Source organism: Streptococcus sp. E17BB (assembly GCF_041807725.1).
In the GTDB taxonomy this organism is placed as follows: Bacteria; Bacillota; Bacilli; order Lactobacillales; family Streptococcaceae; genus Streptococcus; species Streptococcus entericus.
Genome location: NZ_JBGTZC010000014.1, coordinates 1 through 50,194, shown reverse-complemented (window position 1 = coordinate 50,194; position 50,194 = coordinate 1). Strand labels below are relative to the sequence as shown.

41 protein-coding genes and 2 pseudogenes are annotated in these 50,194 nt (G+C 46.9%); 5 read left to right on the top strand and 38 right to left on the bottom strand.

Annotated features, from left to right (window positions below):
* The 30 genes and pseudogenes from ACERC7_RS04995 to ACERC7_RS04850 form a co-directional block, all read right to left on the bottom strand.
* Nucleotides 1-5,728 (bottom strand): endo-alpha-N-acetylgalactosaminidase family protein (locus ACERC7_RS04995; RefSeq protein ID WP_373666307.1); only part of this gene is annotated, 5,728 nt, incomplete at its 3' end.
* Nucleotides 5,729-6,011: 283 nt separating this feature from the next.
* Nucleotides 6,012-7,013, bottom strand: a complete 1,002-nt coding sequence (gene ccpA / locus ACERC7_RS04990; protein ID WP_373658359.1) for a catabolite control protein A — start codon at nt 7,011-7,013, stop codon at nt 6,012-6,014.
* Between the two features lie 388 nt (nt 7,014-7,401).
* Nucleotides 7,402-8,694, bottom strand: a complete 1,293-nt coding sequence (gene purB, locus ACERC7_RS04985; protein WP_373658358.1) for an adenylosuccinate lyase — start codon at nt 8,692-8,694, stop codon at nt 7,402-7,404.
* Between the two features lie 14 nt (nt 8,695-8,708).
* Complete coding sequence (locus tag ACERC7_RS04980) at nt 8,709-9,311, bottom strand: hypothetical protein (RefSeq protein ID WP_373666306.1); 603 nt, start codon at nt 9,309-9,311, stop codon at nt 8,709-8,711.
* Nucleotides 9,308-10,393: a 5-(carboxyamino)imidazole ribonucleotide synthase gene (gene purK / locus ACERC7_RS04975; RefSeq protein WP_373666305.1), complete on the bottom strand. Its 1,086-nt coding sequence runs from the start codon at nt 10,391-10,393 to the stop codon at nt 9,308-9,310. The genes ACERC7_RS04980 and purK overlap by 4 nt, the downstream gene beginning before the upstream one ends.
* The gene (gene purE / locus ACERC7_RS04970) at nt 10,380-10,868 is read right to left on the bottom strand and encodes a 5-(carboxyamino)imidazole ribonucleotide mutase (RefSeq protein WP_373666304.1); all 489 of its coding nucleotides are present in this window, start codon (nt 10,866-10,868) and stop codon (nt 10,380-10,382) included. The genes purK and purE overlap by 14 nt, the downstream gene beginning before the upstream one ends.
* Before the next feature lie 204 nt (nt 10,869-11,072).
* The gene (gene purD / locus ACERC7_RS04965; protein ID WP_373666303.1) at nt 11,073-12,335 is read right to left on the bottom strand and encodes a phosphoribosylamine--glycine ligase; all 1,263 of its coding nucleotides are present in this window, start codon (nt 12,333-12,335) and stop codon (nt 11,073-11,075) included.
* A 70-nt stretch (nt 12,336-12,405) separates the two neighbouring features.
* Entirely contained in the window at nt 12,406-13,950 is a 1,545-nt protein-coding gene (purH, locus tag ACERC7_RS04960; protein WP_373666302.1) for a bifunctional phosphoribosylaminoimidazolecarboxamide formyltransferase/IMP cyclohydrolase, read from the bottom strand.
* On the bottom strand, nt 13,947-14,531 hold the full coding sequence (locus tag ACERC7_RS04955; RefSeq protein ID WP_373658352.1) for a TIGR00730 family Rossman fold protein: 585 nt from the start codon (nt 14,529-14,531) through the stop codon (nt 13,947-13,949). The genes purH and ACERC7_RS04955 overlap by 4 nt, the downstream gene beginning before the upstream one ends.
* Entirely contained in the window at nt 14,528-14,845 is a 318-nt protein-coding gene (locus ACERC7_RS04950) for a MazG nucleotide pyrophosphohydrolase domain-containing protein (protein WP_373658371.1), read from the bottom strand. Before ACERC7_RS04950 ends, ACERC7_RS04955 begins: the two co-directional genes overlap by 4 nt.
* Nucleotides 14,846-14,857: 12 nt before the next feature.
* A pseudogene (locus ACERC7_RS04945) lies at nt 14,858-15,607 on the bottom strand (GNAT family N-acetyltransferase); the annotation flags it as partial.
* 22 nt (nt 15,608-15,629) lie between these two features.
* Nucleotides 15,630-16,184: a phosphoribosylglycinamide formyltransferase gene (purN, locus tag ACERC7_RS04940; RefSeq protein WP_373658351.1), complete on the bottom strand. Its 555-nt coding sequence runs from the start codon at nt 16,182-16,184 to the stop codon at nt 15,630-15,632.
* Nucleotides 16,181-17,206 carry a phosphoribosylformylglycinamidine cyclo-ligase gene (purM, locus tag ACERC7_RS04935; RefSeq protein WP_373660239.1) on the bottom strand — a complete coding sequence of 342 codons (1,026 nt, stop codon included), beginning with the start codon at nt 17,204-17,206 and terminating at the stop codon, nt 16,181-16,183. Before purM ends, purN begins: the two co-directional genes overlap by 4 nt.
* Before the next feature lie 35 nt (nt 17,207-17,241).
* Nucleotides 17,242-17,727: a hypothetical protein gene (locus tag ACERC7_RS04930; RefSeq protein ID WP_373666301.1), complete on the bottom strand. Its 486-nt coding sequence runs from the start codon at nt 17,725-17,727 to the stop codon at nt 17,242-17,244.
* Nucleotides 17,728-17,731: 4 nt separating this feature from the next.
* A complete protein-coding gene (purF, locus tag ACERC7_RS04925; protein ID WP_373666300.1) occupies nt 17,732-19,186 on the bottom strand; it encodes an amidophosphoribosyltransferase in 1,455 nt (484 codons plus the stop codon).
* Nucleotides 19,187-19,226: 40 nt separating this feature from the next.
* On the bottom strand, nt 19,227-22,946 hold the full coding sequence (locus ACERC7_RS04920; protein WP_373666299.1) for a phosphoribosylformylglycinamidine synthase: 3,720 nt from the start codon (nt 22,944-22,946) through the stop codon (nt 19,227-19,229).
* Nucleotides 22,947-23,666, bottom strand: coding sequence for a phosphoribosylaminoimidazolesuccinocarboxamide synthase (gene purC / locus ACERC7_RS04915; protein ID WP_373658346.1), 720 nt, complete (start codon nt 23,664-23,666; stop codon nt 22,947-22,949).
* Nucleotides 23,667-23,837: 171 nt separating this feature from the next.
* Entirely contained in the window at nt 23,838-24,842 is a 1,005-nt protein-coding gene (gene plsX, locus ACERC7_RS04910; RefSeq protein ID WP_373658345.1) for a phosphate acyltransferase PlsX, read from the bottom strand.
* Nucleotides 24,843-24,894: 52 nt separating this feature from the next.
* Complete coding sequence (recO, locus tag ACERC7_RS04905; protein ID WP_373658344.1) at nt 24,895-25,662, bottom strand: DNA repair protein RecO; 768 nt, start codon at nt 25,660-25,662, stop codon at nt 24,895-24,897.
* Complete coding sequence (locus tag ACERC7_RS04900; RefSeq protein WP_373666298.1) at nt 25,652-26,827, bottom strand: pyridoxal phosphate-dependent aminotransferase; 1,176 nt, start codon at nt 26,825-26,827, stop codon at nt 25,652-25,654. The genes recO and ACERC7_RS04900 overlap by 11 nt, the downstream gene beginning before the upstream one ends.
* Nucleotides 26,828-27,004: 177 nt before the next feature.
* Nucleotides 27,005-27,433 (bottom strand): transcription antitermination factor NusB, encoded by a 429-nt coding sequence (nusB, locus tag ACERC7_RS04895; protein ID WP_373666297.1) that lies wholly within the window; start codon nt 27,431-27,433, stop codon nt 27,005-27,007.
* Nucleotides 27,426-27,815: an Asp23/Gls24 family envelope stress response protein gene (locus ACERC7_RS04890; RefSeq protein WP_373658341.1), complete on the bottom strand. Its 390-nt coding sequence runs from the start codon at nt 27,813-27,815 to the stop codon at nt 27,426-27,428. The genes nusB and ACERC7_RS04890 overlap by 8 nt, the downstream gene beginning before the upstream one ends.
* 54 nt (nt 27,816-27,869) lie before the next feature.
* Nucleotides 27,870-28,430 carry an elongation factor P gene (gene efp / locus ACERC7_RS04885; RefSeq protein WP_018368912.1) on the bottom strand — a complete coding sequence of 187 codons (561 nt, stop codon included), beginning with the start codon at nt 28,428-28,430 and terminating at the stop codon, nt 27,870-27,872.
* A 59-nt stretch (nt 28,431-28,489) separates the two neighbouring features.
* Nucleotides 28,490-29,014, bottom strand: coding sequence for a hypothetical protein (locus ACERC7_RS04880; protein ID WP_373666296.1), 525 nt, complete (start codon nt 29,012-29,014; stop codon nt 28,490-28,492).
* Nucleotides 29,015-29,470 carry a cytidine/deoxycytidylate deaminase family protein gene (locus tag ACERC7_RS04875; RefSeq protein ID WP_373666295.1) on the bottom strand — a complete coding sequence of 152 codons (456 nt, stop codon included), beginning with the start codon at nt 29,468-29,470 and terminating at the stop codon, nt 29,015-29,017.
* Between the two features lie 16 nt (nt 29,471-29,486).
* Entirely contained in the window at nt 29,487-30,551 is a 1,065-nt protein-coding gene (locus tag ACERC7_RS04870) for a M24 family metallopeptidase (RefSeq protein WP_373666294.1), read from the bottom strand.
* Nucleotides 30,548-31,723 carry a MalY/PatB family protein gene (locus tag ACERC7_RS04865; RefSeq protein ID WP_373666292.1) on the bottom strand — a complete coding sequence of 392 codons (1,176 nt, stop codon included), beginning with the start codon at nt 31,721-31,723 and terminating at the stop codon, nt 30,548-30,550. Before ACERC7_RS04865 ends, ACERC7_RS04870 begins: the two co-directional genes overlap by 4 nt.
* 14 nt (nt 31,724-31,737) lie before the next feature.
* Nucleotides 31,738-32,199, bottom strand: a complete 462-nt coding sequence (locus ACERC7_RS04860; protein WP_373666291.1) for an 8-oxo-dGTP diphosphatase — start codon at nt 32,197-32,199, stop codon at nt 31,738-31,740.
* Between the two features lie 10 nt (nt 32,200-32,209).
* Nucleotides 32,210-33,307 carry a cystathionine gamma-synthase gene (locus ACERC7_RS04855; protein ID WP_373658336.1) on the bottom strand — a complete coding sequence of 366 codons (1,098 nt, stop codon included), beginning with the start codon at nt 33,305-33,307 and terminating at the stop codon, nt 32,210-32,212.
* A 372-nt stretch (nt 33,308-33,679) separates the two neighbouring features.
* The gene (locus tag ACERC7_RS04850; protein ID WP_373666310.1) at nt 33,680-35,278 is read right to left on the bottom strand and encodes an oligosaccharide flippase family protein; all 1,599 of its coding nucleotides are present in this window, start codon (nt 35,276-35,278) and stop codon (nt 33,680-33,682) included.
* A 139-nt stretch (nt 35,279-35,417) separates the two neighbouring features.
* Here ACERC7_RS04850 and ACERC7_RS04845 point away from each other — a divergent pair, with 139 nt between their 5' ends.
* Complete coding sequence (locus ACERC7_RS04845) at nt 35,418-36,845, top strand: UDP-N-acetylmuramoyl-L-alanyl-D-glutamate--L-lysine ligase (RefSeq protein ID WP_373666290.1); 1,428 nt, start codon at nt 35,418-35,420, stop codon at nt 36,843-36,845.
* 37 nt (nt 36,846-36,882) lie between these two features.
* Here ACERC7_RS04845 and tig read toward each other — a convergent pair whose 3' ends face one another.
* Entirely contained in the window at nt 36,883-38,166 is a 1,284-nt protein-coding gene (gene tig / locus ACERC7_RS04840; RefSeq protein ID WP_373666289.1) for a trigger factor, read from the bottom strand.
* Nucleotides 38,167-38,322: 156 nt separating this feature from the next.
* Nucleotides 38,323-40,014: an arginine--tRNA ligase gene (gene argS, locus ACERC7_RS04835; protein ID WP_373666288.1), complete on the bottom strand. Its 1,692-nt coding sequence runs from the start codon at nt 40,012-40,014 to the stop codon at nt 38,323-38,325.
* A 126-nt stretch (nt 40,015-40,140) separates the two neighbouring features.
* Between argS and mutS the strand changes: the two genes are divergently transcribed.
* The 4 genes from mutS to ACERC7_RS04815 all read left to right on the top strand — a co-directional run bounded on the left by mutS (nt 40,141) and on the right by ACERC7_RS04815 (nt 44,707).
* Nucleotides 40,141-42,696 carry a DNA mismatch repair protein MutS gene (gene mutS, locus ACERC7_RS04830; protein WP_373666309.1) on the top strand — a complete coding sequence of 852 codons (2,556 nt, stop codon included), beginning with the start codon at nt 40,141-40,143 and terminating at the stop codon, nt 42,694-42,696.
* A 31-nt stretch (nt 42,697-42,727) separates the two neighbouring features.
* Entirely contained in the window at nt 42,728-42,952 is a 225-nt protein-coding gene (locus tag ACERC7_RS04825; protein WP_373666287.1) for a hypothetical protein, read from the top strand.
* 160 nt (nt 42,953-43,112) lie between these two features.
* A complete protein-coding gene (locus ACERC7_RS04820) occupies nt 43,113-43,319 on the top strand; it encodes a hypothetical protein (protein WP_018368899.1) in 207 nt (68 codons plus the stop codon).
* Nucleotides 43,320-43,534: 215 nt separating this feature from the next.
* Entirely contained in the window at nt 43,535-44,707 is a 1,173-nt protein-coding gene (locus ACERC7_RS04815; RefSeq protein WP_373666286.1) for an NAD(P)/FAD-dependent oxidoreductase, read from the top strand.
* 63 nt (nt 44,708-44,770) lie between these two features.
* Here the strand turns inward: ACERC7_RS04815 and ACERC7_RS04810 are convergent.
* The 6 genes and pseudogenes from ACERC7_RS04810 to ACERC7_RS04785 all read right to left on the bottom strand — a co-directional run.
* Nucleotides 44,771-45,427 (bottom strand): annotated as a pseudogene (locus tag ACERC7_RS04810) (lysostaphin resistance A-like protein).
* A gap of 3 nt (nt 45,428-45,430) precedes the next feature.
* Nucleotides 45,431-45,811, bottom strand: a complete 381-nt coding sequence (locus ACERC7_RS04805; protein ID WP_373658329.1) for a helix-turn-helix domain-containing protein — start codon at nt 45,809-45,811, stop codon at nt 45,431-45,433.
* A 134-nt stretch (nt 45,812-45,945) separates the two neighbouring features.
* Nucleotides 45,946-47,919: a DNA mismatch repair endonuclease MutL gene (gene mutL / locus ACERC7_RS04800; protein ID WP_373666285.1), complete on the bottom strand. Its 1,974-nt coding sequence runs from the start codon at nt 47,917-47,919 to the stop codon at nt 45,946-45,948.
* A gap of 132 nt (nt 47,920-48,051) precedes the next feature.
* Nucleotides 48,052-48,957, bottom strand: coding sequence for a polysaccharide deacetylase family protein (locus ACERC7_RS04795; RefSeq protein WP_373666284.1), 906 nt, complete (start codon nt 48,955-48,957; stop codon nt 48,052-48,054).
* A 172-nt stretch (nt 48,958-49,129) separates the two neighbouring features.
* Nucleotides 49,130-49,882 (bottom strand): type II CAAX prenyl endopeptidase Rce1 family protein, encoded by a 753-nt coding sequence (locus ACERC7_RS04790; RefSeq protein WP_373666282.1) that lies wholly within the window; start codon nt 49,880-49,882, stop codon nt 49,130-49,132.
* A gap of 174 nt (nt 49,883-50,056) precedes the next feature.
* Nucleotides 50,057-50,194, bottom strand: a 138-nt coding sequence (locus ACERC7_RS04785) for a lipoate protein ligase C-terminal domain-containing protein (protein ID WP_373666308.1), incomplete at its 5' end; no start/stop codon positions are given.

The window sequence follows — 50,194 nt, the reverse complement described above, 5'->3', positions numbered from 1 at the left end:
GGTCGTAGTCGGTACCTTTGAGGATGGCTGGTGTTTCAGGGTTGTCAGTCTCTTTGTGGAAGACCACTCTCAAGCCTGCCACCTTGGCATCCGCTGTTTGAACCTCTGCGATGATACCTGAGTCAGTTTGAGGGTTGACGTCAGTAATTTGACGCGGTGGTTGTGTGGTGTCAGGTTTGGTTGTGTTGACACCTGCATCGGCACCGGTGTTACCGCCTGCGTTAGTATCAGTGTTGCCACTTTCATTGGTATCAGCGTTGGTATCTGCATCGCTTTCATTGTTGTCTGTGTTGACACCTGCATCGGCACCGGTGTTTCCGCCTTCGTTGGTATCGGTGTTACCACCTTGGTCAGCGCCGGTGTTGCCGTCTTCGTCGGTACCTACGTTGCCATTTTGGTCGAAACTCTCATCATCGGACTGGTCATCTGAATCTGAGCCAACTTGGTCACCACCATTATCTTGGGTACCATCTGGGGTTGTATTGGTATCAGCTGAATCACCCGGTGTGCCTGAATCTTGACTCTCATCGCCTGACTGATTATCAACATCTGAATTTCCTTGTTCTTCTCCGTCGGCTGGAGATGTTCCCTCATCCGTGTCTGTATCAGGTTTTTCAACTTTTTGAAGTTGGTCGAGGACAGTTGCGAGGTGGTTGATTTGGTTTTGTGTCAACAAGTTCTGAGCGGTCAGAGTAGCAAATGTTTTCTCAAGACCTGCAATCTGCTCATCATCTTCTCCAAGTCTTTCCTTGGCTACAGCCAAGGCAGTTGTCCAAGGGGTCAAATCGTCTGGTTGATTCCTTGGGACAACCAAGCCAAGCTTAAATTCTGCAGCGGAGACAAACTTATTATTTTCGCTCTCACGGTTTCCGTAGGTTTCGGTAGCTGTAAAGATAATCTGCTTGGTCAAAATTTCACGACCAAAGTCTACTCGTTTGGTTCGACTATCATTTGTCCAATCGGCAATAGCAAAGTTGTGACGTTCACCAGAGCTATCCACAATAACGAGATTACCTGCTTTGACACGACCGTTAGCCCCACCAGGACGTGGCACATAATCCAAATGAGTCACTGCAATCGGCTCTTTCAGTGTCACCGTTGCGGGCTGACCAAAGCCACTACCGTTCCAAGCTGAGTGCCAGATGGTACCTGGGTTGCCATCAAATGCCTTCCAGAGGTTCTCATTTTGACCTGGTTGCTCGCTAGCCACCGCAGACTCAATAGCCTGTGTTGATACCGCCACTTTGTGACTGACCAGACCTGCTTGGGCGCGAGCTGCTTGGGCAATTAAGCTTTGTGCTTCTTCAACGCTCAGCCCTTGACCCAAAGCAGCCATCAAGCTGACAACAGCATCCTTATAAGGCACCAAGGTTTCTTTGGTATAAGTCTCATCTGTTACTGGCAAATGACGTTTGATAGCCTCATCCAAGATTAAATCAGCGGTCACTTCGATTTCCTCAATACGTAGGTTATCCAGAATGAAGTCATTGTAACCACGGAAGTTGGCATTACCACCAGATTCACCCTTGGTATCGCCACCTCGAGCTGTTGAGAAGATACCAATCCAACTCTGACCTGAATCGCTACCGTTAATCACATAGCTGGCTCGACCAGCACGATCGCTGTTTTCCCAAGTATTTTTCAATGGGTGAAGGGTCAGCTGGTCTGGACTACGGTACTCACCCTCACCGATAGCAAAGGCATAGGCATCATCAGAACCTGCTTCGTAGTCAAAGCTGACACGATAGGTCTTACCTGCTTCAAAGGCAAAGTTCTGTGGAATAGTTTGGTAAACCAGACGACCACGTCCAACAAGACCATTGGTCTTCAGAGACCAGTTGCCATCAATCACATCAGAAATTTTCTTGCCATTCCAGCCACGTTGAGTATAAGGTTCATTCTTTTCAGAGAGGTGGGTACGGTTGTCCTCAACACCTTCAATACCACCGATAACAAATGGGAAAATTCCTTGTGGCACATGCTCAAAGTCTTGGAAGAAGACCTTGGTCTTGCTGAAATCATGTTCACTACCGTACATGCTTGAATTGTTTTCAAAGACACGCACCTCATCAAAGTAAACCTTACCTTCGCTGGCTTCATTTTCACCCTTACGAGTCAAAGTGAGTGTGACGTTTGACACATCATCACCTGTGGTGAAGAAAACATAAAGGTTTTGGAAGTAACTCTTATTGTCAACGGTCGCATTTCGCTCCAGAGTGTTGTGAGCATAGGCTTTAACATAGTTCAGAGCAATGGACTGATTGGTCTGATTGCTGATCACTTTGTCGCCTGTATTGACCGTCAGAATCGCATCTGAGGTGCTACGGTTATCAACGCCGACATAGACCGCATAGGCTGTATTTGGTTTAAGATTAGTCAAGCGTTGAGAAACAGTAACATCGCTGGTGCTTGATGACAAAGCCAGCATTGGGTTGTCCCCTTGAGACCGCTCGATTTGCGCTTTGCTGCTATCGCTCACTGTCCACGGAGACAGACTGCCACTGTTGAACCCTTGATCAACAATGTGCATGCCCTCGCTCCACTTAACGTCCTTGTTGGTCTGCGGACTGCGGTAAAGGACATAAGCTGTGTTGGCTGGCACATCAATGGTTACACGCCCATTTTGCACAGTCAAACGTTGCTCGTCAACCTTACCTGTATCAGTCAGTTTGTAAAGGTAGAGGTCGCCAGATTGCCAATCAGCTGGTAGCTCCCATGACGTTGCCCCTGCTTGAGTGTTGAAGTAGTAGAATTTCTTATCTGAGTCAGCTAAAGCACGACCATTAGCATCCCAATCCCACGGCATCAAGTAAGCTGAGCCATCATAGATGACACGACCATCTAAGGTCATGGTCCGCTCACGGTAGCCTGCGGCGTTGACATCATTGGACTTACGAGCAATCACCAGCTGACGGTTGTTGTCATCTTTGAGCTTAATCTCCATCTCAGGTATCCAACGATACTGTTCCCCATTATCAGACATCGTTACTGGCGTGCCATTTGTCCAGTTGGTCACCTTGAAGTGCTGGATAAATTTCGTTGGAATATTATTCTTGAAGAGATTGGTCATATAGCCCAGATAGTCGCTACGACCTTGCCAGCCTTCAAAGTCCTTCATGTCATAGCCACCCAGAAGTGGGTTGATGGCAGCACCACCATAGCTTGGATAGTTTCCGACCCACGAATCTTTTTGATGGTTTCGAATAAAGCGAACGATGTTACTATTAATCCCTTTCAAGCTGTAGCCACCGTAGGTCAAATCAGATGCCCAGTGTTGAAAGGTGGAGTCATATTCACCAGCGTAGCCCCACTCGTAGGCTGCTCGCCAACCATTCTCGTTAATCTCTCTGGACAGCATGTGAGTTGCCCAAGCAGAATCGTTTCCTGCTTGGCCATTGCCCCAAACATCGACATAGATAAAGTCCAGACCGTCACCCAAGGCATCACGCAAGTCCTTGAAGCGATCGAAACGGCCATGAGCCATGTCGTACTCAGAGTTGATGTTAATCCCTTGGTCAATCCAGTTCCAGCCGTAGTTATACGAGCCATCAGCGTTTTTGCGCAGGCGCTCTGGAATGAAATATTTAGACTCAGGGTAGGTCTCAGAAGCATTGACATGGATACCCAGTTTAGCCCCGTATGGACGAGCTTTCTCAATCAAGGTTTTGAAATCCTCGACACCACCGATACGACGACCCACATCAGCATAATTCAGGTGACCTGAGTCATGCCCTTCACTACCGTAACCTTTGAGCAGGATAGATTGCCCCAAGCCATCCGTATGGAGGGTGATTTTTTTGATACCATCCAAGGTCATCAAGAATGGGTTTTGAGCCTGTGAACCGAAGTTCATAGCGATACGGTATGCCACCAAGTCAGGCACACTTTCAGCCCCTTTCGGATTATTCATGATGTCACGGTAAGCAATAGCACCGTCCTGCCAGTCCACGCGTCCGTCATCATTTTTATCTCTCGTGATAACGACCTTAGCACTCGGCAGAACGAAAGTCCGTTGGTCATAAACCTTGTTTTGGAAAGCCCGTTGATAAATAAATGGTGAACTTTGAATACCGATAAAGTTTTCGCCATTGGCTGAGAATTTATTAACTGTTAATCGGGTAAAATCGTTGGCGCCTCCGCCATAATTATGCTGAGAGTTGCTCCAGACACCTGCTGCCAGTTTATTGTTAGATACAAAACCATACATATAGCCACGAGTAGCCATGTCTCCCATGCTTCTCGTTACTGCCACCTCTTCGTCACCGTTACGATGAGTATTGGTTGACATGCGAGCGCCATTAAACTTGGCATCGCTATCGGCACTAGACACGGAAATTAGATGACTACCTGGAAGTTCAATGGTGCTAATCAGCTTTTTAACATCATCAATTTCTTGACCTGCTACCACGTTGTTGTGATTGGTAATCTCAGTCACATCGTAGTGGAGTTCATTACCAACTACCTTCAATTGAAGTTTGATAGTAGCATTGATACTGTTAGCGTCTGAACGTGCCGTGAGGGTATAAAGGACAGTGGTATCGTCAATTTTTTGGAAATTAACCGTTGGGTCAAGTTCAATGCCATTGATTTTAACTTTGTTGTTAGCGATGACTTGACCTGGTAGTGTATCTGTACCAAGCGTATATTCCCGCACCCGTGGGAAGGCTGTATCAATTTTAACAGCCATTTCTGCTGAATGAATCGTGTCATAAGTGTACTGGCTGTCATCTACTTGAGTGCCAGTAACAGTAGGGTTTGGTTGGGTATTGGTTTGAACACCTTCTTGATTATCTGTCTTGACATCAACTGTAGTCACTTGATCGTTGAAACGACCTGCCTTGAGGGCAATACGCTTGTTGTTGCGCAGTGCTGTCATGACCTCCGTCGGAATGGTCAAAGTATCAAAAGCCTTATTGCCGTTGACTGTCGCATTGAGCTGACCATCATGTTTCAAACTGATTATCAATTCATTGGTGCTACCTTTAGTTGGTGATGCCATACTACGAGTAGTTAACCAAGCACCACGTTGACCAGACGCCTTGTATTCCCAGAACCAGCCGCCAGCATTGTCATAACCGACAAAGATGTGGTTGCTATTATCTTGGTGATTGAGGAAAACGCCAAAGCGCCCTGCACCAGGTTCAGACTGCTCAACAAACGTCAAATTGACAGTGGCGTTACCTTCCTCGCTGACTGCTAAACCTTCTTTGACAAACAGAGCTGCATTATTACCATTATCATTTTGAGCAGATGGGGTCAAAGTATTGTAACGAACTCCCTCTGCTTCCTTGACCGTAACAGTACCTGGCACAGTTGATGCAGGTGTCCATTCAATGGTTTTTTGAGAAGCTGCACGCGCTGTTCCTACTGCTGGACTATTTGATATTTCTGGGGCAATAGCAGAGCTGGCAACCGGTTGACTGCCTTCCGTCTCGGTGACAGTAGGCGTCACGGCACTAGTTTCCTCACCGACTGGCTTCAGACTTTCTGCCTCAGAAAGGTCAGACAGATTGTTTGCTGTCGGCTGAACCGTCCCCTCATCAGTTTCTTTGTCCGGTTCTGCTACTGCCAAACCAGTGTCCGCTGTTGAATCGACAGCTCCACTTGTTTCAGCAGCTTCAACAGTCTGTCCAGACAAAAAACTCAGTCCGATAATCACCGAGCAAACACCCACGCTCAGTTTACGGATACTGAAATGACTTTTTTTCGAAAATAGGTCTTTTCCCATTTTTTCCTCCTCCCAAAAGTTACACCTTGGTGTAATCGTTTTCTATACATCTATATAATAAACTATTTCTGTATAAAATGCAAGCGTTTTTTAGAAAAGGAGGCAACATCAACGGACACGTTTCTCCTCTCTTTGCAATCCACCCTACATCTCCCATCGCTAGAGACGAAGGAACGACTGGTCTTGCTACCAACTATGTCAGCCCTATAAGCTGTTATGAAAATCGTTGTTCTAAACAAAAAATGCCAGAGCCAAGCTCCAGCACTTACTAATTTTTTTGATGTTATTTGGTCGACTGACGTTTTTTGATGCCGTGATTAAGCACAATCTCTTTTTCTTCCAGTTCTTCCTTGTTCATGATTTTGGTCAACATACGCATGGCAACAGCACCCAAATCATAAATCGGCTGGCTAATTGACGTCAAGTTAGGACGAGTGTAATTAACAACTGTTGAATCATTACTTGTGATAATTTCAAAATCTTCAGGAACATGTTTACCAGCTGCGAAAAGACCATTCAACAGACCTGCAGCCAATTCATCCTCGGCAACATAAGCTGCAGTTGCCCCTGAGTTAATCAAGCGCTGTGCCAGTGCAAAGCCATCTTCGTAGCGGTATTTGGCTTCAAATACTAGACCCTCGTTAAAGGTTAGCTTATTCTTTTTAAGACCCTCCTTATAGCCAGTCAAACGCACTTTGCCATTAATATCATCAATCAGAGGACCTGACACAAAGGCAATCTTATCATGATTTGCCGCCAGCATATCCAACACATCCATCACCGCTTCCCTATAGTCGATATTGACACTTGGTAACTGATGCTCCAAATCAACTGTCCCTGCCAATACAATAGGCGTCCGTGAACGTGAGAACTCTGAACGAATCTTATCCGTTAAATGGTGACCCATAAAAATAATCCCATCAACTTGTTTAGCAAACAAGGTGTTGACCACGTCAATTTCCTTATCTTGGTCTTCGTCGCTTGAGGTCAGCACGATGTTGTATTTGTACATGGCAGCGATGTCATCAATCCCTTTTGCCAAAGTCGCAAAGTAACTATTGGCAATATTTGGGACAACAACCCCGACTGTTGTCGTTTTTTTGCTGGCTAATCCACGGGCAACGGCATTTGGACGATAGTCCAGACGCTCAATAACACTGAGCACTCGTTGACGGGTGTTTTCTTTGACATTTTTATTGCCGTTAACCACACGGCTAACAGTCGCCATGGATACTCCCGCTTCTCGCGCCACGTCATAGATGGTAATGGTATCATCTGTAGGCATAAATTTTCCTCTCTTTCTGAAAATGTCGTTTTCACTCTTATTCTACCACTTTATGGAAACACTTTCAAGCATAAATATAATTTTTTTGAAAAAAGCTATTGCTTAATCCTTTTTCTGCGATGTGGCAATGAAATATCTGCCCTTTTCATATCACTAAAACTTTAACATCAAGCCCAGCCTTTCTTACTTAGGTAACGATAACTGTCTAAAAAGACTGACCAATAGCCATCAACTTAACTCTAAGCGAGAAGCAAACGACTGCTACACCAGTAAAACAATGGGAACTATTCTCATAAAACCGTTGCTTTTACGACTGCACCAAGAAACAGACACCGATTGATAATCAGGTGCCTGTTTCTAGTGATGTAACGAATAAATAAAGTTCCCCCTACAATCCCAATCGCTCAAAAATGTCATCGACCCGCTTGGTGTAGTAGGCTGGGTTAAAGAGTTCGTCAATCTCGTCTTGGGTGAGTTTTTCGGTGACTTTCTCGTCAGCTTCCAAGAGCGGTTTGAAGTCCACTTGGTTATCCCATGAGTAGGCTGTTTTTGGCTGTACCAAGTCGTAAGCCTCCTCACGCGTCATGCCCTTTTCAATGAGTTTCAACATGACACGTTGGCTATAAATCAAGCCAAAAGTAGAGTTCATGTTGCGAATCATGTTTTCTGGGAAGACCGTCAAATTCTTGACGATATTGCCAAAACGGTTGAGCATGTAGTTGATAAGAATGGTCGTGTCTGGCGTGATAATCCGCTCCGCTGATGAGTGCGAGATATCGCGCTCGTGCCAGAGCGCCACGTTCTCATAAGCCGTGACCATGTGCCCACGAATGACACGCGCAAGCCCTGTCATGTTTTCTGAACCGATGGGGTTGCGTTTGTGAGGCATAGCAGAGCTACCTTTTTGACCCTTGGCAAAGAACTCTTCGACTTCACGTTGCTCCGATTTTTGCAGACCACGGATCTCCGTTGCCATGCGTTCAATCGATGTCGCGATGCCAGCCAGCACTGCAAAGTATTCGGCATGGAGGTCACGAGGTAACACCTGCGTTGAAATTTCTTGCGGGCGGATGCCTAATTTGCCACAAACATATTCTTCGACGAAAGGAGGAATGTTAGCAAAGTTTCCGACGGCACCAGAGATTTTACCAGCCTCAACACCAGCTGCTGCGCGCTCAAAACGCTCTTGGTTGCGCTTCATTTCGCTGTACCAGGTTGCGAGTTTCAGACCGAAGGTCGTTGGCTCCGCATGCACTCCGTGAGTACGCCCCATCATGATGGTCATCTTGTGCTCACGCGCCTTCTCAGCCACGATATTGGTAAAGGTTTCAAGGTTCCGACGGATAATGTCGTTGGCCTGCTTGTAGAGGTAACCGTAAGCCGTATCAACTACATCCGTCGAGGTCAGCCCATAGTGCACCCACTTGCGCTCCTCGCCCAAGCTCTCTGACACCGCACGGGTGAAGGCCACCACATCGTGACGAGTCTCCTCTTCGATTTCTAAAATACGGTCGATATCAAAGCTCGCATTGGCACGAATCTTCGCCACATCTTCCTTGGGAATCTCACCCAACTCAGCCCATGCTTCGCTAGCGAGGATTTCCACCTCCAGCCAAGCACGGTACTTGTTCTCTTCACTCCAAATGTTCGCCATCTCAGGGCGGGAATAACGTGTTAGCATTTTGTTTGGCTCCTTTATTTCATTTTATAGATTCCAATTTGATTTAAAACATATTCATTTTTCATTTTATCAAAAGGAATTACCCAATCTTCAAATCTTTCCATAAGATTAATTTCAATATTCAAACCATTAGGAGGAATGAAATTATAGTTTAGGTAACTTTGTAAAGCATCATTTCTCCCCCGTTTTACAGATTGTCCTACTTGATTATTAGATATGTTATTTTGAATAACATTTAGAAATAAAAAGAAAATTTCTAATTCATCCGAAATGATAACATTTTTATTAAGTCCCTCTTTATGCCTTATCATTAAGTACAGATACAGTTGTATCATAATCTTGAACGAATATTCAGAATGCGGATCTTGCTTTCTACACAGAATGGCAACATTCATCAGTCTGTTTAAATTATAAATTGAATAGTACGTATTATAGTACCCCACTATATAATTCAAAATATCATCAATATCTTCAATCAGGCATATATCAATCTTGATATCCTCTAAACTTTTAGTACGAATCTCTTCTCTTAGATTTTTTCCTATAAAATTTTGAATCCGATTACTAACACTTCTAAATGATGATTTTACCAGTTCATAAAATTTATTATTTTTCAATCTATATTCCAAAACTCTCCCACACTATCCACATCTTCCCTTAGCACCACCACATGTCCCATCTTGCGGTTGGGCTTTGCTTCTATTTTACCATAAAGGTGGAGGTGGGCGCTAGGGTTTTCTGCAACATAGCTTCTAGCTTGTTCTATGTGTTGGCCGAGGACATTGAGCATGACGGCTGGGGCATGGAGTCTGATAGTTGGCAAAGGTTGACCGAGTACGCCCAAGATATGGGTGTCAAACTGTGAAAAATCACAGGCTTCGATAGAATAATGCCCTGAGTTGTGGGGGCGTGGGGCGATTTCATTGACTAGAATCTCGTCGCCTGCCACAAACATTTCCACACAGAGGGTGCCGAACAAGTTGAGCTGCTCTGCGATTTTGACTGCCATAGCCTGCGCTTCAGCGCTCAAGTCGTCTGAAATACGGGCTGGGACGATGGTTTTTGACAGGGTATTGTCGCGGTGGATATTTTCCTGAACAGGAAAGACGGTGACATCTCTGCCATTGCCAGATACGATGACCGAGATTTCCAAGTCAAAATTGACGAACTCCTCCAGGACGCACTCGGCAGAGTTAGCCAGCTTGTTGGCTGCTTCAAGGTCGGCGCGAGAGCGAATGACGACCTGACCGTGTCCATCATAGCCACCCGTGGCAGTTTTGAGGACATAGGTTTTTGAGAAGTCAAGATTTTCCAAATCAAGGCTAGAGGTCACAACCTTGTAAGGTGCCACGGTCACGCCGGTCTTATTGGCCAAGAAATCTTTTTCAAAAATGCGATTTTGAGAAATACGAAGAAGGTCAGTCCCCTGCGGAAGTTGACCTTCTTTTATTACAGCGTCCAGACCATCTGCATCCACATTTTCAAACTCATAAGTGAGCACATCACAGCGCTCTGCCAGTTGGCGAAGAGCCTCTACATCGCTGTAAGGTGCCACAATCACCTCACTCACGCGCGAAGCCGGGCAATCCGCCGCTGGGTCTAGCGTAATGACCTTGTGTCCCATATAGATAGCAGAAATGGCCATCATCTGACCTAGTTGACCGCCTCCAATAATCCCGATAGTTTTAGTTGAGTTCATCGCTCATGGCCTTCGCGATTTTTCCTTGTTCAATAGCAAAGCTGGCTAGTTGGTCTGCGATACCGCTATCTTCGATAGACAGAATACGGAGAGCAGTCAGCGCCGCATTGGTTGCTCCCGCTTCTCCTATTGCCATGGTTGCCACAGGCACACCTGCTGGCATCTGAACAATGGAATAGAGGGAATCGAGACCATTGAGAGCACGAGACTTAACAGGTACACCGATGACGGGTAGTGTCGTCTTGGCTGCAACCATACCAGGGAGGTGAGCTGCCCCGCCAGCACCTGCAATGATGACTTTGATACCACGACCGCGTGCTTCCTCTGCGTGCTTAAACATAAGGTCTGGGGTACGGTGAGCAGAGACGACTTTTTTCTCATAGACTACGCCAAACTGGTCGAGGGCTTCAGCTGCTTTTTGCATGGTTGCCCAGTCAGAGCTGGAGCCCATGATGATGGAAATAATTGGTTTCATTTTAATGTTCCTTTTTTCTTTTTGTCAGTTGTCTTAAGTGCTAGAGGACGCAAGCGACCGCCATCGGCGTTCAATTGCTTATTTTCGATCCCAAAGTCTCGAAAATCCCCTGTCACCAAGTCCAAACTGACTTGGTGACTTTCAGCACGGCGACAACTGACAGGTTTATCTCGCTTACGCTCGTTTTTCTGATTACATTATATTTTATTTCAATGCTTTACTTCCGATGTCTGTTCGATAAAAGAGCCCCTCAGTGTTTTGGTTTGCCAGCTCAGCATAGATTTTTTCCTGCGCTGCTGGGACGGTATCAGCTGTGCTGACTAGCATATAGACGCGTCCGCCGTTGGATAGTAGAGCCCTGCTATTGTCATCAAACTTAGCGCCTGCATAGTAGGTGATAATGTCGCCATTCGTCTTTTCTGGTAGTGGAACACCTTTTTCATAGTCAAGCGGGTAGCCATTAGAAGCGACGACAACGCCAAGGGTTACGCCACCCTCACGCCAAGTGATGGTTGGCTCTTTCTTGTCCAAGATGTCGCTGATGTTTTGGGCAAAATCCGAGGTCAGCCGGGGCAGGATAATCTGGGTCTCGGGATCCCCAAAGCGGGCGTTGAATTCGATGACCTTAGGTCCATCGGTAGTCAAAATCAGACCACAGTAAAGAACGCCAAGATAGGGACGTCCTTCTGCCATCATACCTGCTAGAAGGGGCTTGATGATGGTCTCCACCGACTGTTCAATGACGGACTGAGGCAGGTGGGTAACCGGTGCATAAGCCCCCATGCCACCTGTGTTGGGTCCTGTATCTCCATCGTGAGCCCGCTTATGATCTTGAGCAGTTGGCATGAGGGAGAACTCCTCGCCGTTGACAAAGGCAAAGAGGGAAAACTCCTCGCCATCTAGGAATTCTTCAATGACCACACGTGCACCGGAGTCACCAAATTTATTGTCCAAAAGCATCTCACGCGCCGCCTCGACCGCCTGCTCAATCGTCTCTGCCACGACCACTCCCTTGCCCAGTGCCAGTCCATCTGCCTTAACCACGATAGGGGCGCCCTGTTTTTCGATATAAGCCTTGGCCTCCTCAAAGTCGGCAAAGGTACTATAGGCGGCTGTTGGGATGCCGTACTTGGTCATGATAGACTTAGCAAAGTCCTTGGACCACTCCAGCTCTGCTGCTAGACGCGATGCCCCAAAAGCTTTGAGACCTGCTGATTCAAAATCATCCACAATACCCGCCGCCAGTGCATCATCAGGCCCGACAAAGGTCCAAGCGATGTTATTTTTCTTGGCAAAATCAATCAGGGCATAATGTTCGGAAATTCCGAGATTGATCAGTTGTAACCCATCTAGGGTCATGCCATCATTACCTGGCGCAACATAGACCATGTCCACCTGTGGCGATTCTAAAAGTTTCTTAGCAATCGCATGCTCACGTCCGCCAGAACCGATAACCAACAGCTTCATCATTTCTCCTCATTTTTTTAAAAATAGTCAAGTTGTTCGAAAACACACAAGCAAATGCTGTGTGCCTCTCTTAATGCCTAAAATGTCTAATACCCGTAAACACCATTGCGATGCCATGTTTATTGGCGGCGTCAATCGAGTCTTGGTCACGAACGGAGCCACCTGGTTGGATGATGGCCTTGATGCCTGCGGCGGCAATTTCTTCGATATTGTCCGCAAATGGGAAGAAGGCATCTGAAGCAAGGACTGCACTGTCAAGACGGTCTTTAGCCTGCTCAATGGCAATGCGAACTGACGCCACACGATTGGTCTGACCTGGGCCGACACCAAGGGTCATGTGGTCGTTGGTGATGATAATCCCGTTAGACTTGACATACTTGATGACCTTCCAAGCAAACTCAAGGGCTGTCGCTTCTTGCTCGCTCGGTTGACGCTCTGTCACCACCTGCCAGTCGGCTGGACTTTCCTTGACGACGTCCTGATTTTGCACCAGCATACCACCAACCACGCCTGTGTACTCAGGCTCGATTTCGCTAGCGTCTTGCTCGTCAAACGGCAACTCCAGCACGCGCAGGTTGGCTTTTTTCTGGAAAATGGCTAGCGCTTCTGCTGAATAGTTCGGTGCGATGATGATTTCAAGGAAAATCTTGCTCATCTTTTCTGCCGTCGCACCATCAACTTCTCTGTTCAGCACGACAATTCCACCGAAAATCGACACAGAGTCTGCCTCATAGCAATAATCCCAAGCTGTCTCGATGTCATCAGCCTGACCGATACCGCAAGGGTTCATGTGCTTGAGAGCAACCACAGTCGGCTGATCCTTGAAATCACGGATAATGCGGATAGCCGCATCGGCATCGCGGATATTATTGAAGGAAAGCTCCTTACCGTTGAGTTGCTTGGCTGACGCGATAGAATACTCTGTCGGAATCGCTGACTGGTAAAAATCTGCAGCCTGTTGAGGATTTTCCCCGTAGCGCATTGGCTGTTTGAGGTCATAAGTGATGGTTAGCTTTTCAGGTTTGGTTTCGCCAACTTGTGCTGTGAAATAGTCCGCAATCAAGGCATCGTAGGCTGCTGTGTGACGGTAAACCTTGGCTGCCAAACGTTGACGGGTCGCATAGGTTGTCTTGCCATCAGCCTTGAGCTCATCCAACACTACCGTATAGTCTGCTGGATCCACAACAACCGTCACGCTGGCGTGATTTTTGGCTGCAGAGCGAAGCATGGATGGGCCACCGATATCAATATTTTCCACCGCCAAATCATAGGTCACGTCTGGGCGCAGAATGGTCCCCTTGAAGGGATAGAGGTTAACTACAACAAGGTCAATCAGACCAATCTCATGCTGGTTGGCTGCCTCCAAATGGCTGTCCAAATCACGACGAGCGAGGAGCCCACCGTGGATTTTTGGATGGAGAGTTTTGACACGACCGTCCATCATTTCAGGGAAGCCTGTCACATCGTCGATGGCAATAGTTGCTACCCCTGCATTATCAAGGGCTGTTTTCGTCCCGCCAGTTGAGATAATCTCCCAACCTTGGGCTGTCAATGCTTGGGCAAACTCGATAATGCCTGCTTTGTCTGATACGCTAATTAAAGCACGTTTAGTCATGGGGTCTCCTTATTTTCTGTTGTATATTCTCTAATGTCAGGCGCCTTATAAGTAGTGATAAAAGCCTCAATCTCTTCTAGATTATCCGAAAAAAGGATTTTGTCTCGATCTGTCTGACTGAGGAAACCTTCCGCTACCATGTGGTCGTACATGGCCTTTAAAGGGTTAAAATAGCCTGTGACATTGTACAAAATACAAGGCCCATCATTTTGGCCAATCCGTGACCATGAGATAACTTCTGTAATTTCTTCTAACGTCCCTGGCCCACCAGGCAGGGCTATAAAAGCATCACCTAAAGCAATCATCTTAGCCTTGCGACTAGGCATATCAGGAACCACAATGAGCTCTGTAAGGTTTGGATGGGCAATTTCACGTTTTTGGAGAAAGGATGGCATGACACCAATCACCTGTCCGCCATTTGTCAAAATCCTGTCGGCCAAAAAGCCCATCAAGCCAACATTACCACCACCATAAACCAGTCGGTGACCTTTGTCAGTCAACCAGTCAGCCAAGGCAACGGTCTTCTTCTGGTAGATGGGACTATCACCACTACTGGCTCCGCAATAAACTGTGATATTCATTCTTTAAATCTCTCTTCTAGTTTTTCTTTATGGGATTGCATGATATCTTCCAAAGACATCTGGTACTTATCCGCTAGAATGAAAATATTATCCAATACATCACCCAATTCTTCCTTGATGTCTGCAAGGTTCTCCTGGTCGCTTTGAATACTTTCATCTGGTCTATCTCGTCCAATTTCACGTTTGCGAATAGCCTGAGCCAACTCACCGACTTCCTCCGTCAAAAAATTGCAGCGAACAAAAGAGTCATATTCGTACCAGCCTCGTTTTTTATAAAAAGCACTAACCCATTCTTGATAAATTTTTAAATCCATACAATTTTCCCATTCTATCTCATAAGCTCTATATTCATGTGAAAATTCATACCCTAATTTCTCTGCTAACTCCAAGGAAACCTTGGTATGGGCGTCCCAACTAGGATAAAGCCCTCTGTCTAAACAGATTAATATTAGTTTAGCCGCGACAGCTTTTGCCAGACCCTTTCGCCTAAAACCAGGGTGAGTGTCTATCTCGATTTCAATCCCATTTTTATAAGTTGAGTAAGACGAAGCACCAGCTACCACCTTTCCTTGATAAAGGGCAACAACACCTAGTCCAAGTTGAGCGTAGTGTTGGTCATCATCATAGTTAGCAACCAAATCTTGCGACCATTCTTCAGCCAAACAAGTTTTATATAACTGTTCATCAATCAACTGCAAGTCAAACTCCACTGGCAAACCAGCCACAATTTTTTCTAACTTGTTACGGTCAAATCTGCTATCTTTCTTAGTCGCATAGCGAGTGAAAGCATGCGCTTTTGATCCATACGTTGCTTCTATCAGATCCGACCAACCTTGATGTTGTGGTACAAGAATAATGTCCTTCCCAGAACAAGATTCAATCAGTCCAAGACAAGGTTTACCCGCTAAAAAACCAAAAGAAGTTTGTCTTCCTAGTTTCGCCAAGGCCGATTGGGGATTGTCAGAGTTATCAACCCAGATCTCTCCCATCACTCCCTGCAAACAAGACCAGATGATAGTTTCTTGCCAATCTTGAAATAGAGGAGTGGCTACTGATAAATCTTTTAATCTTTTCATAAGGTGATTGTAACAGATTATCTTATTTCTTTACAACTCCCAACTCTCTCAACACCTCCGGATACAAAGCATACTCCGCCTCGTGTATCCGTGCTTCAAATGTTTCTAAAGTGTCTTCTGGCAAGCGTGGGACGCGGACTTGCTTGATGATTTGACCAGTATCCACACCAGCGTCCACCCAGTGAACCGTCACGCCACTCTCAGCCACGCTAGCCTCCCAAGCGTCCCTAATCCCGTGCGCTCCTGGAAATTCAGGCAGGTAAGCAGGGTGGATATTGATGATGCGACCTTCATAGGTAGAAAGCAAGGTCTCGCCAACAATTTTCATATAGCCAGCCAGAACAACCAAGTCAATCTGGTGCTGGTCCAACAGATCCACAATAGCTTCTTCGTAAGCAACCTTGTTTTCAAATTCTGTGAGTTCAAAGGTATAGCTGGTCACACCCAAATTTTGAGCACGTTCCAACACATAGGCTCCCCGTTTATCTGAGAATAGGAACGCAACTGGAAACTCCTCAGCAATGACCTGAAAGTTGGAGCCGTTGCCAGAGGCAAACACGGCAATCTTCTTGGTCATGAGGCAATCACCACGCTCTTATCCGTTTTTTCGATAATCCTGCCGATGTCATAGACCTCTTCGTCAACCAGTTCTCTGACTGTCGCAACCTTTTCTGGGGAAACTGCCAAAACCAGGCCAATCCCCATATTAAAGATTTCAAACATTTCCTCGTGTTTGATGTCCCCATATTTTTCAAGCGCCTTGAAAATCGGTAGAACTGGGATAGCAACCTCATCAATCTCTGCTGCCAAGTTGTCAGCAAACATGCGAGGCACATTTTCGATAAAGCCGCCTCCTGTGATGTGGGCAATGCCGTTGACTAGTCCTGCTTTGATAAGAGGAAACACCTCCTTGACATAGATACGAGTTGGCTCAAGGAGAACATCCTTGAGTGTTTTGCCTTCCAATTCTGGCAGGACTTCTTCACCTGTATAGTCCGCAAAGACCTTGCGCACTAGTGAATAGCCATTGGAATGGACACCGCTTGAAGCCAGTCCCAAGAGGACATCACCTGCCTGAACTTTTGAACCGTCAAGGATTTGTGACTTCTCAGCAATCCCCACAGCAAAGCCAGCCAAGTCGTAATCGTCCTCACCATACATGCCAGGCATTTCAGCGGTCTCGCCACCAATGAGGGCACAACCTGCCTGCACACAGCCCTCAGCAACGCCAGCCACAACTTGCTCTAGCTTTTCAGGCACATTCTTTCCAGTCGCGATGTAATCAAGAAAGTAAAGCGGCTCAGCACCTGCTGCGATGATGTCGTTAACACACATGGCGACACAGTCCTGACCGATAGTATCGTGCTTGTCGTACTGGATGGCGAGCATAAGTTTGGTGCCAACCCCATCCGTACCAGACACAAGCACCGGTTCTTTGACGTCCAGCTGGCTTAGATCAAACATACCACCAAAGCCACCGAGGGCTCCCATGACACCCGCTCGTTCCGTACGCGCCACATGCTTCTTAATCCGCTCAACGACCTCGTAGCCAGCTTCTACATCCACACCTGACTGGGCGTAGGCATTTTTGTTAGACATAGGATTTCCTTTCTTTTGGGAAAATAGCACAATTATCAACTTGTTTTTAATATGCCGTAATGGTTAATAAAATCAACCATCATTAAATCAATGGTTTTTAACAACTCTTTAACTTTGGGTCTATCATCAGATGCCAATTCTATTTTCATCTTATTCGCAACTCTTGACAATTGAATTAACTCTTTCTTCAATTTTCGTTGATTTGCGACAGTATAAAATCCACCTGAAACTAATACAACTGGTGTTGCTACAGCAGCAACTAAACTCACTATACCGCCGACAGCACCTCCAAAACCAAAACTTGCTAATGCGGACATCATCTGAGCTCCTGACATACCTGAAAGCCAAGAAAAGATAGATGCAACTCCTAGTGCACCTGTACCAACTCCGCCAAGAATGCCAGCAAGTTCAGGAGATATTGCAGATGAATAGTCCATTTTAAAGCGATTTTCATGAAATGTATTTAATTCTAAGATAAAAATTCTAAACTGCTCAACTTCTTTTTTCTTAATCAATTTCATAAACTCATGTCACATTCTCAATATAAAAACTAGTCTTCTCACTCAAGCTACGCTGATATTCTTCTTCATAGTCATAGAGCGGGGTTGGAAATTCCCCATCAAAGTAAGCCACACATAGCCCACCATTGGGAGCTTGGGTGTCAATTCCGATAGAGGCTATCAGCCCATCCAGAGACAGATAAGTCAGGCTGTCTGCCCCGATAATCTCGCAGACCTCATCCACCGTGTGATTGGCCGAAATCAGCTCCCGACGGTTTTGAATATCAATGCCGTAAAAACAAGGATACTTGAGCTCTGGACTGGCAATCGCCACGTGAACTTCAGCCGCCCCAGCTTCCTTGAGCAAGCTCACAATCCGCCGACTGGTCGTCCCTCGCACAATAGAGTCGTCCACCATGACCACTCTCTTGCCCTTGACCACGCTAGACACAGCAGACAACTTCATCCGCACACCCTGCTCTCGTAGCTCCTGAGTTGGCTGGATAAAGGTTCGCTGGACGTACTGGTTCTTGATGAGCCCCATTTCATTTGGCAGACCTGATTCTTCGGCAAAGCCCATGGCTGCGCTGAGAGACGAGTTGGGGACGCCGACCACGATATCCGCCTCTTGCTTGAATTCCCTCGCCAGCTGACGCCCCATATTCTTTCTGGCTGTATGTACATTGACCCCGTGAATCACACTATCAGGGCGAGCAAAGTAGACATACTCCATAGAGCAAATCGCCAGCTGACGCTCTGTCGTGTAGGTATCAATGTGCATCCCCTCATCATCAAACACCACGATTTCCCCAGGCTGCATGTCTCGTACCCACTTGGCACCGACGACCTCAAAAGCACAGGTTTCCGAAGACACCACCCAAGCCCCGTTCGTCATCTGACCGACAGACAGGGGGCGAAAACCATTGGGATCAAGAGCAGCCAGCAGTTTGTCTTCTAAGAGGAGCAAGTAAGCAAAGCCACCCTTGACTGTATTAAGGGCTTCCTTGATTTTGTCCATCAGGTTTTGTTGCTGGCTACGGCGAATCAGGTGCATGAGAATCTCCGTATCTGATGTACTGGCAAAAATCGCACCATAATGTTCCAACTCTTTTCTCAGAGAAACAGCATTGGTCAGATTGCCATTGTGAGCCAGACCGGCTTTCATATCTGAAAATCGGAAATGAAAGGGTTGGATATTATTGATAGAGCTAGCACCAGACGTCGCATAGCGCAAGTGACCAATCGCGGCTTGACCGATCAGTTTGTCCAGATTCTCCTGCTGCTTAAAGACCTCTGCCAAGAGCCCTAGACCGTGATGGCGTTTGAATTTTCCCCTGTCATTAGCCAGAATACCTGCCCCTTCTTGACCACGGTGTTGGAGGCTATGGAGGCCGTAATAAGTCACTTGAGCCGCTTGAGGATGTCCCCAAATGCCAAAGACACCACATTCTTCATTGAGAGATTTGACTTCGTAAACCATGATTTTTCCTTTTTATTTCATGCAAGCTCACTGTTGTTTGCTACTTTCCTGTAAAATACTTCACAGCACTCTCAAACAGTTTCTGGTCCTTTTTGCCTGGCACGTTCTGGAAAAGACCATCTTCTGTCCTCTCAGAATGCGCCATCTTACCGATAATCTGCCCGTTTTCGCTGGTAATACCCTCGATAGCATAATAAGATCCGTTGGGATTATAGCGACTATCCATGCTAGAATTGTCCTTATCATCAACATACTGACTAAAAATCTGTCCCTTATCTCTCAATCGTTCAAATTCTTCAGCGGTGACGACAAATTTGCCCTCCCCATGAGAAACAGGTATCGTATGAACATCTCCAACAGATACACCTGCCAACCACGGCGAATTGGTATTGGCAATGCGTGTCCGCACCATCTTGGCCACATGCTGGTTAGCATCATTGTAGAACAACGTTGGACTGGTCTCGCTCAAGTCCTCAAAATTGCCGTAAGGCAAGAGACCTGATTTGACAAGGGCTTGGAAACCGTTGCAGATACCGATGATGATCCCTCCTCGCTCAATAAAGCGGTCAATGGCAGCTCGTACACGTTCTTGTCGCAATATAGCCACAATAAACTTGGCAGAACCGTCTGGCTCATCCGCTGCCGAGAACCCCCCTGCGAAAAATAGGATATGGGCCTTGTCAAGATTACTCACCATGGTGTCAACCGACTGGGCAACTGCCTGATCATCCAAGGTCACAAAAGGCACTAGCCGTACCTCAGCTCCTGCCTGCTCAAAGGCCTTAGCCGAGTCGTATTCCGAGTTGGTTCCTGGGAAAACTGGGATGTAAACCAGTGGTTTCTCCACTTGTTTTTCCGCTCTTTTGACAAATGGCAGAGCAACTGTTGGGACATCTTCCAGCACATCGGACTGGGTAAATCTTGTTGGATAGACATCTTCTAAAGTCCCTTCATAGGCTGCCAAGAGCTTGTCACCAGATACTGCTCTGCCATTGACCATGAGGGTAAAATCAGCAAGCGTCTGACCGATTGGCTCCAAACCAGCAATTTCTGTCGCAGAAGTGAAGACGAAGCCACCCAGTTGACCTGTCAAGCTGGTTGACAAATCTGTCAAGTCGACCTGTGCACCGATGCCATTACCAAACATCATGAGGGCTAAGCTCTCCAGCAAACCACCATACTTAACCGCGGAAATCGCAGTGAGTTGATATTGCTCTTGCAAAGCAGACAAGGTTGTCAGATGACGCCGAACCTGCTCAAAGTCGACCTCGGCAGACAAGCTCACTCCTAGCAGATAGTAAATGTACTGACCTGCCTCCTTAAACTCTGGCGAATAGACACGGCGACTATCCGCTGTTGTCACCCCAAAAGCTACCAAAGTTGGCGGTACTGTCAGGTCTTCAAAGGTGCCAGACATAGAATCTTTGCCTCCAATAGCTGGCAAACCTAGCTGGCTCTGAGCCTCAATCGCCCCCAGCAGAGCTGCTACAGGGTGCCCAAATCGTTCAGGGATCCGATCCATCCGCTCAAAATATTCCTGATAAGAGAAGCGAGCTTTACTCCAATTAGCACCAGTCGCTGCCAAACGAGCAGTCGCTTCGATAATCGCGTAAACCGCACCATGATAAGGAGACCATGACGCCAAATAAGGATTGTAACCAGCAGCCATGACAGATGCTGTCGTCGTCACTCCCTTTTGAACAGGGAGTTTTTGCACTGAGCTTTCAGCTGGAGTCAGCTGGTGATGTCCACCAAGTGGATGCAAGACCGTTGACCGTCCGACCGAACTGTCAAACAAGGTCTGCAAACCTTTTTGACTAGCATGGTTGAGGTCAGACAAGACTGCCTGCAAATCCTGCTCAAGACTAGCTAAATCTGTCGTTCTCTGGTAAGGTTGCTCGACCTGACAATCAACAACTTTGGTGCTGACCTGAGCACGCACCCCGTTAGTATCCAAAAAACGTCGCTCAATATCCACAATGGTTTGACCATTCCAAGTCATGACTAGATGTGGTTTTTCTGTCACGGTCGCAACAGCAACCGCATGGATATTCTCCATCGCACAGGCTGAAATAAAGGTATCCGCATCAGTCGGACGAACCACTACTGCCATCCGCTCCTGACTTTCTGAGATGGCAATTTCAGTGCCATTTAGGCCCGCATACTTGAGCGGCACCTTATCGAGGTCAATGCTCACCCCATCTGCCAACTCACCGATAGCGACACAGACCCCACCAGCACCAAAATCATTGGACTTCTTAATCAGACGGGTAACATTCTCATTGCGGAAAAGGCGCTGGATTTTGCGTTCTTCGATGGCATTCCCTTTTTGGACTTCCGCACCAGCCGCCTCAATAGATGCCACGGTCTGTACCTTAGACGACCCTGTTGCTCCGCCGATGCCATCACGACCAGTCTTGCCACCAAGAAGAATCACGACATCACCTGCTTCTGGTTTCTCACGCACCACATTTTCCTTAGGAGCAGCACCGACGACCGCACCCAGCTCCATCCGTTTGGCAACAAAGCCTGGGTGGAAATATTCCTTGACATAAGTTGTTGCAAGACCAATTTGGTTACCATAAGAGGAATAGCCTTGTGCAGCGGTTTTTGAGATGACCTGCTGGGGCAACTTGCCTGCTCGAGTGGCTGAAAGAGGTGCTGTAATGTCTCCAGCGCCCGAAAGCCGCATCGCTTGATAGACATAGGAACGACCTGATAAGGGGTCTCGAATCGCACCACCGATACAGGTCGCAGCTCCACCAAAAGGCTCGATTTCTGTTGGGTGGTTATGGGTCTCATTCTTAAACATGAGAAGCCACGGTTCTTTGATACCGTTAATCTCAACGTCAATTTCTACCGAGCAAGCATTGATTTCGTCCGAAACCTCAAGGTCATCCAAGCGCCCATTGGCTCTTTCATAGCGCCCAAAAATCGTCGCCATGTCCATCAGGGTGATAGGCTTATCCTCACGCCCTAGTTCCGCCCTCATCGCCAGATACTTGTCATAGGTCTCTTGGAGATTTTTAGAAAAAGCTGACGCGGAAAAATCAATACCCACTAACTCCGTTTCAAAGGTGGTATGACGACAGTGATCAGACCAGTAGGTATCCAGCACCTTGAGCTCTGTCTCTGTCGGTACCCGACCGATGGACTTGAAATAGTCTTGAATAAAGAGCAAATCCGCCACTTCCATGGCAAGCCCAGCCTCTGCCTTATAATTTGCAAAATCTGCCTCGCTCGCTGTCTCAAAAAAAGTCAGATAGGGAATCCGATCCTGAACAACAGCCTCCTCTTCGGTTATCAAACCTACCGTCAAATTCTTGATTCGTGAGTCAATCGGATTGAGCAGATAGCTGGTCACCGATGCCAAATCAGCATCTGATAGATCCGGGTTAAAGAGGTAGAGTTGAGCAGATTTGACCCTCACCTGTTGATCCGCTCCCAGAAGCTGCAAGGCTTCCTGAGCAGACGCCGCCCGTTGGTCAAATTGCCCTGGTAAAGCTTCGATTGCCACACTGCGATAAGCTGATAAATGGAGGTCATCACTAGTTAAGAGCTTATCTGTCACAGGTTCTGAAAAAATCTGTTGCTCTGCTAATGTCATCAGTTCATCAGCCAAACCAAAGACATCATAAACCTGTAACAATCTCAAGCTCGTTAGAGTCTCAAGCCCCAATTGCCGTTGCAAGGTCCCTAGTAAGCTGGTCGCCTTAACTCCGAAAGCACTCTTTTTCTCCACAAAAATCCGCTTGTCCATCTATCCCTCCTTTTCAGCTACTGCCTGCAATCTTTCCAATACCCTGGCATACACTTCCGTCAAAGACCCCAAATTTCTCCGGAAGACATCCTTGTCCAGATGATTCCCTTTCGCATCCCAGAGCCTGCAGTTATCTGGCGAAAACTCATCTGCCAAGAGGATCTTGCCATCCTTATCCTTGCCAAATTCCAGCTTAAAATCCACCAAGGTCAGCCCAATCTCAGCAAACCAGTCCTTCAACAATTCATTGATGCGACGGGTCTCCGACTTGAGATAAGCCACCTCATCACTGGTCGCTAAGCCCAAAAAGGTCACATGCTCATCATTGATAAAGGGATCATCCAAATCATCGTTTTTGTAGTAAAACTCGATAATCGGTGTCTCTAAAACCAGCCCTTCTTTCAATCCAAATCGTTTGGAAAGCGACCCTGCGGTACGATTTCGTAACACAACTTCCAAAGGAATAATTGACACTTTCTTGTTTAATTGTTCGGTTTCTGATAAGCGTTTAATAAAATGAGTCGCTACACCTGCTCGATTTAAACGTTCAAAAATCAGACTAGAAATAAGATTATTAAGCCGTCCTTTACCTGTTATCTCTTCTTTTCTCGCCCCATTAAGCATGGTGGCTTGATCCTTGTAGACAGAGATAATTTGGTCAGGATCATCTGTACCATAAATATCTTTGGCTTTCCCTTGGTATAAAAGTTGAGTCGGCATCTCCAAACCTCGCTAACATTTTTATTCATGTTAACAAAAAATATTTGTTTTTTCAAGGAATTTTATAATTTTTTTATGAGAATAATTTTTTTAAATCCAAAAACCGAACTTTTATCAAAAAAACATCCCCACGGCTACTACCGTGAGGATCTGAGAATACCATCAGAACTTTCAATTAGTCTCCTCTGAAAACATTTGAACAGAGGCTTCAACAACTCCACTCTCCAGCATGTCTCTGGTCTGTTTGATTGTGTAGTAGATCGCGGTGGCATCAGATGAGCCGTGAGCCTTGACAACTGGGGCTTTCAGACCCAAGAGGACGGCGCCGCCAGCTTTTTTATAGTCCATGGCACCTAAAGCCTGTGTCAGGCTTGATTTGAGGAGAAGACCGCCGATTTTAGCCAGCAAGCCACCTGTTTTTACCGCCGATTTGACCTGACTAACAACGGCTTTGCCTGTTCCTTCGATGGCTTTCAGCACTGCATTGCCCGTAAAGCCGTCAGAAATGACCACATCACAGACACCCTCGAGCAGGTCTCTAGCTTCAATATTTCCGATAAAATGAATGGCAGGATCCTTGCTCAACAGGTCATAGGCCGCTAAGCGCAAGGGGTCTCCCTTGGTCGATTCCGTTCCGTTATTGAGCAGACCGACACGAGGTCGTGCGATGCCACGCACCTTTTGGGCGTAGAACGTTCCTAGAACCGCATACTGGTGCAGGTGCTCAGGTTTACTTTCTGCGTTTGCTCCCAAGTCCATCATGTCAAAGCCTTTGCCATCCATGGTTGGCAGGGTGGACATGAGACCTGGACGGTCAATGCCCTTGATGCGCTTGACAATCAGCTGTCCAGTAGCAAGCAAGGCGCCTGTATTCCCTGCTGAGATGACAGCATGAGCTTCCCCAGCCTTGACACTCTTAGCCGCTAAAACCACAGAAGCCTGCTTTTTCTGACGAAGAGCTATCGTCGGCTCATCGCTTGAGTCGATTTTTTCATCCGTGTGGACAATGCTCACGCGCTCTGTCGCTGTAAGGTACTGCTTGATGGCATCCTCCTTACCATATAGCACGACAGATAGGTCGGAGAACTCTGCCAGAGCACGATTAACTCCCTCTACCACAGCTTGAGGAGCATGGTCCCCTCCCATGGCATCAATTGCAATGATGTGTTTTGTCATCAGTCATTTCCTTTCACGTTTTTCTCAATTATAGCAAAAAACAGCTGAAAAATCAGCCGTTTCGGTTTTTCATCACATCTCCCCACTTCTGAAGATCATCGATAAATGTTTTACTCTTGAGCTTGATGCCGACATAATCCTCATAGAGTTGATCGATAAACAGCCGCAGTTTAGCTTTCATCTCAGGACTTAGGGAGATTTTTTGTAAGTCGTCAAAGGAAATGGCCTGAAACCGATTGAGCAGATAAGGCACATTGGGATCGAGATGGCTACGCCGGTCATCCTCATGGTAATGAGCAGGGCAAACAAGACCTGAATACTTGAAGGAAAAATCAAAGGCCTGACCCACTCGGTGACAGAAGATACACTCGTTGAAGTTGAGCTGAACACCCAGTCGATCTAAAAGCTGGATTTCAAAGATATTGGTCAGCACCTCATGATCCATCCCCTCTTCCATCAGCTCTAAGGTCTTGCAAGTAAAGGCAAAAAGCTGACTATCATAGACATTGTCCACAATTGCCGCATCTGCCAGCGCCACGATATAAGTCGCGTGAGCCAGTAGAAAAATATCATCGTTAATCCGCTTAAAGGTCTGAACCGAACGATAGTCCTCGATATAGGAGAGCCCTGTTTCATTGATTTTTAGGATAAAATCTGCCACAGTCAACGGCTGAATAACCGAGGCAAGTTTCGACTGGCTCGCATGACGGACGAAGAACATCCGTTTGCCCAGCTGCTCGGTAAATATCTTGACCAATTTGTCATCTTCACGATAGTTACGATTGTAGAGGATTAGCCCCCTGCTCTCCCTAAGCTCCATACTGGACCATAAATTCTTTGAGCCGCTCCATAGCTACCTGAATAGTCTCCATAGAAGCCGCATAGGAAATCCGCAGGTAGCCTTCACCGTACTGACCAAAAGCCACACCCGGAATCAAGGCAACAGCCTTTTGCTGGGCAAACTCTTGCAAAAACGTGAAAGAATCTTGTCCTTCTTTGACGGGAATTTTAGCGAAGATATAAAAGGCGCCATTTGGACGGATAATCTCAAAATTCATAGCGGTCATCTGCTCGATAATGTAATCACGACGCTTGATGTACTCCGCCTTCATCGGCAGAGCATCGTCTTTGCCTACCGTCAGAGCCGCAATAGCTGCGTACTGGGTTGCCGTGTTGGCAGCTGTCACCAAGTACTGGTGGCTCTTAATCAGCTGCTTGGCAATCGCTTCAGGCGCAAAAATCAAGCCCAGTCGCCAGCCAGTCATGGCATGGGATTTAGACAAGCCATTTATGACCACAGTTTGGTCGCGGAGGTATTCTCCGATAGATACATGGGGCTCATCAGTATAGGTCAGCTCTGAATAGACCTCGTCACTGATGACAAAAATCTCGTACTTGCGCAACACATCCGCCAGAGCCTTAATCTCTTCTCGCGAATACGTTACCCCTGTCGGATTCGTTGGGTAATTAAGGATAACCGCCTTGAGCTTATCCCCCTGCTCAAGGATAGCCGCCTCCAGCATGTCAGGCGTCAGGACAAAGCCGTTGGCCCTGGTATCAATCTCAACAACATCCGCGCCCATGAGGTTGACAATTGGTTCATAGCCAGGGTAAGCAGGTGCTGGCAAAAGCACGGTATCTCCCGCCTCTAAGATGGCTGTCAAGGTCGCTGACAAAGCCTCTGTTGCCCCGATGGTCACGAGAACTTCCTTGTCAGGGTCATAGCTGAGCTGGTACTTGTCACGCACAAAGTCAGCCGCTGCCTGACGTAGCTCTAACAAGCCTGCCATACCTGTGTAATGGCTCTTATTAGCATCGATGGCAGCCTTGGCTGCTTCCTTGATATGGTCGGGCGTGGTAAAGTCCGGTTCCCCCAAGGTTAGACGAACAATCCCAGGAATGCTCGAAATCGATTGGTCAAATTGCCGAATGAGAGAAACCTCAATCCGGTCTAAATTTTTATTAAAACGATTGGACAGTGACATAAAACCTCCTTGTTAGCCGAAGAACAGATCAACTATTCTCCGATTGATAACAACAGAACATCTCCTATCAGTCACAGGAGGGGAACAGCTACAAAGCTGTTAGAACTCCCTTGCAAGGTTTCAGTGATGTGTTGTTCCATTATACCAAAAGAGCTGGGAAGCCCAACTCTTGTTACCTTATTCAGTGATAAACTGTCTCAACAGCCCATTGACAAATTTGCTTGAAGTCGTATCAGAATAGGTCTTGGCAATCTCGATAATCTCGTTAAGAGCGACGCGATCGGGGGTTTCATCAAAATAAATCATCTCGTATAACCCCAAGCGAAGAAGCGTTTTATCAACTAAAGTTAAACGCTCCAAGCTCCACTTTGTCTTAAGCTTGGTTTCAATTTGTGCATCTAGTTCGATCCTATGGGTAGTCACACCTTGAACCAAACTGAGCAAAAAGACTGGCACGTTCACCACATCATCTTCTGCAAAATCCTTATCATGCGTATAGGCGAACTGGCTAGCCGTCACCACATCTCCACCAAATTCTAAACTGAGAAGCGCCTGAAAGGCGCGCGCCCGTAAGTCACGTCTGCTGTCTGTTATTGCCTTAGTCATCCAGAAAATCCTCGTCAAAGAGGGATTTGAGATCTGGTTTAGGTGTCTTATCCGCCACAATCCCCACGACATGTACGTTAACGGCAGAAACATCCAACTCTGCCATGTCATGAATCGTAGCCTTTACAGCTTTTTGGATAGCAATCGAAACGGCTGGAACATTGACCCCATACTCGAGATAAACATAAAGATCAACTGCCAAGCTACCATCTTCTAAACCATCGATATAGACACCGCGACCAAGGCTAGTTTTACTAAAGGTATCCGCCACTTTTTTGTTGTGGAGTGAGTGAACCCCCTCAACTTTGGTTGTTGCAATACCTGTAATGACCTCCAATACACGAGGAGCGATAACAATATCACCAACTGCTACTTGTGTCATCTTTTCGTCCTTTCTGTCTTGGCAATACTGCCAAGCTATGCTCTACTCATTGCCCTAGGCACGAGAAATATAAGTACCCTCAGCTGTGTTAATGATCAATTTCTGACCGATTTCGATAAAGTCTGGGACGTTAACCACCAGACCTGTCTCAAGAGTCGCTGGTTTACCTGAACCTGTCACGGTTGCGCCTTTGATAGATGGCTGTGTGTCAACAACCGTCAATTCAACCGTTGTTGGAACAGTAACACCAATCACTTCTGTTCCAAAGAATTGGATTTTCACTTCAGCATTTTCAAGGATGTATTTAAGCTCTTCTTCGACATTGGCCACTGGGATTTCGTACTGGTCATAAGTCTCTAGGTTCATGAAGAAAGCTGTTCCATCCATCTGGTAGAGGTACTGGGCTGGCACAGACTCGATGATGGCTTGCTCAAACTTTTCATCTGGACGGTAAGTCGTATCAAACGTTGACCCTGAACGCACATCGCGCAATTTCATCCGCATAATGGTGTTGCCTTTACCTGGCTTATGGTGGCTAGCTTCTAACACTCTAATCAACTTGCCATCAGCGGCAACAAAGGTCATGCCCGCACGTAATTTACTTGCTTCAATCATGTGTATTCACCTCTAAAATTCATATTATCAATTCATTTTACCACAAATGGGCTATTTACTCAAATCTTTTCTTTTGGGAAATGGCAGAGCAAGGAAGCAGGCAGAGGGATGACCCTCGGATGCTGATTGAGTATCTCCTGACTGAACCAGCCTAAGCCATCCAATGCTTGGTTTGGGTTGATAGGATAGACACTGGCTGATTGTCCACATAATGCCTCTGTCAGCAAGGGATAGGTCTGAGCATAAACAAAACTCTGGGGTGGTTGCCCACCCAGTTCCCGAATGGTCTCCAAGGGTACAGGTTCATCAAATAATCCCAAACTCTTAATGGGAAAAGCATAGGTCTCTGTAAACCGAAACAACCGAGCTTTAATAGGCTCAGCAAGATCACTAGCCAGCAAGTCAGAAATTTCCAACCGTTCCTCCAAATCTAAGTAGCCAACAATGGCTTTTACTGGGCTAGATAGATAAAGATAGGCACGCAAGTCCCCTTTTGGCAGGCGTTTCCGATACTCAAACTGTTTTTGACCCGTTAAAAGGCTAGGAAAAACAGCTGGACTAAAACTCAAAATCAATGCTTTCACTTAGCTCTCCTCCCCCAAGGTCAAAGTCGGTACATCGTGTTGGACACAGGTAACGCCTTTCTTGTCCATGAGGGCAATGGCAAAGGGATGAGGCCGATAAGCTGTTTTGTAGATAATTTTACTGATGCCTGCTTGCAAGAGAGCCTTGGTGCAGTTGATACAAGGGAAATGGGTCACGTAAAGCTCCGTCCCATTGGTCGAAATCCCCTCCTTGGCGCACTGAATGAGCGCATTCATCTCCGCATGGACAGTGCGAATACAGTGCCCATCTTCCATATAATGCCCTGCATCATCGCAGTTGTCAGTTGCTGATACCCCGCCGTTGTAGCCCGTGGCAATGATGCGGTTATCCTTGACCAGAACTGCACCAACAAAGGCACGGTCACAGGTTGACCGCTTGGAAATCAGTTCGGCATTTGCCATGAAATAATCTTCCCAGGATAGGCGATTGCTCATCTCTTTTCTCCTATGCTTACAGCACAATCAATTCCTTAGGCGCCTTGGTTAGGACTTCGCAGCCTGTTTCGGTGATATAGAGGTCATCTTCGATACGGACACCGTAGCGCCCATCGAGGTAAATCCCAGGTTCGTCAGTTACCACCATACCAGCCTGCAAGTGACCAGCACCACGTCCAAAAAACGGCTCCTCGTGCACATCCAGTCCCATGCCATGACCGATACCGTGGGTAAAACGCTCCCCATAGCCAGCGTCAGCAATGATGCCTCTCGGCACCCCGTCATAGTCTGCGAAACTGAGCCCAGCCTGTGCTCGCTCAATCAGCGCAGCATTAGCCTGCAGGGCAACCTCATAAATGGCACGCTCCTCGTCAGTCGTCTGCCCGATGTGAATGGTCCGCGTCATGTCACTCACATAATGTTCAAAAACACAACCAAAATCCAGCGTCAGGCTCTCATGCTGAGCGATAACCTTGTCGCTAGCTACCCCATGAGGCATGGCAGAGCGGTATCCTGAAGCAACGATGGTCTCAAAGGACACGCCAGTTGCCCCTAGCTCACGCATGCGAAAGTCGAGGAAGTTAGCTACCTCACGCTCGGTCTTGCCAGGTTTGATAAAGTCCAGCGCATCCAAGAAAGCTTGGTCAGAAATCTGGCAGGCCTGACGAATGATGGCAAGCTCAGAAGCGTCTTTAATCTGGCGCAGCTCTTCCACAAACCCATAAACAGGCTTGAGCTCGTAACCCTCAAAGCGGTTAGCCAGTGCCTGATAATAAGCATAAGATACCTGATTGTCAAAACCGATAGTATCCAGTTGCTCATCGGCAATGAGCCGAGCAATCTCACCCAGCGCATCGCGGCTATCCACCACTTCAAAGTCAGTAATCACCTGCTTAGCGATGAGAATATAGCGGCTATCAGTGACAAAAATACGGCGTTGCTGGCTGATAAAAACCGTTCCAGCAGAGCCCCAAAATCCTGTCAGGTAATAAATATTTTTCTCACCCGTCACCAAAAAGCCATCAAGCTCTTCAGCCCTCAATTTCTCTAAAAACCGTTCTAAACGTGTCATGTTCGTCATGTCCTTTCATTGTTAAATGCTCCTGCGATCCGCGCAGCAGCTTCCATAATAAGGGCTTTAGGCGCAGCGGCATTGAGACGGAAACAGCACTTGCCCTCACGACCAAAGGTCAGCCCGTCATTGAGCTGCACCTTGGCCTCTTCCTCCAAACGTCTCGCAACCTCACTGTGCTTGAGCCCATAAGCAGAAAAATCCAGCCAAAGCAGATAAGTCGCCTCTGGTCTCATGACCCTAAGGTCTGGGAGTTCTTTGGCAAAATAGCCGAGCAGGTCGCTGATATTATCTTCCAACACCACTTTTAGCTCTGTCAACCACGGTAGCCCTTCCCTCAAGGCCACCTCCGTAGCCACAAAACCGAGGTTTGAAATCTCATGTTGGTTGTTGGCCAGCTGACGGTCAGTAAATGCTTTCCTCAAGTCAGGATTCTTAATCAGGACAAAACTGTTCTTTGTTCCTGCGATATTAAAGGTCTTAGTTGCTGAAGCCAAAATAATAGCAAACTCAGCAAAACTGCGGTCCACTGTATAAAAAGACTGATGTCTCTTGCCCCAAAGGGTCAGGTCCTGATGAATTTCATCAGACACCATGATGACCCCATGCTGACGGCAAATCTCCCCCAAACGTTTCAGCTCTGCCATGTCCCAAACTCGCCCACCAGGGTTATGAGGGTTACAGAAAATATAGAGCTTCACGCTATTGTCGACAATGTCACGCTCCAGCTGATCGAAATCAATGGCAAAACGACCGTCCTTGACGACCAGCGAGTTAGTCACAAGTTTGCGTTTATTGAGCTTGACCGAGCGGGCAAAAGGGGGGTAAACAGGGGTGTTGATCAGGACAGCGTCTCCTTCCTCCGTAAAAGCTTGAACCACCGTTGAAATAGCTGGCACAGCCCCCTCAATGAGAACGATGTCCTCGCGTGCCACCTCAACCCCATGCTGGTTTTGCTCCCAGTCTATAATCGCTTCAAAGAGGCTATCAGCTGGCGCATCGTAACCAAAGACCGAGCGCTTGGCAAACTGGGTCAGGGCTGCAGTCATCTCAGGAAAAACCTGAAAGTCCATGTCAGCAATCCACAACGGCAATAAGTCCTTGTCCTCACGCGTCTTTTGCCACTTAATCGCATTGGTGGCGAGACGGTCTGGTAAGCTGGTGAAATTATATCGTGTCATCGCATCTTCCTCCTTTAAAGGTGGCGGTAGTGCCAATCATCCTGATCGTGGTAAAAGTAAAGTTCAGACAGCTTCTCGTCTTCAAAAATCGGCAGCATCTCTGCAAAACCAGCCGCTAAATCAGCCGCCACAAGCTTTGATCGTTCCATCCAGAAAACCTCCCCCTCATCAGACGAGCACAAGTCGCCTGAAAAGGTACTGGTCCTGTAAAGAAAGACAATATAGCGATACAACTCCTCGCTATGGGTAAACTGCTTGATCCCACAAAGTTGCAAATCCGAAACCGTCAATCCCGTTTCTTCAAAGACTTCACGGATAGCGGACGAAACAAAAGGCTCATTAGGCTCGATTTCCCCCCCCCCACCTGGATAAACTAACCCAGGCCAATCAGGGTCTTTACGGTTTTGCACCAAGACCTTGGTGCCATCTGTCACCATACACATATTGGTTAAGATAACTGCTTCTGTTTTTGGCATCTTATCATCCCTAGTCAGCTAGCGCCTGTTCTAAATCCCAAATCAAATCAGTCACATCCTCAATACCGATGGACAGACGGAGCAAGTCGTCAGTCAAACCGTAGGCATGACGGGTCTCAGCAGGAATATCCGCATGCGTTTGGGTCGTCGGATAAGTGATTAAACTCTCAACCCCACCCAAACTTTCCGCAAAGGTGAAAATCTGTAACTTATTGAGCAAACTTGGAATCTTGCGCTCATCTTGCAGCTTGATGGACAGCATGCCACCCTTCCCTGGATAAAGGACTTCCTTGATGTGAGGAGAGCTCTTCAGATGGCTCACCAGATCACGGGCATTAGCGGTAGCTTTTTCCATACGGAGTTTGAGGGTCTTGAGCCCTCGCATGAGCATGTAACTGTCAAAAGGCGACAAGACAATCCCTGTCGTGTTGAGATTGAAAAAGAGCTGATCGTAAATGGCTTGATCATTAGTGATCACAGCTCCAGCCAGCACATCGTTGTGCCCCCCCAAATACTTGGTCGCCGAGTGAATGACTAAATCTGCCCCCAATTCAATTGGTCGCTGGTAAATCGGTGTATAGAAGGTATTATCAACGACGGTTTTAGCTCCAACAGTCTTAGCCTTGGCAGCAATTGTCGCAATATCAAACTCGTTCATCAGAGGATTGGTCGGTGTTTCGATGAAAACCACATCCACCGTCTCATCCAGTAACGTCAGCATATCATCTTCTGTATTGGCATAGACAAAACGAAACCGCCCTTGCTGCTCTACCTTATCAAACCAGCGGAAGGACCCACCATAAAGGTCACGGCAGGCTAGCACTTTTGCCCCCACAGGGAAAATCTCCATGGCCAGCATAAGCGCACTCATGCCTGAGCTAGTCGCCACCGCATAATCTGCTCCCTCAATCGCCGCCAGGGTTCGCTCCAAGTTAGTGCGGGTAGGATTTTTAGTGCGGGTGTAGTCAAAACCTGTCGACTGACCAAACTCTGGGTGCTGGTAGGTCGTTGAGAAGTGGATAGGCGACACCAAAGCCCCAGTCTGCTTGTCCACCCGAATACCTGCCTGCGCCAGCTGCGTCTCTAATTTCAATTCCTTATAATCCATAACCATCTCCATTTGTTCTTTTTCTTTCTATTTTACCATGATTTCGGAACAATAGCAGAGCAAAAACAAAGTTTTTTCACGCCACTCCTATCAGGACAGACATCACCGTTAGCCGTTCTTTAGAAGTAGTTTTTGAAACAGCAACAAAGACAACAACACTAGACGATCGTCTAAAAAACCAAGTTAGCTACCCATAAGGATTAAATAGCACTGATAACGATACAAGAGAATTTCAATCATAACAAAAAGCGCATAAGATCAAGTCCTCACCCTTGACCTTATGCCTTTTTCTCACAGTCTTATTATTTATTCGATTTTTATGCCGCGCGATTACTTCATTGTTTAACACAGCTGTCTAAACCGCTTTAAGCGTTAACGAATCCGGCAAATGTCCCTTAAACGTTGGGCGCGTTGACCTAGCAACTTATCGAGGCTGCGTGTTTTGAGAGATAGATACCCATAGACCATCATTCCTACACTTGCACCAACAACAAGGTGAACAGTCGCCAGTAAACGGCTAGACGGTTGGATAACCAAACTCAAGCCCCAATAAATGACAAAAACAGGCACACACATGAGCAGGGTATTGCGAGCGATGAGGGCAGTATCTCTAACTAAAATGTTGGGATTAAACTGAGTAACCGCACGCAAGTGACGATAGAAGAGGATTGATGGGACTAACAGGGCTAAAGCTGTTGATAACACTGGCCCATAAGCCTGAAACAGGAATAATAAGGGCAGTTGAGTGAGCAACTTCACCACCACACCATAGTAGAAATAGCGGACTGCCGCCCGGCTTTCATTGACCGCATGTAGGACCGGTGATAGGGCAAAATAGGCACACTGCAAGAAGGTCTGGGCAAGTGTCGCGATAAACAAGCCTATGGCGAGATTTTCTGACGGGTTATAGAAGACAACGTAAAGTGGTTCTGCCAGTAGAATAGCCCCCATCAATGCAGGCAGAGCAAAGACTGTCAGCATTTGAAAACCATTGAGCATCAGACGAGCAACCCCGCGCTTATCTCCCTTGATGTGGCTCTCCGTCAATAATGGGATGCCGACATCACCAATCGTAATCGCTACCGCCACAATCAGCATAACTATCTTATTGGGATTGGCAGATAGGTAGGCATAAATGACGGTCAGGCGCTCCTTACTATCTTCCGTGAGGAATGACAAAACGTTAACAAAGGTTGCTTGATCGATTAACTGGTACAGCTGAATGGCAACTCCTGTCAAAATCATCGGAATCGCTGTCCGAAACGTTTCTTTGATGAGTTGCAAACTTTCCTGATACTGCACCTTAATTGGCGATGCTTTCAGGAATTTACTCAAGAGCCCAGACTGCCAAAAGTAATACCCCAACACAGCAAAGCTAGCTAACATGCCAACAAAGGCAGCAAATGTCGATTGGGTGACAGCTGACACGTAGTCTTTTGACCCCATTTTCATGATGTAAAAGGTGGTCAACAGCATCCAAATGACACGGATAAGCTGTTCTGCTAACTGACTCAGAGCATTTGGTTTAACATGGTGATAACCCTGAAAAATACCTCGACACACACTCATCATCGGAAAGACCAGAACAGCCAAAGTCAAGCTTCTAAGCACAGGAACTAAAGTCTGTTCTGCGCCTGACAACCGTGATAAGACCGGTGCCCCAAGGTACAAAATAGAGGCGAAAATAAGCCCCGACAAGAGCATGATGCCGATAAATTGTTTCGCTAGTCCAATGCCCTTATCTTCTTGATTAACCGCATTGTACTTGGCAATCTGTTTTGAAATCGCCGTGTTAATGCCCGTCGTCGATAAGACCAGAAACGTCGCGTACAGGGTGTAGCCCATGCCGTAGAGAGCATTGGCTTGAGGTGCGACTTTGCCCATCCACACATACCAAGGAATGATATAAACCGCGCCTAGCAAACGCCCTGCAATGTTAGCAAAGGTCAACCAGGCTGTCCCTCGCAACATCTTCTCTTCTCGGCTGAGCTGGTTTGTTTGACTGTTTTCTTCTACCACGTGTTATCCCAATCTTTCTATAGTCTATCTTTTCATTATAAACTTTTACCTGTCACTTGTAAAATGCCAGCTTTGGGTTTACAATAGAGGTATGATAAACCTATTAGAGATTTTTGAGATATTGAAAGCAGATGACAACCTTGTCACTCTCGCTCCTAGCTGGGCTGACACCAGTTTTACCAAACTCAGCTACGACAGCCGTCAGGTCGATGCAGATACCCTCTTTTTCGTCAAGGGTGCTGGCTTTGCCCCTGTTTATCTGGAGCAGGCTGTTCAAGCTGGTCTGACCTATTATGTGGCAGAAAAAACCTACGATGTTGCCTGCTCTGCTATTGTCGTCAAAGACGTCAAACGCGCCATGAGCCTGATCGCTATGCGCTTTTACGACAACCCTCAAGATAAGCTGAAACTGTTGGGCTTTACGGGCACTAAGGGCAAGACCACTGCTGCCTACTTTGCCTACCATATCTTGCGCCAAAGCCACAAACCCGCCCTGCTGTCAACCATGAGCACAACCCTAGACGGCGAGACCTTTTTCAAGTCCCAGCTGACCACGCCAGAGAGTTTGGACCTCTTTGCCATGATGGCTGAAGCGGTCCAAAACGGTCGCTCCCACCTCATCATGGAGGTGTCCAGCCAAGCCTATCTGACCAAGCGGGTCTACGGACTAACCTTTGATGTTGGGGTCTTTCTCAACATCACGCCCGACCACATCAGCCCCATTGAGCACCCGAATTTTGAGGACTATTTTGCTCACAAGAGGCTCTTATTGGACAATAGCCGAGCGGTCATTGTCAACGCAGGCATGGACCATGCCACTGTAGTGCTCGAACAAGTAGCAGGTAAAGACCTTGACACCTACGGTAAGGGTTCTGATAACCGTGTCGTGACCTCATCTGCCTTTGACTTTACAGCGACAGGAAAATTAGCTGGACAGTACAGTATCCAACTGCTGGGGGATTTCAACCAAGACAATGCTATCGCTGCTGGATTAGCCTGTCTACGATTAGGGGCAAGCTTAACTGACATTAGGTTAGGCATCGCTCAAACCACCGTGCCAGGTCGGATGGAGATTCTAACTCAAACGAACGGTGCCAAGGTTTTTGTTGACTATGCTCACAACGGTGACAGCCTCGACAAGCTCATCAAGGTGGTAACGACTGCCCAAACAGGACAGGTCTTTCTCATTATCGGCTCGACAGGCAATAAGGCTGAAAGTCGCCGTGCCGATTTTGGACGCGTCATCAATCACTACCCTGAACTACAGATTATTTTAACGGCAGATGACCCCAACCGAGAAGATCCTTTTGCCATCTGCCAAGAAATCGCTGGTCACATTAACCGTCCTGTCACCATCGAAGTGGATCGTGAAGCAGCTATCCGACTTGCTCTCTCACAAACCAAAACCAGTCAGGATGCTGTTATCATCGCTGGCAAAGGCAGGGATGCCTACCAAATCATCAATGATCAAAAAGTCCCTTACCAAGGGGACTGGGAGATTGCCAATCAGAACTTGTAAGATAAAAAATCCGCCCAAGGGGACGGATTTTTTAAATTTATTTGACAGTTGCTGTGCTGGTGATCACTTCAACTGCTTTTTTCATCGCAACATCGTGCTTGAGCATCTCTGGTGAAAGGAGGCTACGCACTTGTTCAACTGGCATGTTGTATTCTGTTGCCAAATCGTTGATTTCTTTTTCGATTTCTTCATCAGTCGCCTCAAAGCCCTCTGCTTTAGCAATCGCTTCGATAACAAGATTTGTACGAGTACGTTTTTCAGCATCACCTTCAAATTGTTTGTGAAGGTCATCTTGTGTTGTTCCTGTCAACTGGAAGTACATGTCTGGTGAAATACCTTGGCGTTGCATGTTGCCCATAAACTCGTTCATGGCACGGTGAACTTCGTCGTGAACCATTTCTTCTGGGAGGTCAACGATTTCTGCATTAGCGACAGCGAGTTCGAGCGCAGCCCCTTCGACCGCATCGTCATAAGCAACAGCTTTTTCAGCTTCCAAATCTTTGCGATACTTCGCTTTTAAGTCGTCAAGAGTCTCAACATCTTCGTCGATGTCTTTTGCCAATTCATCATCAAGGGCAGGAACTTCTTTAGCTTTGACTTCATGGACAGTTGTGACAAAGAGGGCGTCTTTGCCAGCTAAATCTTCTGCCTGATAGTTTTCTGGGAAAGTCACGTTAACATTGACCGTCTCACCAGCCTTGCTACCAACCAACTGGTCTTCGAAGCCTGGGATAAATTGACCGCTACCAAGCTCTAGTGAGAAGTTCTCACCTTTACCACCGTCAAACTCAACACCATCAACAGAACCAACGAAGTCGATAACAACAGTGTCTCCGTCCTCAGCCGCACCGTCTTTAACGACCAATTCAGCCAAGTTTTGACGCGCACGCTCGATTTTAGCATCTACTTCTTCGTCAGTTACTTCTTTGGTTTCAGTGACGTCGACAGCCAAGTTTTTGTAGTCACCAAGTTTTACTTCTGGCTTCGTCACCACTTCAGCTGTGATGGTCCAGTCTTGACCTTTTTCCATAGAAGCGATATCGATTTTTGGTTGGGCAACCACGTCCAAACCAAGCTCCGCAACAGCAGCCTCATAAGCGCTAGGCAAGATGCTGTTAAGAGCTTCCTCGTAGAGAGCTTCTTCACCAAAACGTTGGTTGAAGACGGCACGTGGAATGTTTCCTTTACGGAAACCTGGGGCGTTAAGATTTTTCTTGATTTTATTGAACGCCTTGTCAAGAGCTGGCTTGATTTGCTCCTGACCGATGGTGAAAGTGATCACACCACGGTTGGTTGTTTTGTTTTCAAATGTTGCAGACATGCTGTCACACTCCTTAAAAAATAATATACAGCCTATTTTACCATATTTTAGGCAAATGTGGAACTATTTTTACTGGTTAGAAGAATTTTTTCGTCAGTCCTTATGAGCTGTTAACAGGACTATCCGAACAATAAACCTATAACCATGCAAAATTTCTTACATTTCATCTGGTGCTTCAACACCGAGCAAGGCGAGGGCTTGCTTAAGCACGATAGCGGTTGCATAGCTGAGCGCTAGGCGGCTATCTCGTTCTGGGCTATCGTCCAAAATCCGAGTGTGGGCATAGTACTTGTTAAAGCTCTGAGCGAGATTGATTGCAAACTTAGCAATGACGTCAGGCGTTAGCTTATCAGCTGCCCGTGTGATGGTGGCTGGAAATTCCTGCAAGAGTTTGATAATCTCCCAAGCATCCGCATCATCTAAGCTGTAAGAAGCTCCTGCTGCTGGTTGAAAATCAGCCTTTCTCAGGATTGATTGAATCCGAGCATGGGCATACTGAACATAGGGACCCGTTTCTCCTTCAAAAGATACCATGGCTTCTAAATCAAAATCATAACCATTGTTACGGTCAGTTTTGAGATCGTAGAACTTGATTGCACCGACACCAACAGCATGAGCCACAGCATCTTTGTTGGCCAGATGAGGGTTTTTCGCCTCAATCTGCGCCTTAGCTCGGCTGACAGCTTCTGCGATGGTTGGCTCAAGCAAAATCACGTTGCCCTTACGGGTCGAGAGCTTCTGACCACCCTTGGTCACCAAACCAAAGGACACATGCTCAACATCCTGGTGCCAAGCATAACCCATTTCATTAAGCACAGCTTTGAGCTGCTTGAAGTGGGCAGACTGCTCCTGACCGACCACATAGATGCTCTTAGCAAAATCGTAGGTGCGCTTGCGGTAAAACGCCGCTGCCAAGTCACGGGTGATGTAAAGCGTAGCACCATCTGATTTTTTAATCAAGGCAGGGTGTTCGATGCTGTACTTGGTCAAATCGACTACCTGAGCACCATTTGAGAGCTGCAATAAGCCCTTGCTTTCCAGCAGGTCAACCACTTCGTCCATCTTGTCATTGTAAAAGGCTTCACCATTGAGGCTATCAAATTGAACCCCCAGTTCCGCATAGATACGGTTGAACTCCACCAAACTCTCATCGCGGAACCATTGCCAGAGTTCGAGCGCTTCTTGGTCGCCGTTTTCCAGTTTGAGGAACCAGTCCCGACCTTCTTGGTCAAGACTAGGGTCAGCCTTGGCCTCATCGTTGATCCGAACGTAAAGTTTTAGCAACTCGGCAATCGGGTTCGCTTTCACTGCTTCTTCATTGCCCCATTTTTTATAAGCCACAATGAGCAGACCAAACTGCTTGCCCCAGTCACCGAGGTGGTTGATACGGACAGTTTTGTAACCAATTTTTTGGAAAATCTTAGCCAAACTATCCCCGATAACGGTCGAGCGTAGATGTCCGATAGAAAATGGCTTAGCGATGTTGGGACTAGATAAGTCAATCGCGACGGTCTGTCCTGCCCCAATAGCCTGGTCACCATAACGTTCACCCGCTGCGATGACCTCTGACAACACTTCTGCTGAAATCTGTCGTTTATCCAAGAAAAAGTTAAGGTATGGACCAACTGCTTCAACCTTATCAAACTGTGTCTTGTCAATCTGCTCGGCGATGTCGCTGGCAATAGCCTGCGGTGCCTGACGAAGAGCCTTAGCCAAACTGAAGGTCGGAAAGGCCAAGTCTCCCATACTCGCATGCTTTGGTTTTTCTAAGAGGTTAGCGATGGCCTGCTCGTCCAACTGGTCAATATGCTTGGCCAGCTCTTGAGCGATGAGTTGTTTTGCAGTCATAATCTGTCTCCAAAAATTATTTTTCCTTTTATTTTACCACAAAATAAAGCTAAGGCAAAGATGAAAAAGGCTGAAAAAAATCGTGATTTTTGCTATACTGGAAAAAATGAACTGACGGAGGTGACCATGTCTAAAGAAAAAATTTCCCCTGGTATGCAACAGTATTTAGACATCAAGGCTCAATACCCTGATGCCTTTTTACTCTTTCGCATGGGGGATTTCTATGAACTTTTCTACGAGGATGCTGTCAAGGCTGCTCAACTCTTAGAACTCAACTTGACCAGCCGCAACAAAAATGCTGAACATCCTATTCCCATGGCTGGCGTGCCCCATCATTCTGCCCAGCAGTACATTGATGTCTTGATTGATTTAGGGTATAAGGTAGCCATAGCCGAGCAGTTAGAAGACCCTAAGTCTGCTGTTGGTGTGGTCAAAAGAGATGTCGTTCAGGTCATCACCCCAGGCACGGCGGTTGATATGACCAAGCCAGACGCCGCCAATAACTTCCTTGTTGCCATCGATCGGCTTGCAGGCAAATTCGGGCTGGCTTATATGGACGTTTCTACTGGCGAATTTTTTGCAACCCAGCTCAGTGATTTTACGGCAATCTGCAGCGAAATCCAAACCTTGAGAGCTAGAGAAGTCGTTATCGGCTATGATTTGTCAAACACAGAAGAGCAACTGCTGACCAAGCAACTCAATCTCCTCCTGTCAGAGGAAAAAACAGAGGGCACAGCCGATCATTTATTAGACCAGCAATTATCAGCTGTTGAACGCTCTGCTGCGGGCAAGTTGCTCCAATACCTCCAAAATACCCAAAAACGGGAACTCACGCACCTGCAACCTCTTGTGCATTACGAAACAAAAGACTATCTCCAGATGAGTTACGCGACCAAGACCAGCCTTGACCTGCTGGAAAACAGTCGGACACATAAGAAACAAGGGAGCTTATTTTGGCTCTTAGATGCCACCAAGACTGCCATGGGAACAAGGCTCTTGCGTGCATGGATAGACCGTCCCCTGATTAACTTGACTGCTATCACCAATCGGCAAGAGATTATCCAGACCTTCTTAGATGACTTTATCACGCGTCATGATCTAACCGACAGTTTCCGTGGGGTTTATGATATTGAGCGACTGGCTAGTCGAGTCTCTTTTGGCAAGGCCAACCCTCGTGACCTGCTACAGCTGGGACAGACCCTGGCTCAGGTGCCCTATATCCGTGCAATTCTGACAAGCTTTGGGGCTTCTTGTCTGGAAGACTTGGTGACACGTCTAGACAGCCTGCCAGAGTTAGAAAGCCTCATCAGCTCTGCTATTGACCCTGACGCCCCCAATACGATAACCGAAGGCAACATCATCAAAACAGGCTTTGACGAGCAACTGGATCGCTACCGCAAGGTCATCCGCGAAGGGACTGGATGGATTGCAGACATTGAAGCCAAAGAACGCGCCAACTCAGGTATTAGCAACCTAAAAATCGATTATAATCGCAAAGATGGCTATTACTTCCATGTGACCAACTCACAGCTCAGCCATGTTCCAGACCATTTTTACCGTAAGGCGACCCTGAAAAATTCCGAACGCTTCGGTACAGCAGAACTTGCCAAAATCGAGGGTGAGATGCTGGAAGCCAGAGAGCAGTCTGCCAGCCTGGAGTACGATATTTTCATGCGTATCAGGCAGCAAGTCGAGACCTACATTGGGCGTTTGCAGAGCCTGGCCAAAACCTTAGCCGAGGTTGATGTGCTTCAAAGCCTTGCGACTGTGGCAGAAACCAATCACTACATCAGACCGACCTTTAACCAAGAGGCTCGCATTGCCATCATTGACGGTCGACATGCCGTCGTTGAGAAAGTCATGGGCAAGCAGGTTTATGTGCCAAATTCGATTCACCTTGACCAGACCACAGCCATTCAGCTCATCACGGGACCCAATATGGCAGGTAAGTCTACCTATATGAGGCAGCTAGCGCTCACTGTCATTATGGCGCAAATGGGAGCTTATGTCGCAGCTGAGAGCTGTGACCTGCCACTCTTTGACGCTATTTTCACACGTATTGGTGCTTCTGATGACTTGATTTCAGGGCAATCGACCTTTATGGTGGAAATGATGGAAGCCAATCAAGCCATCAGGCGTGCCAGTGACCGGTCACTCATTCTCTTTGACGAACTCGGTCGAGGCACGGCTACCTATGATGGCATGGCGCTAGCGCAATCCATCATCGAACATCTTCATGACCATATCGGTGCAAAGACCCTCTTTGCCACTCACTATCACGAGCTCACCAGTCTAGCCGACACCCTGCCTCACCTCGTCAACGTTCACGTGACTACTCTGGAAAAAGACGGCGAGGTGACCTTTCTCCATAAAATCGCAGACGGTCCTGCCGACAAGTCCTACGGTATACACGTTGCCAAAATCGCTGGACTCCCGACCAGTCTCCTATCTCGGGCGGAGAGGGTCCTTCATGACTTGGAGACGGCTTCGCCTGCGCTATCGGACAATAGCCGAGCAGACAAACACGGTACCAGAGAGCAGAAAGAGACCACTGGGCAATTAGACCTCTTTGAGCAAGGACATGATTCTCTAATCGAAGCCAAGCTCAAAAACATGGATGTCATGACCATGACCCCTATGGAAGCCATGAATGCTCTCTATGAACTCAAAAACTTACTATAAGCCACAAGCTACGACAACAAAAGGAGACAAGATGAAAAAATTAGATAGACGCTTACGTTACACCCTCAATGCCCTCTGGCTGGCAGCAGGAATCTGTATCGGCAGTCTCATTTCTGCTCTCAGACATGGGGAGAATTGGATAAAAAGTGCCCTCCTTCTTCTGACCGTCAGCGCGATGATTTATTCTTGGGAAAGCGTCTCGACCTTAATCAAAGATAAACTCGTCCCTGCTGAAGAGGAAAGGTTTGGGAAGTAAACCTATCCACTTCGCTACCTGTACAAAACCTTGATATTAGTTAGACGTTAAGCTATCCTGACTTTCTTGTCAATCGATTTTTTGCCACTTTTGTGATAAAATAAAGATAGATAATATGCAAGCGATAACATTTCTGGCACATTTTCAAGGAGGTTATAGGATGAAAAAAATTCTAAATCAAGCAGTACTGCAACTATTTTTCGTTGACTTAGTTGTCGTCAGCGCTCTCTATTACAAAGAACAATTTTCCTTACAGGCGACCTTGTTTTACGGATTTTTTCTCTTTTTATTTCATGGCGTCATCGTGATAAGATCTCTGTACAACAAATTTTATGATGAATTTTATGACGACTACAGCAAAAAATAAACAAAATCGAGGCTGCTTGCTCCTCGATTTTTTGCGTTGAAACTAGGAGATGGACTATCACACATGATCTGCGTCATCTTTTTTGACTACCGAAAGCTAATGGAAACAAGCCGTGCAGCAGTCAAACCATCACTGCTGTCGTCAATCAAAGTGGTAACCCTTATGGTTAAGATAAAATAAGCAACTTTCTGTATGCACTATGGTACAATAAACCTATGACACATTATGACACAATCGTTATTGGCGGAGGATCTGCTGGCATGATGGCCGCCATTTCCTCCAGCTACTACGGACAGAAGACATTACTGGTTGATAAAAACAGAAAACTTGGCAAGAAACTCTCTGGCACAGGCGGCGGTCGGTGCAACGTGACCAACAACGGAACCTTAGAAGACCTCATCGCAGGCATTCCAGGCAACGGGCGCTTCTTGTACAGTGTTTTCTCCCAGTTTGACAACCATGATTTGATTCGCTTTTTTGAGGACAATGGGGTCAAACTCAAGGAGGAAGACCATGGTCGCATGTTCCCAGTCACGGACAAATCCAAGACCATCATTGATTGCTTGGTTGGAAAAATCGCAGAGCTGGGCGGACAGGTGCGAACCCAGTTTGAGGTCGTCTCGGTGAAAAAAAGTGATGGCACCTTTCAGGTCAAATCAGCAGATGAGCAACTGACCTGTGATCGCCTTATCGTCGCAACAGGGGGCAAATCCTATCCTTCAACAGGCTCAACAGGCTTTGGCCATGACATCGCTAGGCACTTCAAGCTAGCAGTCACAGCGCTCGAGGCGGCTGAAAGCCCCTTACTCACAGACTTTCCCCACAAGGCCTTGCAAGGTATCTCCTTGGACGAGGTGACCTTATCCTACGGCAAACACGTCATCACCCACGATTTGCTCTTTACTCATTTTGGCCTGTCGGGACCTGCTGCTCTGCGCCTATCCTCCTTTGTTAAGGGAGGTGAGACCATTTATTTGGATGTTTTACCTGACCATAGCCGATCTGAGCTTGAGACCTATCTGGAGCGCGAGCGTGAAAAATCCCTGAAAAATGCCCTGAAATCCCTCCTGCCAGAACGGATGGCGGACTTTATCGCTCAGCCATTTTCTGAAAAGGTCAAACAGTTAACGCACAAAGAGCGCGAGGAACTGCTCAATCGTCTCAAACACCTGCCTATCCCTGTTACAGGCAAGATGAGCCTAGCCAAGTCCTTTGTGACCAAGGGCGGCGTTGACCTGAGAGAAATTAACCCCAAGACCCTAGAGAGCAAACAGGTGCCTGGGCTTCATTTTGTCGGTGAGGTGCTGGATATCAACGCCCACACGGGCGGCTTTAACATCACTGCAGCCCTCTGCGGTGGCTGGGTGGCTGGCAGTTTACACTTTTAGACTGAACAAAAAGCGTCGACTGACGCTTTTTACTTTCCATTCTTTTTCCGCACGACTTATGACTTAAAAACTTCCCAGAAAGGCAGACAAATTTTCAAAACTGTGCAAGTACCAAGGCAGCCAGACCCCTTGTCCCTTGTTATAGAGATAACCCAAAACTAGACCACTCATGGCATGAGGAAGAACACTGAACAGCTCTGCTCAACTCAGCTGATGCATGTGAATCATTCCGAATAACAAGGCCTGAACACTTAGCGATAGAGCATAGGGCATGACTTTCTGACACCACCCAAAAATAATATGGCGATAAACCACTTCTTCGACAAAGGGACCCAATACCCCTAACACTAATAAAATCAAAACTTTTGGAAACCGATTCAGGACCTGCGTTATTGCCGTATCATTTTGCAACTGATAGCCACTTAATCCAAATAGGCTCAGCAAGGTGTCACTCAGCAACACACCGAGCGTGCCCAATAAAACCACAGCAACATAAGCACCTAGCAACCACCACAGGATTTTCCAGCCCAGTGAGGTCACTTTTTGGAAAGACTGCCTTAACTCTTGCCGAAAGAGATAGGCCGCAAGGAACGCTAAGACGCCATAAGACGCGAAGATATGGACACCATGCGGAAAAATGGCACTCAGAAGTTTTCCCTTGATGAGAAACAGATAGAGCAGCAGGTAGCCAATAGGAACGAGAGAGCGGTTATGAGACATAGGTCACCTCTTTTGTTTAGTGTGATAAATCTCCGACCAAACGTAAAAGAGTAGAAGCCCGAACAGCGTTAGAGAAAAGAGTGGCATGCCCTTGATAGCAACCAAACTCCCCAACAAGAGAATTGATAAGAGCGTCAGGTACCGCCAGAGATGCCGACGAGTTGGCTGAGCTAACGGCAACGCGTCCTTAGCCAGACCTAGCAGTTCATCTACCGAAATACCATAAAATGCTGACAAGCGAGCCAAATTATCGCTATCCGGTACTGTCCGATCTTTTTCCCAATTGATGATGGTCTGACGAGACAGCAACAGCAGTTGGGCTAATTGGTCTTGGGTATAGCCCTTTTCTTGTCGTAGAGACTTCAAACGCTCCCCGATGGTCATTGATTTATCCTCCCTAAAGGTAACAGATTAAGCGCGCCATGCCTAGTCAAGATCTGTTGACATGAGCCTGTTTGCTGTGTTAAAGGTCTTGAACATGCTGTTGCTAGCACCTTCAAGTTGACAAGTCTGTCAACCTAATATTTCCCTAACTCACGTAAGCTGGTGTGGTTTTCCTGAATGCGGCGGAACATTTTTTCCATGTCTGACTTGCTAAAGTTGACAAGGACAGGACGACCGTGAGGGCAGTTGTAAGGATTGTCACATTGGGCGAGCTGTACCAGCAAGTCCCGTGCGGAGTAGTCGTCTAGCTTGTGATTGGCCTTGATGCTGCGTTTGCAGGACATCATGATGGCCAATTCTGCTCGGTACTGCTTGATGGAGACCTGATTGGTCAACAGCAGCATGTCACACATTTCATAGACGCCGCTTTCGATTTCCTCTTCCTTCATCCAGATAGGGTGCTCACGTAGGATAAAGGTGTTCTGTCCGTAAGGCTCGAGGTTGACGCCAACTTCCTGTAGTAGCTCTGCCTTTGCCTGCAAGGTCAAAAAATCACTGGATGAAAACTCAAAGAGATAAGGGACTAAGAGCTGCTGGAGCGAGCTGTCAACTTCGGCAATCTTGTCCCGATAATACTCGTACTTCACTCGCTCCTGAGCGGCGTGCTGGTCGATGATGTAGAGCCCGCCTTGCCCTTGTGCAAAGAGGTAGGTCCCGTGCATCTGCCCGAAATACTCCAACTCTGGAAAGCTCGACCGTTCCTCCTGCTCCAAGTTAGCCACCAAGCGCGACAGTTTCTTGCGATCCGCCTGCCAGCCATGTTCCCCGTCCTCTAGATTAACTGCCTCCCTCTGGGCAAACTGCACACTGGCTGGTCTTTGCTCAGTTTCTGGGCAAATAGCAGAGCTAGCCGTCGGACCAGGGCTGTCAACCATCTTGACAAGATTGTCAACCTGCTCCTCAACCACCACTGATTGGGGCTGATCTTTGAGGAAAAAGTCCTGCTTTTCTGTGTCATAGTAGAGGTTGGTCTGCTTGAAACTGAGACTGGTTTGAACCGGCTTTTCAGCTCGTTTAACACTGGATTTAGCTAGATTTTCCAAGGCATCTGGAATCAAGGTTTGCTCTTTCAGACTAGCTACGATAGCTTGCTTAAGCAGTGCCATCAGCTCTTTTTCCTTAGAAATCCGCACCTCCTGCTTGGTCGGATGGACATTGACATCCGCCAAATAAGGATCAATCTGAATGTCAATCACTGCAATCGGAAATCGTCCCACCATCAGCTTGCTCCCGTAGCCATCTAAAATTGCACGACTGAGCAAAAAGTTCTTGATATAGCGCCCATTGATCAGCAAGGTGATGTAGTTGCGATTGGCACGCGTTAACTCCGGCAGACTGACATAGCCCGACACTTCAAAATCCAAGTCACTGGCTGAAATCTCAATCATCTTGCGTGCTGTTCCCAGACCGTAGATGCCAGCGATGGCTTGGCGTAGGTCGCCTGTCCCAGCAGTCTTGGTCAACTCACGCCCATCACTGATTAGGGTAAAGGCCACTTCTGGGTGTCCCAGACTGAGGCGGTTAACCACATCGATGACGCTTGAGGTCTCTGCCTGTAAACTTTTCAGGTATTTGAGCCTGGCAGGGGTGTTGAAAAAGAGATTTTCCACCGTGATTTGCGTGCCAACAGGACGAGAAATAATCTCTTGTTGCTCAATAACACCACCATTGGCCACCAGTTTAAGACCGTGCTCTGCTTCTGCGGACTGGGTTTCGATGGTCATCAGACTGACTGAGGCAATCGAGGGCATGGCTTCACCCCGAAACCCTAGTGTTCGGATACGAAAGAGGTCGCCTTGGTTTTTGATTTTACTGGTGGCATGTCGACGTAAACTCAAAGGTACATCTTCTGGCACCATTCCTTCTCCGTTGTCAGTTATCTGGATCAGTTTGAGCCCGCCCTCTTCAATGGTGATAGTAATTTGACTGCTGCCTGCATCAATAGCATTTTCAACCAGCTCTTTAACCACACTAGCTGGGCGCTCAACCACCTCACCTGCAGCAATTTGGTTGGCTAGGACTTCTGGTAATTCAATAATTTTTGACATAAATTTCTCTCTTTGTCTGTTCTTAATTTCATTATATCACAAACGGCGCTCATCACAAAAAGACATCAGCATCGCTGATGTCCTGATGAGACACTGCCTGCTCTGACAGGTCAAACGGTTTGTGTTATGCTGTTACTCGGTGCTGATGTAGGACAAGAGAGCATCAGCTGTGGTGGTCGGTAAAATTCGTACTCGGTTGAGGGTTAATAAGCCGTTAGACAGACTGGCTAGACCTTCATTTGTGGTTAGACCGAGTTTATAGCCTGCCTGACTAGCTACTGCTAGCGTGTCTTCGTTGTATCGCCCTGCTGGGTAGACAATGGTCGTGGTTTCCTGATGAAGCAGCTGATCGAGATAGGTCTTACTGTCTGTCAGCTCTGCTATTTGCCCATCAACCCCTGTAGCACTAAGATCTGGGTGCGTCACCGTGTGCCCCTCAAAGGTCATGCCTGCTGCTTGCATCTCCAAGAGCTGCGCTTCGGTAAGGTGCCCAGCCTGCTGTTCTTGCGTTAGCCCTGTGATAACGTTGTTGGTCGCTGTGGCCCCGTATTTTTGCAAAATGGGATAGGCTACGTCATGAAAGTCCCAGAGGCTATCATCAAAGGTCAGCCAAACCACTTCATTCGCTGGCAGAGCATTCTCGGTTAAGGCACGGTAGGCCTCAGCAGGTGTCAAAAAGTGATAACCAGCTTCCTTCAGCGCCTTAACGTGGCTCTCAAACACGTCAGGTGCTACAATCAGATTGGCGTTGTGCGCCTCCTCTGGTGCCATATCGTGAATGGCATGGTACATGAGGATAGGAATTTTGACAGGCTCCTGCTGCTTGATCCAGGTTGACGATACCTCTTGACGACTGGTTGACGTTGCTTCCCCTGTTTGGCTAACAGATGGCTGCTGAGCTATCGTTTGTGGTTCAGCTTGTTCAAAAAAGACTTGTTTGCCTAAAAAGCCTAAAACAAGTAGTAAGGCAACTATAGCTAGACATAAACTAGCAATCAAGCCAGATTGAGAGGACGACTTCCGTGAACGACGTTGCATGATACACTCCTTTTTCTATTTATTATAGCATACACTCCCTAGATAAAACAAACAACCCACTAGAGAACTAGCAGGTCGTTTGCGGAGATTTATGAAAAAGTTTTAGGAATGGAATAATTATACCCACAGAACCTTAAAGAAAACTTAAACAACCTAATAATAGTATCAAAAGCTAAAATAAGAAATAACTCAACAGTCCTACGCCTAACATGTCACTGATGGCATGAGCCCAGAAAAATGGGAAAAGATTTTTCTCTTTCATCCGAGTGTAGAGCAAATAGTAAATCGTTCCAAGCATGAAACCAATTGCCAAGGCGGAAATATTGCCTTGGTAGGTATGAAAGGCATAGCGAACAATCAGGGAATAAAAGAAAATTGGTTTACGGTGCTGGGATTCCACGCTCAAACACATCCCCAAAAAGAAAATCTCTTCGTAAAAACCATTTAACAAGGAATAAATCACTAAAGATAAGTCAATCGACTGAAGTTTTTCAATGAATGGGTGCATGGTTGAGGCACTATACTGAACGGCCTCACTGAACTGTGACAGCGCCTCTTCAGGTGGAAAAATACTGTAGGCCACCATAAAATAAAGGTCAAAAATGATAGCAACGCCGATAAAGAGTAAAATCCCCCAAAGAATGGATTTTAAGTTGATTTTAATAGGCCAACTTGAAAAATCAAATCTGCGCCACCAGAGGTACAAAAATGCTAACAATAGCAGAGGCACCTGCCCCCAAAAAGCAGCCCAGTTGACTGCACTGGTAAACTCTGGCAATTCCGCCGTCGCTGTGTTGTCTAAATTGATATAAGCCATCATGGAGTCCTGAATAAAACGGCCAAACATGATAAGGCTCAAAACAACCACATCCCACCACTTTAGATACTTCAGTGGCTCTTTTGGTCTCAGTGTGGTAAAGGTCATGTCAAACCTTCCTTTCTGTTGCATTTAATTTAGTGTCAACAATAGAAATCAGTTGAAAACACCGTATAACATCATCAGTTTAATCTTTTTCCCTAAAATTTTCCTAAAATAAGGTGTAAGGAGAATAGTCAAAACCTCTGCTGCACGACTGACAGCAGAGGTTGGTGAAAGAATTTAGGCAACGATAGCTTTAGCAACTTCTTCTGTCGTCATGCGTGAGAAGTAGTGGCTCGTGTCGATGGTTTGGAGTTTGGCCAAGACATCCGCATACTCGTAGCGGGTGCCAACCAGCAACTCTTCGATATCGCTGAC

Bases quoted from the DNA above. Each gene is read 5' to 3' on its own strand.
- ccpA (WP_373658359.1), bottom strand. From the start codon at position 7,013: ATGCCTACAGATGATACCATTACCATCTATGACGTGGCGCGAGAAGCG.
- purB (WP_373658358.1), bottom strand. From the start codon at position 8,694: ATGCTAACACGTTATTCCCGCCCTGAGATGGCGAACATTTGGAGTGAA.
- purK (WP_373666305.1), bottom strand. From the start codon at position 10,393: ATGAACTCAACTAAAACTATCGGGATTATTGGAGGCGGTCAACTAGGT.
- purE (WP_373666304.1), bottom strand. From the start codon at position 10,868: ATGAAACCAATTATTTCCATCATCATGGGCTCCAGCTCTGACTGGGCA.
- purD (WP_373666303.1), bottom strand. From the start codon at position 12,335: ATGAAGCTGTTGGTTATCGGTTCTGGCGGACGTGAGCATGCGATTGCT.
- purH (WP_373666302.1), bottom strand. From the start codon at position 13,950: ATGACTAAACGTGCTTTAATTAGCGTATCAGACAAAGCAGGCATTATC.
- ACERC7_RS04955 (WP_373658352.1), bottom strand. From the start codon at position 14,531: ATGAATATCACAGTTTATTGCGGAGCCAGTAGTGGTGATAGTCCCATC.
- ACERC7_RS04950 (WP_373658371.1), bottom strand. From the start codon at position 14,845: ATGGATTTAAAAATTTATCAAGAATGGGTTAGTGCTTTTTATAAAAAA.
- purN (WP_373658351.1), bottom strand. From the start codon at position 16,184: ATGACCAAGAAGATTGCCGTGTTTGCCTCTGGCAACGGCTCCAACTTT.
- purM (WP_373660239.1), bottom strand. From the start codon at position 17,206: ATGTCTAACAAAAATGCCTACGCCCAGTCAGGTGTGGATGTAGAAGCT.
- ACERC7_RS04930 (WP_373666301.1), bottom strand. From the start codon at position 17,727: ATGAAATTGATTAAGAAAAAAGAAGTTGAGCAGTTTAGAATTTTTATC.
- purF (WP_373666300.1), bottom strand. From the start codon at position 19,186: ATGGTTTACGAAGTCAAATCTCTCAATGAAGAATGTGGTGTCTTTGGC.
- ACERC7_RS04920 (WP_373666299.1), bottom strand. From the start codon at position 22,946: ATGGACAAGCGGATTTTTGTGGAGAAAAAGAGTGCTTTCGGAGTTAAG.
- purC (WP_373658346.1), bottom strand. From the start codon at position 23,666: ATGCCGACTCAACTTTTATACCAAGGGAAAGCCAAAGATATTTATGGT.
- plsX (WP_373658345.1), bottom strand. From the start codon at position 24,842: ATGACAAAACACATCATTGCAATTGATGCCATGGGAGGGGACCATGCT.
- recO (WP_373658344.1), bottom strand. From the start codon at position 25,662: ATGGAGCTTAGGGAGAGCAGGGGGCTAATCCTCTACAATCGTAACTAT.
- ACERC7_RS04900 (WP_373666298.1), bottom strand. From the start codon at position 26,827: ATGTCACTGTCCAATCGTTTTAATAAAAATTTAGACCGGATTGAGGTT.
- nusB (WP_373666297.1), bottom strand. From the start codon at position 27,433: ATGACTAAGGCAATAACAGACAGCAGACGTGACTTACGGGCGCGCGCC.
- ACERC7_RS04890 (WP_373658341.1), bottom strand. From the start codon at position 27,815: ATGACACAAGTAGCAGTTGGTGATATTGTTATCGCTCCTCGTGTATTG.
- efp (WP_018368912.1), bottom strand. From the start codon at position 28,430: ATGATTGAAGCAAGTAAATTACGTGCGGGCATGACCTTTGTTGCCGCT.
- ACERC7_RS04875 (WP_373666295.1), bottom strand. From the start codon at position 29,470: ATGAGCAATCGCCTATCCTGGGAAGATTATTTCATGGCAAATGCCGAA.
- ACERC7_RS04870 (WP_373666294.1), bottom strand. From the start codon at position 30,551: ATGACGAACATGACACGTTTAGAACGGTTTTTAGAGAAATTGAGGGCT.
- ACERC7_RS04865 (WP_373666292.1), bottom strand. From the start codon at position 31,723: ATGACACGATATAATTTCACCAGCTTACCAGACCGTCTCGCCACCAAT.
- ACERC7_RS04860 (WP_373666291.1), bottom strand. From the start codon at position 32,199: ATGCCAAAAACAGAAGCAGTTATCTTAACCAATATGTGTATGGTGACA.
- ACERC7_RS04855 (WP_373658336.1), bottom strand. From the start codon at position 33,307: ATGGATTATAAGGAATTGAAATTAGAGACGCAGCTGGCGCAGGCAGGT.
- ACERC7_RS04850 (WP_373666310.1), bottom strand. From the start codon at position 35,278: ATGTTGCGAGGGACAGCCTGGTTGACCTTTGCTAACATTGCAGGGCGT.
- ACERC7_RS04845 (WP_373666290.1), top strand. From the start codon at position 35,418: ATGATAAACCTATTAGAGATTTTTGAGATATTGAAAGCAGATGACAAC.
- tig (WP_373666289.1), bottom strand. From the start codon at position 38,166: ATGTCTGCAACATTTGAAAACAAAACAACCAACCGTGGTGTGATCACT.
- argS (WP_373666288.1), bottom strand. From the start codon at position 40,014: ATGACTGCAAAACAACTCATCGCTCAAGAGCTGGCCAAGCATATTGAC.
- mutS (WP_373666309.1), top strand. From the start codon at position 40,141: ATGTCTAAAGAAAAAATTTCCCCTGGTATGCAACAGTATTTAGACATC.
- ACERC7_RS04825 (WP_373666287.1), top strand. From the start codon at position 42,728: ATGAAAAAATTAGATAGACGCTTACGTTACACCCTCAATGCCCTCTGG.
- ACERC7_RS04820 (WP_018368899.1), top strand. From the start codon at position 43,113: ATGAAAAAAATTCTAAATCAAGCAGTACTGCAACTATTTTTCGTTGAC.
- ACERC7_RS04815 (WP_373666286.1), top strand. From the start codon at position 43,535: ATGACACATTATGACACAATCGTTATTGGCGGAGGATCTGCTGGCATG.
- ACERC7_RS04805 (WP_373658329.1), bottom strand. From the start codon at position 45,811: ATGACCATCGGGGAGCGTTTGAAGTCTCTACGACAAGAAAAGGGCTAT.
- mutL (WP_373666285.1), bottom strand. From the start codon at position 47,919: ATGTCAAAAATTATTGAATTACCAGAAGTCCTAGCCAACCAAATTGCT.
- ACERC7_RS04795 (WP_373666284.1), bottom strand. From the start codon at position 48,957: ATGCAACGTCGTTCACGGAAGTCGTCCTCTCAATCTGGCTTGATTGCT.
- ACERC7_RS04790 (WP_373666282.1), bottom strand. From the start codon at position 49,882: ATGACCTTTACCACACTGAGACCAAAAGAGCCACTGAAGTATCTAAAG.